50 protein-coding genes are annotated in these 50,204 nt (G+C 65.2%); 17 read left to right on the top strand and 33 right to left on the bottom strand.

Annotated elements, in window-relative coordinates; translation table 11 throughout:
• Window positions 1-681: 681 nt before the first annotated feature.
• From RF650_RS12195 to RF650_RS12185, 3 genes are read right to left on the bottom strand one after another with little or no spacing between them, the layout of a single operon-like run.
• Window positions 682-1,206, bottom strand: a complete 525-nt coding sequence (locus RF650_RS12195; RefSeq protein ID WP_006214760.1) for an NAD(P)/FAD-dependent oxidoreductase — start codon at window positions 1,204-1,206, stop codon at window positions 682-684.
• Window positions 1,207-1,261: 55 nt separating this feature from the next.
• Window positions 1,262-2,803: an MFS transporter gene (locus RF650_RS12190; protein ID WP_144999245.1), complete on the bottom strand. Its 1,542-nt coding sequence runs from the start codon at window positions 2,801-2,803 to the stop codon at window positions 1,262-1,264.
• Window positions 2,800-3,306, bottom strand: a complete 507-nt coding sequence (locus RF650_RS12185; RefSeq protein ID WP_206400084.1) for a TetR/AcrR family transcriptional regulator — start codon at window positions 3,304-3,306, stop codon at window positions 2,800-2,802. The genes RF650_RS12190 and RF650_RS12185 overlap by 4 nt, the downstream gene beginning before the upstream one ends.
• Before the next feature lie 161 nt (window positions 3,307-3,467).
• Here RF650_RS12185 and RF650_RS12180 point away from each other — a divergent pair, with 161 nt between their 5' ends.
• Window positions 3,468-4,643 (top strand): NAD(P)/FAD-dependent oxidoreductase, encoded by a 1,176-nt coding sequence (locus RF650_RS12180; protein WP_081609511.1) that lies wholly within the window; start codon window positions 3,468-3,470, stop codon window positions 4,641-4,643.
• Between the two features lie 113 nt (window positions 4,644-4,756).
• Here the strand turns inward: RF650_RS12180 and RF650_RS12175 are convergent, their stop codons facing one another.
• The 16 genes from RF650_RS12175 to RF650_RS12100 all read right to left on the bottom strand — a co-directional run bounded on the left by RF650_RS12175 (window position 4,757) and on the right by RF650_RS12100 (window position 18,643).
• Complete coding sequence (locus RF650_RS12175) at window positions 4,757-5,740, bottom strand: Abi family protein (RefSeq protein ID WP_144999243.1); 984 nt, start codon at window positions 5,738-5,740, stop codon at window positions 4,757-4,759.
• 277 nt (window positions 5,741-6,017) lie between these two features.
• Entirely contained in the window at window positions 6,018-6,416 is a 399-nt protein-coding gene (locus RF650_RS12170) for a heavy metal-responsive transcriptional regulator (RefSeq protein ID WP_019311206.1), read from the bottom strand.
• A gap of 85 nt (window positions 6,417-6,501) precedes the next feature.
• The gene (locus RF650_RS12165) at window positions 6,502-7,890 is read right to left on the bottom strand and encodes an FAD-dependent oxidoreductase (RefSeq protein ID WP_044658719.1); all 1,389 of its coding nucleotides are present in this window, start codon (window positions 7,888-7,890) and stop codon (window positions 6,502-6,504) included.
• A 75-nt stretch (window positions 7,891-7,965) separates the two neighbouring features.
• Window positions 7,966-9,411 carry a mercury(II) reductase gene (gene merA, locus RF650_RS12160; protein WP_035964295.1) on the bottom strand — a complete coding sequence of 482 codons (1,446 nt, stop codon included), beginning with the start codon at window positions 9,409-9,411 and terminating at the stop codon, window positions 7,966-7,968.
• A 228-nt stretch (window positions 9,412-9,639) separates the two neighbouring features.
• Window positions 9,640-10,563, bottom strand: coding sequence for an AAA family ATPase (locus RF650_RS12155; RefSeq protein ID WP_081994409.1), 924 nt, complete (start codon window positions 10,561-10,563; stop codon window positions 9,640-9,642).
• Window positions 10,550-12,007, bottom strand: coding sequence for a Mu transposase C-terminal domain-containing protein (locus RF650_RS12150; RefSeq protein ID WP_044658717.1), 1,458 nt, complete (start codon window positions 12,005-12,007; stop codon window positions 10,550-10,552). Before RF650_RS12150 ends, RF650_RS12155 begins: the two co-directional genes overlap by 14 nt.
• Window positions 12,008-12,020: 13 nt before the next feature.
• Window positions 12,021-12,653 (bottom strand): recombinase family protein, encoded by a 633-nt coding sequence (locus RF650_RS12145; protein ID WP_016998066.1) that lies wholly within the window; start codon window positions 12,651-12,653, stop codon window positions 12,021-12,023.
• A 754-nt stretch (window positions 12,654-13,407) separates the two neighbouring features.
• Entirely contained in the window at window positions 13,408-13,725 is a 318-nt protein-coding gene (locus RF650_RS12140; RefSeq protein WP_064845527.1) for a helix-turn-helix domain-containing protein, read from the bottom strand.
• 76 nt (window positions 13,726-13,801) lie between these two features.
• Window positions 13,802-14,137, bottom strand: a complete 336-nt coding sequence (locus RF650_RS12135) for a hypothetical protein (RefSeq protein WP_064845526.1) — start codon at window positions 14,135-14,137, stop codon at window positions 13,802-13,804.
• A gap of 159 nt (window positions 14,138-14,296) precedes the next feature.
• On the bottom strand, window positions 14,297-14,824 hold the full coding sequence (locus RF650_RS12130; protein ID WP_064845525.1) for a hypothetical protein: 528 nt from the start codon (window positions 14,822-14,824) through the stop codon (window positions 14,297-14,299).
• Between the two features lie 152 nt (window positions 14,825-14,976).
• A complete protein-coding gene (locus RF650_RS12125; protein ID WP_144999310.1) occupies window positions 14,977-15,933 on the bottom strand; it encodes a DUF3560 domain-containing protein in 957 nt (318 codons plus the stop codon).
• 154 nt (window positions 15,934-16,087) lie between these two features.
• The gene (locus RF650_RS12120) at window positions 16,088-16,339 is read right to left on the bottom strand and encodes a hypothetical protein (protein WP_064845557.1); all 252 of its coding nucleotides are present in this window, start codon (window positions 16,337-16,339) and stop codon (window positions 16,088-16,090) included.
• A gap of 151 nt (window positions 16,340-16,490) precedes the next feature.
• Window positions 16,491-16,934: an ArdC family protein gene (locus RF650_RS12115; protein ID WP_144999308.1), complete on the bottom strand. Its 444-nt coding sequence runs from the start codon at window positions 16,932-16,934 to the stop codon at window positions 16,491-16,493.
• 412 nt (window positions 16,935-17,346) lie between these two features.
• Window positions 17,347-17,592: a hypothetical protein gene (locus RF650_RS12110; RefSeq protein ID WP_144832250.1), complete on the bottom strand. Its 246-nt coding sequence runs from the start codon at window positions 17,590-17,592 to the stop codon at window positions 17,347-17,349.
• Complete coding sequence (locus RF650_RS12105; RefSeq protein WP_144999306.1) at window positions 17,589-18,152, bottom strand: ParA family protein; 564 nt, start codon at window positions 18,150-18,152, stop codon at window positions 17,589-17,591. The genes RF650_RS12110 and RF650_RS12105 overlap by 4 nt, the downstream gene beginning before the upstream one ends.
• A 191-nt stretch (window positions 18,153-18,343) precedes the next feature.
• Window positions 18,344-18,643 (bottom strand): ArsR/SmtB family transcription factor, encoded by a 300-nt coding sequence (locus RF650_RS12100; protein ID WP_368815036.1) that lies wholly within the window; start codon window positions 18,641-18,643, stop codon window positions 18,344-18,346.
• Between the two features lie 122 nt (window positions 18,644-18,765).
• On the opposite strand from RF650_RS12100, the gene RF650_RS12095 reads away from it, so the two are divergent.
• The 11 genes from RF650_RS12095 (at window position 18,766) to RF650_RS12045 (ending at window position 30,592) form a co-directional block, all read left to right on the top strand.
• Window positions 18,766-19,911, top strand: a complete 1,146-nt coding sequence (locus RF650_RS12095; protein ID WP_241181199.1) for a peptidoglycan DD-metalloendopeptidase family protein — start codon at window positions 18,766-18,768, stop codon at window positions 19,909-19,911.
• Window positions 19,899-20,492 (top strand): hypothetical protein, encoded by a 594-nt coding sequence (locus RF650_RS12090; protein ID WP_144999304.1) that lies wholly within the window; start codon window positions 19,899-19,901, stop codon window positions 20,490-20,492. Before RF650_RS12095 ends, RF650_RS12090 begins: the two co-directional genes overlap by 13 nt.
• Window positions 20,489-22,066 carry a hypothetical protein gene (locus RF650_RS12085; protein ID WP_368815035.1) on the top strand — a complete coding sequence of 526 codons (1,578 nt, stop codon included), beginning with the start codon at window positions 20,489-20,491 and terminating at the stop codon, window positions 22,064-22,066. The genes RF650_RS12090 and RF650_RS12085 overlap by 4 nt, the downstream gene beginning before the upstream one ends.
• Complete coding sequence (locus RF650_RS12080) at window positions 22,067-22,750, top strand: DUF6668 family protein (RefSeq protein WP_368815034.1); 684 nt, start codon at window positions 22,067-22,069, stop codon at window positions 22,748-22,750.
• A 3-nt stretch (window positions 22,751-22,753) separates the two neighbouring features.
• Window positions 22,754-23,131: a hypothetical protein gene (locus RF650_RS12075; RefSeq protein ID WP_144999301.1), complete on the top strand. Its 378-nt coding sequence runs from the start codon at window positions 22,754-22,756 to the stop codon at window positions 23,129-23,131.
• 49 nt (window positions 23,132-23,180) lie between these two features.
• Entirely contained in the window at window positions 23,181-23,882 is a 702-nt protein-coding gene (locus tag RF650_RS12070; RefSeq protein WP_144999299.1) for a hypothetical protein, read from the top strand.
• Window positions 23,883-24,052: 170 nt separating this feature from the next.
• The gene (locus RF650_RS12065; protein ID WP_186317244.1) at window positions 24,053-25,417 is read left to right on the top strand and encodes a type IV secretion system protein; all 1,365 of its coding nucleotides are present in this window, start codon (window positions 24,053-24,055) and stop codon (window positions 25,415-25,417) included.
• Window positions 25,418-25,431: 14 nt separating this feature from the next.
• Window positions 25,432-26,961, top strand: a complete 1,530-nt coding sequence (locus RF650_RS12060; RefSeq protein ID WP_144999295.1) for an SCO6880 family protein — start codon at window positions 25,432-25,434, stop codon at window positions 26,959-26,961.
• 14 nt (window positions 26,962-26,975) lie between these two features.
• Window positions 26,976-28,565 (top strand): hypothetical protein, encoded by a 1,590-nt coding sequence (locus tag RF650_RS12055; RefSeq protein ID WP_144999293.1) that lies wholly within the window; start codon window positions 26,976-26,978, stop codon window positions 28,563-28,565.
• A 28-nt stretch (window positions 28,566-28,593) separates the two neighbouring features.
• Window positions 28,594-30,177 (top strand): type IV secretory system conjugative DNA transfer family protein, encoded by a 1,584-nt coding sequence (locus tag RF650_RS12050; RefSeq protein WP_144999278.1) that lies wholly within the window; start codon window positions 28,594-28,596, stop codon window positions 30,175-30,177.
• Window positions 30,167-30,592: a DUF4913 domain-containing protein gene (locus RF650_RS12045; RefSeq protein ID WP_144999276.1), complete on the top strand. Its 426-nt coding sequence runs from the start codon at window positions 30,167-30,169 to the stop codon at window positions 30,590-30,592. The genes RF650_RS12050 and RF650_RS12045 overlap by 11 nt, the downstream gene beginning before the upstream one ends.
• 58 nt (window positions 30,593-30,650) lie before the next feature.
• Here the strand turns inward: RF650_RS12045 and mobF are convergent, their stop codons facing one another.
• On the bottom strand, window positions 30,651-35,831 hold the full coding sequence (gene mobF / locus RF650_RS12040; protein WP_186317243.1) for a MobF family relaxase: 5,181 nt from the start codon (window positions 35,829-35,831) through the stop codon (window positions 30,651-30,653).
• Between the two features lie 377 nt (window positions 35,832-36,208).
• On the opposite strand from mobF, the gene RF650_RS12035 reads away from it, so the two are divergent.
• Window positions 36,209-36,571, top strand: coding sequence for an ECF-type sigma factor (locus tag RF650_RS12035; protein WP_144999272.1), 363 nt, complete (start codon window positions 36,209-36,211; stop codon window positions 36,569-36,571).
• Window positions 36,572-37,382: 811 nt separating this feature from the next.
• Here the strand turns inward: RF650_RS12035 and RF650_RS12030 are convergent.
• From RF650_RS12030 to RF650_RS12005, 6 genes are all read right to left on the bottom strand, one after another.
• Window positions 37,383-37,871: a hypothetical protein gene (locus RF650_RS12030; protein ID WP_144999271.1), complete on the bottom strand. Its 489-nt coding sequence runs from the start codon at window positions 37,869-37,871 to the stop codon at window positions 37,383-37,385.
• Window positions 37,872-37,905: 34 nt separating this feature from the next.
• The gene (locus tag RF650_RS12025) at window positions 37,906-38,523 is read right to left on the bottom strand and encodes a hypothetical protein (RefSeq protein ID WP_144999269.1); all 618 of its coding nucleotides are present in this window, start codon (window positions 38,521-38,523) and stop codon (window positions 37,906-37,908) included.
• Window positions 38,524-38,573: 50 nt separating this feature from the next.
• On the bottom strand, window positions 38,574-39,503 hold the full coding sequence (locus RF650_RS12020) for a hypothetical protein (RefSeq protein ID WP_144999267.1): 930 nt from the start codon (window positions 39,501-39,503) through the stop codon (window positions 38,574-38,576).
• 596 nt (window positions 39,504-40,099) lie between these two features.
• The gene (locus RF650_RS12015) at window positions 40,100-40,687 is read right to left on the bottom strand and encodes a recombinase family protein (protein ID WP_206400082.1); all 588 of its coding nucleotides are present in this window, start codon (window positions 40,685-40,687) and stop codon (window positions 40,100-40,102) included.
• Between the two features lie 151 nt (window positions 40,688-40,838).
• Window positions 40,839-41,978, bottom strand: a complete 1,140-nt coding sequence (locus RF650_RS12010) for a hypothetical protein (protein WP_144999263.1) — start codon at window positions 41,976-41,978, stop codon at window positions 40,839-40,841.
• Complete coding sequence (locus tag RF650_RS12005; RefSeq protein ID WP_144999261.1) at window positions 41,978-42,898, bottom strand: site-specific DNA-methyltransferase; 921 nt, start codon at window positions 42,896-42,898, stop codon at window positions 41,978-41,980. The genes RF650_RS12010 and RF650_RS12005 overlap by 1 nt, the downstream gene beginning before the upstream one ends.
• Window positions 42,899-43,116: 218 nt before the next feature.
• Here RF650_RS12005 and RF650_RS12000 point away from each other — a divergent pair, with 218 nt between their 5' ends.
• Window positions 43,117-43,878, top strand: coding sequence for an SDR family oxidoreductase (locus tag RF650_RS12000; RefSeq protein WP_144999259.1), 762 nt, complete (start codon window positions 43,117-43,119; stop codon window positions 43,876-43,878).
• 67 nt (window positions 43,879-43,945) lie between these two features.
• Here the strand turns inward: RF650_RS12000 and RF650_RS11995 are convergent, their stop codons facing one another.
• The 6 genes from RF650_RS11995 to RF650_RS11970 form a co-directional block, all read right to left on the bottom strand.
• The gene (locus RF650_RS11995) at window positions 43,946-44,569 is read right to left on the bottom strand and encodes a LysE family translocator (protein ID WP_064845533.1); all 624 of its coding nucleotides are present in this window, start codon (window positions 44,567-44,569) and stop codon (window positions 43,946-43,948) included.
• A gap of 111 nt (window positions 44,570-44,680) precedes the next feature.
• The gene (locus tag RF650_RS11990) at window positions 44,681-45,181 is read right to left on the bottom strand and encodes a GNAT family N-acetyltransferase (RefSeq protein WP_144999257.1); all 501 of its coding nucleotides are present in this window, start codon (window positions 45,179-45,181) and stop codon (window positions 44,681-44,683) included.
• An 81-nt stretch (window positions 45,182-45,262) separates the two neighbouring features.
• Window positions 45,263-45,865: an alpha/beta fold hydrolase gene (locus tag RF650_RS11985; RefSeq protein WP_260850706.1), complete on the bottom strand. Its 603-nt coding sequence runs from the start codon at window positions 45,863-45,865 to the stop codon at window positions 45,263-45,265.
• 42 nt (window positions 45,866-45,907) lie between these two features.
• A complete protein-coding gene (locus RF650_RS11980; protein WP_064845530.1) occupies window positions 45,908-46,372 on the bottom strand; it encodes a hypothetical protein in 465 nt (154 codons plus the stop codon).
• Window positions 46,362-46,781, bottom strand: coding sequence for a helix-turn-helix domain-containing protein (locus RF650_RS11975; protein ID WP_064845529.1), 420 nt, complete (start codon window positions 46,779-46,781; stop codon window positions 46,362-46,364). The genes RF650_RS11980 and RF650_RS11975 overlap by 11 nt, the downstream gene beginning before the upstream one ends.
• A gap of 23 nt (window positions 46,782-46,804) precedes the next feature.
• The gene (locus tag RF650_RS11970; RefSeq protein WP_144999253.1) at window positions 46,805-47,407 is read right to left on the bottom strand and encodes a hypothetical protein; all 603 of its coding nucleotides are present in this window, start codon (window positions 47,405-47,407) and stop codon (window positions 46,805-46,807) included.
• Window positions 47,408-47,622: 215 nt separating this feature from the next.
• Between RF650_RS11970 and RF650_RS11965 the strand changes: the two genes are divergently transcribed.
• The 3 genes from RF650_RS11965 (at window position 47,623) to RF650_RS11955 (ending at window position 49,945) form a co-directional block, all read left to right on the top strand.
• Window positions 47,623-48,420 carry an AraC family transcriptional regulator gene (locus RF650_RS11965; protein WP_144999251.1) on the top strand — a complete coding sequence of 266 codons (798 nt, stop codon included), beginning with the start codon at window positions 47,623-47,625 and terminating at the stop codon, window positions 48,418-48,420.
• 10 nt (window positions 48,421-48,430) lie between these two features.
• Window positions 48,431-48,817, top strand: coding sequence for a VOC family protein (locus RF650_RS11960; protein WP_144999249.1), 387 nt, complete (start codon window positions 48,431-48,433; stop codon window positions 48,815-48,817).
• 141 nt (window positions 48,818-48,958) lie between these two features.
• Window positions 48,959-49,945, top strand: coding sequence for an IS481 family transposase (locus tag RF650_RS11955; RefSeq protein ID WP_144999247.1), 987 nt, complete (start codon window positions 48,959-48,961; stop codon window positions 49,943-49,945).
• 108 nt (window positions 49,946-50,053) lie between these two features.
• Here the strand turns inward: RF650_RS11955 and RF650_RS11950 are convergent.
• Window positions 50,054-50,204 (bottom strand): transposase (locus RF650_RS11950; RefSeq protein WP_368814157.1); only part of this gene is annotated, 151 nt, incomplete at its 5' end.

The following is a 50,204-nucleotide window of genomic DNA, read 5'->3' as shown; positions in this document are numbered from 1 at the left end:
TGACGGCACGGTCTCGACCACCAGGGTGAACGAGGAGCGGTGCCGCTCGATCGTGAGCACGTGGACATCGGACAGGTCGAAGAGCGCGCACGCCGGCGCGCACATAGCATGGGACACATCGAGGCCTTCGAGGACGGTTGGATTCAGCACCCCCATCCTGGAGGCCTCGACCCCTACCCGACCCCCGTGACACGCACCCCGCTTGGGCCCTTACCCACACTCATTTGGGAAGGGCCAGTTAACCGAACTGTCCAGGCATCGAGGTTCCCAAGGAACCCCTCCAGGACTGTCAGCTCGTCGGGGGTCAGGGCATGGAAGAAGGCATCACGCCTCTGGCGCAGGCCGAGCTGCAGTGGGTCGGCGCTCAGACGTATGGTCGAGGCCGTTGGACGGTCGGAGTGGTGAGCGCGGATCTCGAGCCTTGGCGTGTTGAACGACGCTTTGCTTTGCACCGGCGGGTGCCGGCTGAGGATGTCTCACGTGTCATGGCTGATCTGGCCAACAATGCCGAGTCGGGACGCTTGCGGATCCCGCCTCGTAAGCGCCTGCGCAGGCAATGAAGCCCGGCGTGCCGCGTGATAATTCGGCGTAGCCAAAACGGTCGTTTCTGCACTTCTTCCCGGCGACCTCGAGCAACGGGCCGGGCGTGTGGACCATAATCAGCTATGGGCACCCCTACTCTCACCGAGCAGTTTCTAGCTGAACGGTGGAGTCGGCACCCACGACTCGTGAGGCCGTGATGTTGGGCCTGCCATCGATGGTGAGCCGGAGCCCGCCCGGGGTGTTCTTGATGGCGGTGACGTGGTGGCCGTTACGGACGTCGATTCCCTGGTAGTACGCCGTGCGCTCGAGCAGGCGGTGCAGGTTCTCTCGGGGCATGATCCGAGATCCCGCAAGAGCAGGAGCCCTGAAGAGCTCTGGAATACCTCTGGTCCCGATGTCGAGCACGGGCTTGGTGAAGGGCACGCTCTCGCGGAGGACGACTCCCTCCATCCCGATCCCGTCGAGCGTGGGGAGGTCGGTCTGGGTGAAGACGATGGTGCGAGGGTCTGTCGTGCTGTGATCCTCCTTCTCCAGGACGGTGACGGTGTGCCCGGCTTCGGTCAGAGAGAGGGAGTGGATGAGGCCGGTGATGCCTCCGCCGACGATGACGTGGGAGGACGGCCTCTTCCACGGGAGCCAGGACAGCAGGTTCTTCCAAGCCATGGCGGGTTCCTTTCTGATGCTCGAACGCTGCTCCTCGGGAGAGGGTGGGCGGTCTTCAGTGCGCTTGCGAGGAGAGGGTGTGATGGCGGGGCACCAGGACCGTGACCGCGATCGCGACGGCGGTCATGACGATGAAGCCGACGAGGCCCGTCTGGGACAGGGCGGTGGTGAAGGCATCGTTGGCCAGCGGCATGAGCTCGGTGGACCCGGTGGAGGAGGCGACGCTTGCAGCGCCGCTGATCGATTCCCGAGCAGCGTCCGCCTGGGCATCGGTCAGTCCCAGTGCGCTGATGTCACGCGGGGACAGTCCCGAGTTGTAGACGGCGCTGGCGACGCTGCCCAGGATCGCCACACCAAGGACGGATCCAAGCTCATAGCTGGTCTCTTCCAGCGCTGCGGCGTTGCCGGCCTTGTCCTGCGGCGCGCCAGACATGATCAGTGCCGACCCCACGGCAAGCGAACTGCCTCCGGCGCCGAGCAGGACCAAGGCGATAGCCATCGACGTGTAGGTCAGCGGCTGCGGGGCGAGGTAGATGGCCAGGAAGCCCAGGCCAGCGATGGCGAAGCCACCGCCGAGCACGGCGCGGGGTCCGACGAGGGCGGCCAGTCGTGGCGCGAGCGGGGAGGCGATGCCCACGGCGAACACCGCGGGGAGCATGGCCAAGCCAGCCTGCAGCGGAGAGACTCCGAGGACGACCTGCAGCCACTGGGCCGACAGCAGCAGCAGCGCAGACATCGCGAACATGAAGGACAGCGCGGCGAGGATGCCGGCAGTGAACGGCGAGCTGCGGAACAGACGCAACTCAAGCATCGGGTTGGGCCGACGCAGGCACCTGCGGACGAACCACGCCAGCGCCGCGGCCCCGACCAGGAAGGAGACCCACGACACCGGGTCGGTCAGGCCCTCCTTCGCGATGTGCTTGATCGACCAGACCAGCGCCACCATCCCACCGACAATCGCGATGGTCCCGGCCGTGTCCCAGCTGGGCGGGACGGCCGCCTTGTACTCGGGCAGCAGGAAGAGCCCGGCGATCACCGCGATCACCATCAGGGGCACGTTGATCAAGAACGCAGCGTGCCAGGTGCTGTACTCCAGCAGCAGCCCGCCGACGACCGGTCCGATGGCCATGCCGACCGAGGACACAGCCGCCCAGATGCCGAGCGCGGTGGCCCTCTCACGCGGATCGGTGAAGATGACACGGATCATCGATAGTGTCGTCGGCATGATCATCGCGCCCCCGATCCCGAGGAGCGAACGGATCGCGATGAGGGTTCCCGCATCCTGCGCGAACAGCACCAGCAGTGAGGCAAGGGCGAACACCGCAAACCCGCCGAGAAGGATTCGTTTGCGACCGAAACGATCAGCGATCGCGCTCATGGGCACCAACAGCCCGGCGAGGACCAGGGAGTAGATGTCCACGATCCACAGCTGCTGCGCGGACGTCGCCTCGAGATCCGCTGTGATGTGGGGGAGGGCAACGTTCAGGATCGTCATGTCGATGCTGATGACGACGAGGCTGGCGCTGAGAACCGCCAGCGCCGCCCAGCGTCGCGTCTTGCTCAACGGTGATGTCTTCGGGGTCAGGTCTGTGCTCATGCCGACTCGCTTTCAGGACGGAGCAGCGCGACGAACGCGCGCTCGAGGGTGTTCAGGTCGATCGGTGTGCCCGTCAGCGTCGTGTGCATGCTGGCACCGTCGATGAAGACGACGATGGCGCGGGCGGTGGCGGGGTCGGTCCAGCCCGAGGCGAGCTCGACGAAACCGTCAACCCATCGCAGAGCGATGTGTCGCAGATCCTCATGCTGGGAAGCAGCGCTGTAGAGGGCCGCGTCTGCCCGCACCTGCGCGGTGTCCGTGAGGTAGTCGTGCAGTAGCCGGGCGAGGACTCGAGGGTCGCCGTCGGCGGCGGCGACTTGCTCAGCGAGGTCGGTGAGCTCGACGGTCACCTCCTCCGCAAGCTGGCACACCGCGGCTTCCCGCAGGTCGTGCAGCGAGCTGAAGTAGTAGGTAGTAGCCCCCAGAGGCACACCGGCGCGCTGCGCCACCGCGCGATGCGAAAGGATTGACCCTTCCAAGAGCATCTCCGTCGCCGCCTGCACGATCTCCCGCCGTCTCCGCTCGGGATCCCTCTTCCGCTGTGTAGGCGATGCACCCTCGGCACCCATCTGATCCTCACTTTCCTCGTCTCGACTCCAGTACTGTACCAGCGTACTAGTACTGATGTACAGTAGCTGCATACATGCCGAGCAGGAGGAGATCTATGGGACCCGCAAGCGCAACGGGACGACGTGCACTGGTCGTCGGCGGCGGAATCGCCGGCAGCGCCACAGCATGGTGGCTACATCACACCGGCTGGCAGGTGACGCTGATCGATGCGAACGAGTCAGCACCAAGCGGTGGCTACGTCCTCGACCTCGACGCGGTCGCGCAGAAGATCCTGCGGCGGATGGGCGCCGGCGACATCATCGACAGCGTGAGCACACCCAGTCCGGCAACGACATTCCGGCTGACCAAGGGGGCCCGTCCATTGCAGATGACCTTCGCCGGCGGCTCCTCCCGCTTGGCGCATCGCGCCCAGCTGATCGAGAAGCTGCTGGCACATGTGCCCCCAGGAGTGGAGACGCGGCTCGGCTGTCGGCTGTCGTCCCTGGAACACCGATCCGATGACGTCGTGGCACGGTTCGACGACGAGACCAGCGGCACCTTCGATCTCGTCGTCGGCGCCGATGGGGTGAACTCCACGGTGCGCAGCCTCGTCTTCTCACCCCGTGAGGCCAGCCTCTATCGCAACGGCCTCTCCCACGTCTGGGCAACGGTGGATCACACCATGGAGGGCCCGAACGCTGTAGTCGTCGGACGCCATCGGACGGTCGTGTTCACCTACCCGCTTCCCGCGGTCGGTGCGACGCAGATCGTGGCCGCGCTCCCGTCCCCGGAGGCCCCCCGGAACGATCCGCGTGCACCGGCTGCGGCTGTCGCGCGGGCGCTGCGCAGCATCGGCGGCGAGCTGGACCCGATCGCCACCGCAATGCTCGAGACGAGCGACGTGCTGCTGACTCGCTTCACTCAGGTCCGCACCACCCACTGGTCAACTCGCAGAGTCGTCCTCGTCGGAGACGCGGCGCACTGCATCGATCCCCTCTCCGGCCTCGGCGCCCACGGAGCCCTGCTCGGCGCCGTGACGTTGGCCCAGAAGCTCCGCGAGCACGGACCGGACGATCCGGCCGCCTTCGCTGAGTACGAGCAGACGGTGCGCCCCTTCGTCGAGAGCCGCCAAGAGGTCACCGCGCGAGCCGTGGAGTACATCACCCACCCCACGCTCCGAGATCGCTCCACCAATGCGCTGGGATCCGTCGCTGCAGGTCTTCGCGCGGCCCCTGCGCTACTCACGACCGGCGGGCGGGAACGCCTCGCCGGTATCGCCGCCTTCGGCTAACTCTCGCCCGCTACGGAGGTTCGCGGCGGCAAGCTCCTCTATGCCGACCCTTTTGGGTATACCTGACTGGACGGGCCAAGACACGACGACTGAGTTTCGGCTCTGCTCGAGCTTCACTCTCGCCAAAGGTCAAGCGCGTGCCAATCTGGCGGCACTCCGATCGATTCGACGGAGAGTGCATGCGAGGCGGGGAAGGAGCGGAGCAGCTCGGCCAGACGCTGCGCCCAGGAGCGCTCCGTCTCGACGAACCGCAGCATGTAGGCGATGATCGCCAAGGCGTTGTAGGTGCCGAAGTCCCCTTTCGGGGCGTAGGGACCCCGCAGATGGTCAAGGAGGGGCACTCGGCCCACCGCCGGCCGTGACGGGGCGTTCTGGAGCTTGCGATTGAACAGTCGAGCATGATGCGCGGCAACGTTGCGCACATAGTTCAAGCTGGCCAGCCAACTCGTCATCATCTTTTTCTGCGGGATCCCGAAGACCGCCGCAACTTCCTCAGCGTCCTTCTGGAGCATGCCCCGGTAGAGGCTCGACAGATGTCCCAGCTCCAGCAGCTCGGTCAACGCCCAGACCGGCATGTGATCGTCGTACTTGCGACGGAAGTGGGCAACGAACTGTTCGTCCGAGGAGTCCCGGCGCTCCTTGACCCGCTCGAGCCACATCACCTGCTTGCTGGGGCTCGGGCCACGACTGTCGGTGTTCGCCGTCGTAAATGAATCGTCGAAGCAGTTGGGATCCTCGTGTGCGAACGGCGAAACCCGGCCCAACACATAGCCGATACGCATGCGTACCGCTACTTCGACACGCTCCACACCCTCCATGACCAGCATGCGCAGCTGCCGGTCGAAGTCGAGGATTGACTCGGCATGATGCAGAGCTGTGCCCGGCCGGTACTTGTCCAGCACCCGGATCGTTGTGCGCCCCTCATCGTCGATTTGCTTCTCAGACTCAAGGAACGGGTACAGGTAGCCGGTCACCCGGTAGTAGCCGACCGACTCGAGCAGCCGGACAGCCCGCGCCGGATCATCCACATCCAGGCCTCGCTGGACTAGTCGCTCTACCTGCGCCTCGAGGGGCAGCCACTGCTTCGTGTACTCCACGCGCCTCTCCTACACAAAGAAAATCAGCCCGCGCCTTACGGCAACGGGCTGATCATGATGCTAGCGACTCTAGCATGGACAAGAACCTGGGCACTAGAGGGCCAGCGGCGCCGTTGACGGGCGCTCCGATCCAACCCACCCCACGGAGACGCTGTCACCGGCAGAATCGGTCGTTTTTGCACCACTCCCCCGCGCCTGGCGCTCGGGGGTGTGACTGTCGACGGTGAATGGCGGTGTTCTGACAGAGGTATTTGGCGGCCGTGGTGCGGCTGTGGGCTCAGAGGTAGCTGCAGATTTGGGCGGGATCGCACTGGGTGGGGTCGCCTTGGGAGGCGGCCTGGTAGTGCTCGGCCGCGGAGGCCCGCAGGGCGGTGAGCTCAGCGATGTGCTGGTCGAGGTCGGTGAGTTGCTGGGCGAGCTGTGCGGCTACGTGGGCGCAGGGGGCCTGCCCGGCGTCGCGGATCTGCAGGATGTTCCGGATCTCGGCCAGGCTGAGTCCGGCGGCCTTGCTTCGGCGGATGAACTGCAGGCGGGCGAGGGCCTCGGGTGGGTAGTCGCGGTACCCGTTGGGGCCGCGGTGCACCGGGGGCAGCAGCCCGTGCTGTTCGTAGAACCGTAGGGCTTTGGTGGTCATGCCGGCGGCTGCGGCCGCTTCACCGATCCGCACGGTGCGCACCTCGATCCTGGACTGGTCTGTGGCCTTCCACGGTAGAGGAAGGCTCCGGGGGCAGGGCACTGCCTGCCCCTGGAGGGGCCGGTGGTCATCCGGGTTCGGTGCGGGCGCGGTCGGTCTCGACGGCCTGCCAGGTCTTGCGCGCGGCGATGAGCACCGGGTCCCACACCGGGGAGAACGGCGGGGCGTAGGAGAGGTCGATGTTGAGCAGCTCTTCCACCGGGGTCTCGTGCCACAGCGCCACGGAGAGCACGTCGATGCGCTTGGCCGCGCCTTCTTCCCCGACGATCTGGGCGCCGAGCAGCCGTCCGGTGCCGCGTTCGGCGATGAGTTTGGTGCGGATGGGTTTGGCCCCGGGGTAGTAGCCGGCCCGGGTGGTGGAGTCGACCACGGCGGTGACGGGGTCGAAGCCGGCCGCCTGCGCTTCGACCTCGCCGAGGCCGGTGCGCCCGACTTCGATGTCGCAGATCTTGGTCACGGCGGTGCCGAGCACCCCGGGGAAGGTGGCGTAGCCGCCGCCGAGGTTGATCCCGGCGGTGCGGCCCTCCTTGTTCGCGTGGGTACCCAGCGGCAGGGCCACGTGGCGGCGGGAGACGCGGTGGAACTTCTCCACGCAGTCCCCGCCGGCCCACACCCCCTCGATGCCGGTGCGCAGCCGGCGGTCCACGGCGATCGCCCCCGTCTCGCCCAGGGGGATCCCGGCGTCGGCGGCCAGGGTGGTGTTCGGGGTCACCCCCAGGCCGAGGATCACCAGCTCGGTGGGGATGGTGGCCTGATCGGTGACCACGGCGGTGACCTTCCCGGTGTGGGTCTCGAAGCCGGTGACGGTCTCCTCCATCCGCACCTCCATCCCGTACCCTTCCATCGCGGTGGCGATGAGCGCGCCCATGTCCGGGTCCAGGCCCGGCAGTGGGGCCGGGGGGCGTCCGATCACGGTGATGTCCACGCCCCAGGCGGACAGGGCCTCGGCCAGTTCCAGGCCGATGTAGCCGGCCCCGACGACCACCGCCCGGCCCGGCCGGTCCCGCTCCAGCACCGCCCGCAGGGCCAGGCCGTCGTCGAGGGTCTGCACCCCGTGGATACCGGCCGCATCGATCCCGGGCAGTGGCGGGCGGGCCGGGGTGGCCCCGGTGGCGACCATGAGCTGATCGAAACCCTCCCAGGCCTCCCGGCCGGCGGTCAGGTCGCGCACGAGCACGGCGCGGCGGTGCAGGTCGATCTCCAGGACCTCGTGACCGGTGCGGGCGTCGATGGCGTGGTGGTCGCGGAACTGTTGCGGGGTACGGGCGATCAGCTCCGTGGTGTCGGCGACGTCCTTGCCGATGAAGTACGGGATCCCGCAGGCCGAATACGAGGTGTAGTGGCCCCGCTCGAAGGCCACGATCTCCAACTGGTCCTGGGGCAGCTGGCGGCGGGCGGCGGAGGCCGCGCTCATCCCCGCGGCGTCCCCACCGATGACGATCAACCTCTGGGCCATGACTTCCCCTTCCGTTACAGTGCCTGCTGAGTCGTCAGCTCCCGGCTGTGCTCGATGCTCGAGGCCGACCGATCCTCACGCGGCGCAGCAGGAGAGTTTGGAGACGTCGGTGCGGAAGGACTGGGCGGCGATCTTGAGGCCTTCGGCCATCGTCAGGTACGGGCACCACAGGGTGGAGACCTGATCCACCGTCATGCCCGCGGACAAGATGTAGACCCCGGCCGCGGCAAGCTCCCCGGCGTCCTTGGCCACCGCGGTGATACCCACGATCCGCCCAGTCTCGGCCTCGGCGACGATCTTCACGAACCCGCGGGTGTCACGGTTGACCAGCGCCCTGGGCACGTACTCCAGGGGCAGCACCCGGCATTCACACCGGAGGCCGGCTTCCCGGGCCTGCTGGTCGGTCATGCCCACCGCCGCGATGGCCGGGGAGGTGAAAGTGACCCGCGGCAGGTGGGTGTAGTCGATCTGCTGGCCGGTGTGGTGGAAGGCGTTCTCCACCGCGGTGACCCCGTGGGCCGAGGCCACGTAGACGTACTGGGGGTGCCCGGTCACATCCCCGGCCGCCCACACCTTCGGATTCGAGGTCGCCATCCGGGCGTCGACGAGGATCTCCCCGCGCGCCCCGGTGTCCACCCCGACCGAGCCGAGGCCCAGGTTCTCGGTGACCGGACGGCGCCCGACCGCGACCATGAGCCGGCCCGCCCGCAGGGTGTCCTGCCCGCCCGGGCCCGTGACGGTGGCCACCACCTCCCCGGTGTCCCGGTCGGGCGTCACGGAGGAGACGGTGGCCCGGGGGATCACCCGGATGCCCTCCTCGGCGAACACGCCCCTCAGGGTCCGGGAGACCTCGGGTTCCTCATGGGAGGCCAGCCGGGACCGCACGACCATGGTGACCATCGAGCCCAGGCGGGCGAAGAGTTGAGCCTGCTCCAGGCCCACGTACCCGCCACCGATGATCAGCAGCGATTCCGGCACCTCGTCCAACTCCATGGCCGTGGTCGACGTCAGATACTCCACCTGATCCAGACCCTCGATCTCCGGGACGATCGGGGTGGAGCCGGTGGCCACCAGATAGTGGGCCGCCCGCACCCGGCGGCAGGAACCGTCGGCTCCGGTGACCTCCAGCGCCGGATCCTCGGCGGTGCCGGTGAACACCGCTTCGCCGGTGGCCAGTTCCCAGCCGTAGTCGGCGATCAGATCCAGGTACTTGTCCGAGCGCATTCCCTCCACCAGCGCGTCCTTGCCGACGATTAGCCCGGGCATGTCCACCCCGGCGGCCGACGTGCTCAGACCGGGGAACCGTCCTGTGGCGTCCAGCGCCACGTGGCGGGCCTCGGCGGCGGCCAGCAGCGCCTTCGACGGCACGCACCCGGTGTTCACGCAGGTGCCCCCGACCGTGGCACGCTCGATCATCACCACTGATTTGCCGAGATTGGTGGCCCGGATCGCGGCGGCGAACGCACCACCGCCGGAACCGATGATCGCCAGGTCCACTTCGTGCGTTCCCGTCTCAGGCATGACCGGCCTCCGTAAGTCCGTGATGAAGGCCCCGACGGGCCGTCTGTGTGCGGTGCTGTGCTGTGCCCAGCCTGCACCTTCCCCTGAAGAGGAAGGTCAAGACGTCACCGCGGCAATGTCATGTGCACGACCGTATGTGCCCCAGACCCGGGGGCCCTTTCGAGGAGTCGCTGCCAGAGGCGATTGCCTGGCCGGTGGATCTCAGGAGCTGGTGGCCGGCCCGTGTGCTCAGTGACCGATCAGAAGTGACTCGCGGGCGGCTTCGACCACTTCGGGGGTGACGGTGGCCAACTGGTTGATCGTGAGGATGCGTTGGATCTGGGTGAGGAGGCGGTCGACGAGACGGAAGTTGCCGCCGGTGATCCGGGCGATGGTGGCGATCGCGACCGCCTGGGTGAACTCGTCGTCCTCGCCGGCGAGTCCGTCGGTGTGCCAGCGGCGGTTCAGGACGGCGGTGAGCTCTTCGGGGGTGAGGGGGCGGTATTCGTGGGCGAAGCCCACACGGCTGTAGAGCTGGGGGTAACGGGCCAGGCGTTTGTCGATGCCGGGCATTCCGATGAGGATCACCCCGAGGGTGTGGCGGTCGTAGTAGTCGCGGACCTGTTCCAGGCCGGTGGTCTTGAGCCGGTCGGCCTCGTCGATGATGAGCAGCTCGGTGAGCCCGGAGGAACGCGAGTCGGGGTGCACGAACGGGTCGACGCGGCCGTGGTGGTGGTAGTCGATGGCGTAGGAGATCTGTTGGCAGGCCCGCGGGAGGGCTTGGTCGACCTGTCGGGGGCTGGCGGTGACGGTCGGGGTCCACAGCGCGGTGCGGGCCTGCAGGACCTGCTCAGGGATGGGGCCGGGCTCGCGGTCCTCGCCCAGGTCTCTTTGCCACTGCTCCCATTGCGGGGCCCCGGCGTAGTGGCGGGCCGAGAGGGTCTTGCCGACCCCGGGTGGGCCCCAGCACAGGCCGATGTAGCGGTGGGCGCGGACGGTGTCGGCGAACTCGGTGAAACGGCGGTGCTCCCGGGTGGGAAGGAGCAGGGGTGATGCGGGGTCCGGGGGTGGGCCCAAGGCTGCGATTTCCCCGAACGTGCCGGAGAGGAAGCGCCGGCCGTCGTCGTCCTTGCCCAGCAGGCTCCGGGAGGAGTCGGGCTCAGTCGGTGGCATAGGTCCGCAACCGGTGTCGGGGCGCCGGCTCCGCCGGCGGGTCTGCCGTCGGGCCCGGCGCCGGGGCGGGTGGTGGTGCCCAGCGGTCGTCGGCGGGCAGGGCGTCGGCGAGGCTGCGCCGGGCGCGCAGCTGCTGCTTGAGCGCGGCGCGTCGGGCGCCCCGGGCCTGCTGCAGCTGTTGGAGGGTGATGGTCTCAGCGGCCAGTTCGGGGGCGATCGCCCGGCACAGGTAGGTGTCCTGGTGGTAGACGCGCACCTCGCCGGCGTCGCGGGGGTCGTAGCGGATGGTCACGGTCTCACTGACGTAGGCGGCCAGCACCGGGCAGATGTAGCGGGTGCCTTGAAAGCGGATGCCGTCGCGCTGGACGATGCGGGTGGTCGCAGCGGTGAGCAGCAGCAGGTCGAGATCCTCGCCCCGGGCCGGGGTGCGCGGGATCCACCCGGCCCCGATCCAGCGGGCGGCGGGGGCCTGTCCGGTCTCGGAGTGCACCCGGGCGTGGTAGTCCTCGATCAGGTAGCGCTGGACCACTGCGTCGAGCTGCTCCAGGCTCAGGGCAGGTGGTGAGGTGGGGGTGCCGCCGGTGCCGTGCGGGATGTGCCCGGGCAGGTGCGGGAGCACCTCGGTGGTGATCGTGCCGTAGAAGCGTTCGATCTTGCCCCTCCCCTGCGGGACCCCGACGCGGGAGTGGATGAGCCGGATGTGGGTGTCCAGGCAGACCCGGTCCAGCCGGGTGCTGGTGAAGTCGGCCCCGTGGTCGCTGTAGAGCACCTCGGGCAACCCCTGGACCGGCCACCGCGGGTCGGGCTTGGCTCGCACGGCCTGGTGCAGGGCCAGGGCGGTCTGCTCGGCATTCGGGGCGCCGGTGAAGACGGTGTAGCCGGCGACCGCGCGGGAGTAGTCGTCGAGGATCACGCTCAGCCACGGCCGCACCGGGCGCCCCCGGTTGTCGAGGATCGCCACGTCGAGCAGGGTGTGGTCGGCCTGCCACTGCTCATTGGGCCTCACCGCCGACCGGCGGTGCACCAGCTCGTATCGGTCCCGGTAGGCGGTGTCTCCCTCCAGGGCCAGGGTGCGCAGCCCGGGGTCGATCGCGGCGATCACGCTGCGCACGCTCGAGTAGCTCGGGGGTGCCCAGCCGCGCTCCGGGGCCAGATCGCACACCCGGCGGTGGATGAACCTGGTCGTCGGCGCCGGGCGGCGCAGCGCCAGGGCCTCGATCACCGCGATCAGCTCCGCAGGCAGCCGGCGTTGGCCGCGGTCGCTGCGGGCCTTGCGCTGCAAGCCGGCCGCGGAGGAGTCCGCCCGGTATTCGGCGGCCCAGCGCTGCAGGGTGCGGACCGAGACCTGGGCGTGGGCGGCGAGCCGGGTCAGCGGCACCCCCTCGTCGAGGTGCTGGCGCAACAATGCCGCTCTCTCCTGCGGACCCAGCTGCACCACCACCATCACCCCACCTGGGTCAGTCCGCCGGACCGGGCTCGGGCTCGGCGGCGGTGACCGGTCCGGCCGTCACCGGCTCCGGGGACCGCGGCGGGAGGTGACGGTAGAGACTGGTGCGCGTGATCCCGGTCTTGGCCACGATCTCCGCCATCGTGTGCCCGCTCTCGCGCAGATGCGCCGCGTAGGCCAGCTTGTCCGGATCCACCACCGTAGGCCGCCCGATCCGCCGGCCCTTCGCCGCGGCCACCGACCGGGCATGAGCAGCCCGCTCGAGGGTGTAGGTGCGCTCCATCTGCCCGAACAACGCCAGCAGCACCACCGCCAACTGCGCCATCGGATCACTCGGATTGGTGGAGTCCACCTTGATCGGGTCCGCCAGGTTGCGCACCCCCACCCCCCGCTCGGCGAGGTCATGGATCAGGTTCAAGGTGTCGCGCACCGTGCGCCCGAGCCGGTCCAGGGTGTGCACCACGATCACATCACCCTCCCGGGCGTAGGCCAGCGCCGCGGTCAGCCCGGGACGCTCCGTGGTGGCCCCGGACTTCTTGTCCACATAGATCCGCTCGGCGGCGATCCCGACCTGCCGGAGGGCATCGATCTGCCGGTCGAGGTCCTGTTTGGCCGTCGAGACCCGCGCGTAGCCCAATTCCATGCGCCCAGCGTACCGGAAGTCGGTTCCGTACGACCTAAATGGTTCAGCACTTTTGGTCCAAGTTCTGGTACAGGAATCGCCGATCGTGCACATCGGGCAAGGATCCCCACGCGGGCCGTCCCACTACCAAGGAAGTGGGACAGTCGCCCGAGAGCGATCAACACGTCGATCACCTCGAGCTCGGCCGGCCCGACGACTCCGATCGGGACGCAAGACCTCGATGCCGCCATTTAGCTCCGTCAGAACACCGCCACTTATCGATGCGGTTCACACTCGGGGGCCTTCCATCCCTCAGAGGGTGTAGCAAAAGCCGGTGCATAACCAGGGGGTGCGGAACCGCCTTACGGTGACGGGTTTTGCTCCACGTCGGAGCCCGCCCAGCCGGTGCACACCTCGTGATAGAGGATGTGCGCCGTGGGCAGTCCAGTGGTGTCCCTGATCCGGTCCCATGCCGTAGCGAGTGCTCGGGGCGGGGTGGGGGCCTCCCCCGGCCCGCGCCACGTCGCCGCGACGATCTGCCACGGCGGGTTAGGCGGGGGCAGGGCGGAGCGGCCGCCCATGTGGTCCGGTGGTGGGGGTGGAGGTAACACGGTCTCCGCATGTAGGCGGCCGTCTCCGGTGATCAGAACGCCACGGTTGGTGAGTCTTTGGGCGGCCGCGTACTCGGCCCACCGGGCGAGTTGGTGATGGTTGTCCCGGTTCATGCCGTGGTTCATCATGGCGACCGCGGCTAGGCGCGCGTAATAGGCGCTGCTCACTGCTTCTCGGCGGCACGGATGCGGATGACGGATGCTTTGCTGATCCCGCATTCCTCGGCAGTCTGGGCGATGCTGTACCCCTCGCGGTCCATCTGGACGATGCGCGCGCGTTTCTCAGCGGTGATCTTCTGCCGCCGGTTCCGGGTGCGGTCCCACTCGCGCAGCGTCTCGGTGGTCCATCCGCGGGTGTCTCCGATCCAGACATCCGGCTCGGGCTGTCCGGCGTCCTTGAAGCCTTGGCGGGTCATGCCCAGTAGCTCGGCTGCTTCGGTGACGCCGTGGAGGTGGGAACCGTGTGGGATAGAATCAGGCATTGCGCCGTCCTTTCGGTGTAGCCCCCGGCCTCCTGTCCTGGCACCTATTGCCAGATGGTCGGGGGCATTTCTCTGTCTAGGTCGTGGCCGGGCGGGCGGTGAGCAGGTCACACGCGGTCTCGTAGGCCCGTGTGGCCGCTTTGGCCAGCTCCAGGGCCATGTCTACGTGCTCCAGGCTGTCCACGCGCCCAGCTGCGCGTGTGGCCGCTCCCGCGACCTCCAGTGCTGCGGTCTTGGTGAGCTGCGGATCACCGCAGCGCGGATCGGTGGACAGCACCAGGCAACGGGGAATCTCTGCCAGGTGCGGGGCGAGCGGGGTCCGGGCTGCGCGGCGCTGGAGGGCTCGCAAGTTGCCCAGGTGGTCCGCGCAAATTTCACGGCGCTCGGTCTCGGTCAATGGCTGGGGGGTCATGGTCTCGTCCTCTCTGGTGCGGCGGGCCTGTCTCCCGCCTGGACACTCATAAATTTACTCAACGTAATAACTAGCTTCAAGGCCGGCGGATGGTGGTGGCGGCCGCCGGTCCCCGTGCGGAGGGGCCCGGCGGCCGCGCCCGGGGTTACCTGGTGGGGCTCAGCTGCATTCCCAGTCGGGGTGACCGTCCCAGGTGATGCGGGTGCATCCTGCGGCCGGGGCTCCGAAGTCCAGCAGCGGGGCGGATACCCCGGCCTCTAGGGCCATGTGGTCATCCGGGCGGAAGATACCGCGGCCGGTGTAGTACAGCTCCCCGTCATCGTCGTACATGCGGAAGATATGCCGCTCGTAGCCTTCTGCCAGCGGCGCGCCCGCTGGGAGCATGGCCAGCTGTCGCGCGGTGGCCGTACCCGGACCGGTGCACCACTTGTCTCCGCGCTGGTCCGGGTTTGCGAGGTGGTCACGGGTGATGGTCCATGCGTGGCCCGTGTCGTCGTCCGCAGGGGCGAGCAGCACGGCCTTCACCTCGAAGGGCTCGGAGGGGGCAAGCTCGTCCATCAGCCGCTCAATCTCGGTGCCCCAGTAGGGGAACTCTCCGGCGTCGGTCTCGATGCTCAGCCCGTCGCCGTGACGGATCGCGCGGTGCGCCAGCTCGAAGGATTCCTGATAGGTGGTCGGTGCAGTCATAGTGTCCGGTCCTTTCGGTCGGTGTGGCGGGCCTGTCCCCCGCCTGAACACTCATAAATATACCTCATGTAAGAACTAGAGTCAAGGCCGGCGGGTGATGCGGACATGAAGAACGGCCGGGGGGGTGATCCCCCCCGACCGCTTCCGTTGCGCTACTTGCTCGCGGGCTGGTGGCCCGTGATCTTCCCGTAGGGGGCGCGATAGCTGCTCGTGATCTTGCGCTCTGCATCGAAATAGAGGGTGCAGGTCTTGGCGTTGGCCCGCGCCACGGTCCACCAGGTGCCGCCCACCTTGATCCGGTCCCCGGCGTGGATGGTCTCGGCGCTGTAGTCGGCGGCCTCACCGGCGGCGAGCTGCTGGGCGCGCACGCCGCGCCAGTACGCCAGCGCGTCGGCGTTCTCGGTGGCGTCGGCCTGGATCGCCTCGCGGCGTCGGCCGGTCGCGGCGGGGATCGCCTCGGCGTAGGGGGTGCCCCGGTCGGCGGTGTAGCCGTCCAGTTGCCGCGCCAGCTTGCGACCTTCGGCCTCTAGGCGCTGGATGCGTCCGGCCACGGTAGCGGGGCTGTAGCGGTGGGCTGTGGTGTTCGTGGCGGCACTCGCGCGGCGCTGCGCCTCGGTGGCGTCCTCGTCGGCCCGGATCGCGCGTCCCTGGGCGTTCCATGCCCGGTCAATGGCGTTGCGGTGGCGGGTCTCCGAGTGGTGGCCCACCTTGATGGGCTCCCCACCTTCGGGCAGTCGGGCCGCGGCCGCGTCGGCGGCGCGCTGGGCGTCGGCCGCGTGTGCGGCCTTCCGCTGCGCCTTCTGTGCCAGGGCCTCGGCGCGGGCCTCCTGCCGGGCTGCGCGGTCGGCCTCGACCTCGGCCACGGGCCGGGCGGTGTCGTCGGCCTCTAGGGCCACCTCGTGCCCTGCGGCCTCCAGGGCCTTCTGCGTGCGTCCGGTGATCCAGGTTTTGAGGTTCCGGTCCCGGCTCTGCGGGACGTACCACACGCCGATGGATCGACCCCAGCGCCAGCCCTGGGCCTTCAAAATCTTGGCGGTGCCGTCTCCGCGCTGCGTGCCCTCGATCAGCGTCCCGGCCTCGCGGTTGTGGGTGATGGTCAGTGCGGCCATGATGCTCAGTCCTTCCGGTCGGTGTGGCGAGCCTGTCCCCCGCCTGAACACTCATAAATATACCTCATGTAAGAACTAGAGTCAAGGCCGGCGGGTGATGCGGACATGAAGAACGGCCGGGGGGTGATCCCCCCGGCCGTCCGTCTGGTGGTGGCTACTCGGTCGGTGCGCTGACCTGGTACATGATGGCCAGGGCTCCGAGCTGGCGGTGGCAGCCGTCGCAGGTGGTGGGCGCGGGGGTCTCCACCTGCTCCCCGGTCACCACGGCCCCGGCGTCGAGGTCGCACTCGATGTGTCCGTGTTCGTAGTGGTCGCGGCACGCGGTCTCATCGTTGCTGGCGATCAGCAGCGCGCAGCACTCGCACACGAAGACGAGCATCGTCTCGGTGATCTGCTTGGCGTCCATGTCCGTTCCTTTCGTTGGTGTGGCGGGCCTGTCCCCCGCCTGAACACTCATAACTATACCTAACGTAAGTATCTAAGTCAATACCGGCGGCTAGTTTCCGGGCATGAAAAAGCGGCCGGGGGACCACTCCCCCGGCCGCCGTGTAGGTGGATCAGCCGGTGATTTCCTCGGTCTGACTCACGTCGAACACGCTCACCATGATGTAGGTCAATTCCTTCTCGGGCTTGCCGGTCTTGGGGTCCATGACCACGCTGCCCTCCTCGTCGGTCTTGGTGCGCTCGGTCGGGGCCATGATCTTGATGGCCCGCTCACCCTTGCGGACCACTCGCCCAACCTCCAACCACTTGTTGAACCCGGCGCACTGGGTGGCCCCCTCGAACTGCGCGAAGATCATCTCCTGATTCTTGGGGCTGTAGGTGGGCATACGGGCCGTGAACGCGGCGAACCGGCGGGCGGTGTCCGGGTCGTTCTTGATCTGCTCGGCCACGGCCGCGGCCTTCTCCGAGACCTCCTTGCGCTTGGCGATGGCGGCCGCCTTGCGCTCCTGCTGCTTCTTGGTGGGCTGCTTCTTCGCGGTCTGGGTCTTGGTGGTCATCGTCTGCTGTCCTTCCCGTGTGGTGCGGGCCTGTCCCCCGCTTGAACACTCATAATCTTACCTAAAGTAAGCTTAGGAAGCAAGGGGGAAGGGCAGATGATGGGCATTTGTTCGGGGCGTTTTCGGGCGCTGCGCTCGGGTCGGTGCGCGGCTGGGCCTGGTGGGAACCGCCCGTGTAGCCTGGCCCGTCGTCCTGATAGCTGGAAGCAGGATGGGGTAAGCGGAGCGGGGTCCAGGGTGCGCGCAGCGCATCGCGCAGCGACGGCGCAGCCGCCCTTGACGCCGTGGAGTGTCCCCATACAATTCCGCGTCAGGACGACGGACAGCGGAGGTGAGTGGACTCGAAAGGGCTCCCCACTGGAAAGAGCAGGAGGGGAGCGCTTTCAAGGCGCTCCCCCCTTGTGTGTGACGTCTAGCTGTCTAGACGTCCTGACTGCTCGTACTCATGCAGCACCCGCTCGATGGCAGCAACTACTACCGGGTTCACTTTGGTACCCGCTTCTACGGTGGCCCGTTGGAGTTGCTTGTAGGTCTCTTGCGGCAATCGGATCGTCAATCGTGCCCGGTCGTCAGTGGGTCGCTGGAACGTCTTTTCTAAGCTCGTCGCGGTCGGCTTCTGCTGCCGTTGCGCGGCTAGGCGCTCCTTGAAATCGCTCATGCGCTCAATGCCTCCTCGATGGTGGTCAGTACGGCCGTGTACCCCCACAGATGGGTTGGGGCCTGCCCCCAGGCTTCGCGGAATGTGGACCGCTTGCGAATCGGCGGCAGGACCGGGATTTCTGCTGCTTCCAGAGTCTCCACGAGTCCGCGGTACGCGCGTGTTGCGGTCTCTGCGGAGGTCACCATGACAGCAACGGGTCCGACCCCGCTGAGCGCGTCGATGGTGGCCCACGTGCGATCCATGTCCGCCATCGAGGCCATAGTGGGGATGACGACCAGATCAGCGGCTTCGGCGGCCGCAGTGATGATCTGGGGGTTACCAGGCGGGGTGTCGATAAAGACGTACTTGTCCCCCGCCGATTTCCGCAGCGTGGCGATGTTGGCGGGCACAACCTCGAATGCGAGATCCGCGGCCTCCGCCCACCTACTAGCAGAGGCTTGCGGGTCACTGTCCCAGACCTCGGCCCTGCGGCCACGGTTGGCGGCGACCTGGGCCAAGAACATGGCTGAGGTGGTTTTGCCGCATCCACCTTTGGAATTCAGTAGGGCGATTTTCACATGTGCCTCCTGAGGTAGTGACGTCCCACTGTCTTGACGTCATGCTGCCAAAACAGCATGACAGCATGACTGCCTGACGTCAAGACATTTTGGCGTCTTGACGTCAGGCAGTCATGCTGTCAAGACGTCATAACGCGAGTAGACTTTAGGGAACATGATTTTGCATGGATATGCTCGTGTGTTGCGTGGCCTTAGCGGCGCGAGTGGAGATAAGAAGTCAGCGCGCGTTCGAGCTGTTCAAGGCGTGCAGTTTGGAGATGATGGCGAGTGGGGCGGCCGCGGCCGGGGAGCACCTCAGTGCTCACCACGCCCTTCTCCTCCAAAAGGGCTATCTGCCGGGACAGGCTTTGCTCTGTAACCCCTAGTGCGGCGCTGATGGCCGCGCGCGTGGCAGGACCAGCCGCAAGTTCTCGGAGGATGGCAACACGCAGCGTGTTGCCGAGGACTTGCACGGCGGTATGGACCTCCCCGCTCTGTCCAGGGATTCTCATCATGAAGGGCACGCTCCCAGTTTCTCATTACCTGCAACGTCGAGAGATTCATACAACAGAACAGCGTTACAGTGATAGGATGTTGTATGCCTTATTTGCGAGGGTACAGGAGGTGACGGAGCATGGCTGAGTCCGAAGGCGGATCGATGGGCAAGGGAGCGGGCCTCATCGGTGGAGTCGGCTGCCTGGTCATCGTCGCGCTGCTGTGCCTCGTGCTTATCGTGCCTCTGCTGGTGACGGTGCTCGTCGGGGGGATCGCGGGACAGCTCAGCCTCAGCGGCGGGGATGACTGCGTGGAATCCGTATCGGCTGAGGGTGGAGACGGCGCGGTAAACATCCCCGAGGCATTCAAGAAGCCCCTAGCGGATGCGGCGAAGGTCGCTGGGTTGCCGGAACAGACGGCGGCCGCTCAGATCAAGCTGGAGTCCAATTTCGACACTCAGGCAGGGAGTCCCGCTGGAGCTCAGGGCCCCGCGCAGTTTACGCCCGAGACGTGGGCTAGGTACGGGGCAGGCGGGGATATCCATGACATCGAGGATTCAATGTCTGCTTACGGTCGGTATATGAAGGCGTTGCGCGAAGAGGTGAAGCCGCTGGCGGGTGACGATGCTAACAAACTTGTGCGGTTGACCCTTGCTGCGTATAACGCGGGCCCGGGCGCGGTTCAGAAAGCTAAGGGTATCCCTCCCTTTGAGGAAACCAGGGTGTACGTCGAGAAGATCACTGGGTCCGCTCAGATGGAGTTCTCTGGTGGCTGCAAGGCTGTAGAGGGGGGAAAGTCCTGGAATGGGGATCTTGGCAAGGGGGAGTGGACCATCCCCCTGCCGGATGGCAAGTTCACCTCCGGGTATGGAGGGCGTAACGTCCCGGGTCTTCCGGCCTGGGCACAGAACCACGTGGGTGTGGATCTGAGCACGGGAGGCGGAGCGCCGATCATCGCTCCCGCCGATATGACAGTGACGGGCACCCTGGAGAATGACCACTGCGTTATGGCGAAAATGGACGGCGAACCGGGTTTCCAATTTGCGTTTTGCCATATGGAATCGCTGAACGTGAAGAAGGGGCAGAAAATCAAGCGCGGTAAGCAGATCGGCATTGAAAGCGGATTCATGGGCGGTAGCCCGAGTGGGGCGGCTAAACACCTTCACTTCGAGATTTATAAGCCAAACTGTGGGAATGGGAAGAATGGTGGGGCGAATGTGCCCTACGACGGGTGCAACATCGACCCGGAGCCGATTCTTAAAGAAAAGGGAGCGTGGGTGAAGTGAAGCGTATAACCCCTCTTCTGGTGGTCCTGATATGCGCGGTGGGCTGCTCAGAATCCCCGACTCCGAGCCCTGCGGAGACCAGCCCGTCGGCGGCCGTCTCCACCGCCCACACAGCCGACGGTGGGGAGTGTCCCCGCAGTGGTGACGCGGATCGCACGGATGCGTCTTCGACGGCCTACTACTACGTCGCCATCAGCCATTGCTGGGATTCGATGCGGGACAAGAACACGGCAGCGGGAGTGCTGCGAGCGAAAGAGCTGATGAGCGTGTCGTGGTACGAGCAGCAGAAGGAGGGGGCGGGCACGCGCAACACGCTGCAAGCACAGTTCGGCAAGGCAGCCAAGCATGAGAGCTATTCAGTGCCAAAGGTGAGCCGCACCGTGGGTGATGTCGATGAGGACGTCGCATCGGACAAGGCCGTGCGGGGGCTCACGACGGAATGGAGCTGGCTCGCGCGGGACGGGTCGGAGAAGATGCCCGGCGGCCGAGATCAGCAGGCCATCTATCTGGAGAAGCAGGGCGGACAGTGGATGGTCGTGGGTTCTGAAACGACGATGACCGAGGAGCACGACGGCGCATGAGGATCACACGGGAAAAGGCGACGGAGACGACAGCACGTGTGAAGGTGCCGTCCTTCCCGGTCATCAGTCTGCGTGCGACTGCGGATCAGGTGATCGTTGAGGCCCCGGGCGTCTATGAGGAGGTGGAGCGCGGGCCAGAGCAGAGCCTGTTCGAGGTTGCTGAGCCTGCTGCGCTAAAGGCTACGGAGGCTCTTGGTCTGCGTGTGTGCAAGGTGCTCGCGGTGGACACGGCCTCCGGTGATTCCACGTTCGATCTCGTGGCAGACGTCGGGCTGGGGGAGCTTCAAGAGCTGGCTGGGTACAGCGGTGAGCCTGGTCAATATGAGGTTGTCGCGCATCCCGAGCCGGAAAAGCCTTCATGGTTCCAGCGGCTTCGTGGCAAGCGCAGCATGGACTACTACGACGCGGGGCGGCGTGGTCGGATGAATCGGCGCACGGCGGGATACATCGCGGCTGCCGGGCTGCTCCTGGTGGCAGCCGCGGTGCCCATGGCTGGGGTGTTGCGCGGTTCGGAGGAGGCTCCGCCGGAGCCTTACCACGCTGAACCTGCACAGCTGCCTGTCCAGGCGCCCCCCGGGTGGGGAACGTATGCGGCATGGCACCAGGGCATCAACCAAGATGCCGAGCCGGTTCTGTTCCGTGATGAGCTGCTGGTGCCCTCGGGCAGAAGCATCACCGCGATGGACCCAGACACGGGCGAACCTCGATGGAGCGTGGATGCGGGGATGGAAGTCAGCGAGTTCGCTCCCATGACGGGCGCTGTCGTGGCGGTTAGCGACGGCAAGACCGTCGCGCTGCTCGATACGACCGCCCGTACCGTCACGAGCACCAAGATGCCCGCTGAAGGGCAGGTGACGCTCGGCTACGGGGACCCAGTGACGATGACGCCCTCCTCGCCCGTTGTGTACGTCCTCACGGATTCCGGGGAGTGGGCCAAGCGCACCATGCCCGCCGGGTCGGACATAGCTGGCGCGGTTGATGGGGCCGTGACCGCGGTCAGCACCGATGGGCCTGCCGCCCGGGTGTGGTCGATCACGGAAGACACCGCGACCCTGCCGAAACCGGGAACGATCACCGGGGCAAGGAACAAGGGCAAGAAGTCTGCGGCCGTGGATTCCTGCACGGGTTCTTTTGACACGGTGCTGTGCCAGTCCAAGAAGGGATCAGACACGGAATGGACTAGCTCCACCGTGAATAAGAAGGGCAAACAGACGACAGTCACTCGGGATCAGACCACCACGCTAAAGGGCACCTCGGCAGCCGCGGCGACTGCCCCGGAAGTAGATCGCTCCTCAGGGTTCTTCCTCGCACGCGGGGTGTGGGTCACGGATAAAGCGCTTGTGCGTGTGGGAGCTGAGGCCAATATCGGCGGTGGCCGGGCGTTCCGATCCTCGCAGAAGGAAACTGAGCTGCTGGATGCTTCGGGGAAGACCATCGCCACCGGCACGAAAACTGACGCGTACCCTGCTGCGGTCAGCAAGGACATGACGGCGGTTGTAGTGGCCGCAGACCCCTCAGATCCGACGGCCACGAACGTTTACGGGCTGCCGACGAACTCGAAGGAGGCCAGCTGAATGGCTATGACTCGAACGATGAAGGCAAGGGCGCAGGACATGGCAGGTATGAAGGGTAAAAGCCGGGATCACCCAGAACCGCAAAAGGACCGGTCCAACCCGTTCATCCGCCCAGTGACGACAGTGGAAGCGGAACCGGCGTTGGACCGGTCACCGATCCTGGGGGACCGGATGACACTCGTGGGAGCCTCGCACGTGCCCGCGGAGACGGAAGAGCTCACGAAGGACGCTCCGCCGGTTCAAGCGAATGCCGGTTACTTGAACCTCATCGGGGCTAGCGGGGGCGTGGGCGTAAGCACACTTGCCGCTATGTGTTCGGAGCGCGTAATCGACACGAGCGAGGACGAGCCCGCTGCAGGAGCGGCGGGCGTGGTGGTTACCTCTGTTTCGAAGGGATCCCTGGCCGCTGCTGAGCGATTGCGCGTGGAGGATTCCACGAACACGCTGACCGGGCTGGTCCTCGTCCATCACCGCCGCACCGAGGACGTCTCGGCCGACACGCGGGCCTACGCGAAGCGCGTAGCACGTCTGTATCCGCGGTCATTCGAAGTGCGGTACGAACCGCGATGGCCTGACACAGAAGGGCCCGTCACAGCTTCCTGGGCGCACCGACGCCGATTCACACACCTGGTGAAAACGCTCAACGCCTGGGCAGAACCCTCAACCCCCAACGAGAAGGAATAAGCCATGAAGACCACAAACAGCTCCCCGACAACTACCAATCAGAACCCCCTGAAGGAGAACACCATGACCCGCAACAAGCGCCGCACGATCTCGACCCTCGCCGTCAGCTCCACCGTCATCATGGGTGGGGCAACTCCCGCCCTGGCAATCGATGGCTCTCCCACCCCGCCCCCGGGATTCGATTTCGTCTCTACCCTGGTCGGCTGGGCTCTCTACATCGCGGCGTTTGTACTGTTCATCTACTTCATCATCGGCATCGTGACGGCCGCTAAGGCACGCCGGTCCGGGGACCAGGAGATCACCGCGCCGTTGTGGCCGCTGCTCGGTGGTGCGGCGCTGACGGTGGTCGGCGTCGTGTGGCAGAGCGTGGTGGGCATCTAAGCCCCTCACCCCCCCCCAGATCAGGCAAGAGCAGAAGGGAACGACTCCAGTGAGCGAGAAGAAGATGAGCGGGCGGCCGCTGACTGCCCTAGTGGTGGGTGTTGCAAGTCTGGCGCTGGTTACCGGATGCGGTGAGCAGCCCAAGCCTCAAGAGTCCTATGCCTACGCGTGCCAGTCGGATCTTGACCACTCGGCCACCCCCTCTGTTACCGAGGAAGCCCCAAAGGCAGACTCGTGGACCTCTGGCAAGGACGGTGTGCAGTACCCGGTGTCCAGCGCCTACGGCGGGTGCGAGAGCCTGGATTCGGGATGGAAGGTCGGGCATTCCCACAACACCGCCGGGGCGCTGTACGCTGCCACCGATTTCCTGGCTGGGCCGACCGGGGATGAGCTCGAGCACGCATCGGCGGACGATTTGACGAAGGTCTACGCGGCTGGAGAGGTGCGCGATCAGATCATCGCAGCCGCATCGAAACCGGCTACCCCTGACCCCACGGGGAAGGGGTATGTGACGGAATCGCCGGGAAGCGATATCAGCGCGCAGCTCCGCGGCTACGAGGTGCAGGAGCAGAGCGCCGATAAGGTCCGGGTACTGCTTTACGGACAGTCTGATGCCGTGTTCAGCGGCACATTCGGATTCACGATGGTGTGGCAGGACGGGGACTGGAAGATCGACCCCGTTTCAGCTGAAAGGCCGATGGATTTGCAGATGACCACCACATCTGACCCGGCTGTTACCTGGAGCGCCTGATGCCAGGGTGGCTGACAGACGGTATTGGAGGGCTCATTGAGAAGGGCCTAGATGCTGCCATGCGCTGGGCCCTAAAATCCTTGCTCAGTGCGTTGCAGGTCGTTCTCGACGGCATTTCAGAGTGGTGGCTGGGGATCTCTGGGCCTGGGATGGCCGAAGGGTCCCCGGCGATGGCAGTCCAGCAGAATACGATTTACTTTGTGGCCGTTGCTGGAATGATTGGCACCGCTATCGGAATCATCCGCGTGGTGAGAACACAATCCAAAGACGCCTCTGTAGATTTAGTGATGGCGATGTTCTCCACGGTGGCAGTAACCGCCATTGGAGGAACGGCTGCAACATATCTCCTAAAGGTCAGCGATTTAGTGTCTCCATGGTTGATGACACAGATCACGGGCCAAGGAGAGGATGAGCGGCAAGGTCTTTACGACTCACTCGCCATCATGCCGGACAACCAGAGCGCAAAATTCGTAATCGGGATGGCCATCCTCTCCGTGATTCTAGTAATTATCGCGGCGCTTGCTTCCGTTGTGAATGCAATGTTCGTGATCTTTAGTTACGGAATGATCGCGGTTCTTGTAGGATTATTGCCGATCTTTGCCGCTCAATCTCAGACGGAAGCTGGCAAGGAGCGGTTCTGGAAAGTAATTGGCTGGATATTTGCGGCGGTGCTTTACAAACCGACTGCGGCCATCATCTATGGTACCGGCTCCCTATGGATCAAAGGAATGGTATCCGACGACCAAAAAGGTGACGCGTTTGGGGAAATGGTCTCGCTCATCAGCGGGATGGTTGTCATCTGCATGGCGTGCTTGGCATTGCCCGCTCTTATCAAGATCGTGACCGTGGCTACCACTAATCAAGCGCGAGGTGTTGGAGCTGGTGGGGCCATCGCGGCCGGTGCGGGCGCGGTTGCCATCGGGTCTCTCGGACTCGCCGCGGCCGGTGCAGGTGCTGGTTCCGCAGGTGCAAGTGGAGCTGCGAGCACGGGAGGTGCCGCCGACGGTGCAGCGAGCACCGGGGCTGAGAGTGCCGGGACGGGAGGTTCTGCCAGTTCTGGCAGTGCTTCCGGGATGGCCGATGACAGCGGTGGATCTTCCGCGAAGGGCTCAGCTTCGGGCTCGGGCGGCAGTTCCTCAGGCGGGGGAAGCACCTCGGCCGATACATCATCGGATACCGAGGGAACTTCCGGTTCCAGCGCCGGTGCCGGCGGGTTCGCAAGTAGCGCGTCCGATTCGGCATCCTCCGGCTCCACCGGCAACTCTGGAGGCCCTGGCTCGACGGGGTCCGAGGGTGAAGCTGGAGGCCCAGGAGACAGCGGGAGCGCAGAGACGGCTTCCCCGGGTGGAGAGCAGCCGAGCGCCGCACTCGTGGGGGATAGCGGCGGCAATCCGTCCTCTGCGGCTGCCGGGGGCTCCGGGGATACGGGCAACATCATGAGCCCCAACATGGCCCGAGCCCTGAGTGAGGCGGGACGGTTTACCGGGACTTCGCTGAATCGTCAGCTCCAAGAGCTTGAAAACATCGAGAGTTAGGGACGGAAACGATCATGGCAGAGCATGTGCAACGGCGGATGCGGATGTACGGCAACATCACCAACCCCCGCAAAGAGGGTGTGCTTGGCCTTTCGGCTCTAGCCTCCATCATCGGTGTGGGGGTGGCGATTCTCGTATTCGTCACGATGCCCTTGGGCATTTGGGTTCAGTCCTTCGTGGTCATCGTGGGCGCTGCGACGATGATTGGAATTTCTTGGGACGGACGCAACGGCCGTAAGAAGTTCGAAGAGGTGCTGGGGCGACGCCATTTCAAGAAGGCGGAAGACAAGGGATTCACCAACTACGCGGCCGGGCCGACGTCCCAGCTACCGGGAGGTGACTTCCCCCCGGTCGGGATTCTTGCTCGCACCGAGCTGGTTGGAACGACACCGGCCGGGTCGCGCACGGAGAAGGCCATGATCTGGAACCCCTCGAACCGTACAGGCACGGTAATTTTCAGTGTGCAGTCTCCGGGCATGGGTTTACTCGACCAGGAATCCATCGACCTGATGGTGGATCAGTGGGGCATCTTCCAGCGGGAGGCTGGCGTCTCATCCTCACTGGTCCAGGTCGCGGCTACGACTCAAGCCACGCGCGACCCGGGCAACCGGCTGCCGGATGCTGTGCGGGTGGCCCGGGAGCAGTCGCAGGTGGCTGACACCCCTGCGTTTGCCCGCGAGGCGATGGATGAGATTGTGGCGGATCTGAATCAGGGCGTGCCGAAGATTGACCAGTGGGTAGCAGCGACCTTCACGGCGCGCCCAAACCGAGAGGCAGGCACGGGGCCTCGCTCCAGGGAAGATCTCGCCGAGGATATCTCCACGCTGCTGCCAGGGATGCTCGCGCAGCTGAAAGTCGCGTGCGGTGGCACCGTGAGCGTTCTGGGGATGGATGACGTGGTGGACCAGGTGCACACGGCCTACAACCCAGCCGTCGCACCAGCGGTGGAGACGGCGCGGCTGGCCGGGGAAGGTACCGGTCTCACGTGGGGTGAGGTCGGACCGACGAATGCAAAGCTCACCCCCGGGTGGTGGGAGCACGCTGGGTACTTCTCGAAGTCTTGGCAGATGTACCAGCCCCCGGCCGCGAACTTCCGTGAGACCGGCCTGGCAGGGCTGCTTTCGGCCCATGGGGTATTCGAGCAGAAGCGGGTAACGCTGCTGTTCCGCCCGATGAGCCCAGGCGGGTCTCAGAAGGCCGTACAGGATCAGGTGATGAACGCCCAGTTCGGCAACAGCCAGAAGGGCAAGAAGCCCTCGCAGATCAAGAAGGTAGCCCTCGAAAAGGCCGAGTATAGCGAACGGGAGCAGGCGGAAGGCGCGGCAATGGTGCGTTTCGGGCTCGTGGTGACGGCCACCGTGGATGACCCCACGAAGTTCGCCCGTGTGGAAGCGATTCTGCGTGATCAGGCTGTGTCCGGCATTCAGCTGCGATTGCGGGACTGCGAATACTCCGATGATGCGGCGTTCGCGTTCGGGCTGGGCATCGGGTCGGTGCCCAAGGACTTCACGCGCCTGTCGAACACACTGCGCGAAAGCGTTTAGGGGAAGGATCGAGCATGACGGCATTGGACAAGCTCGTGGACCGGCTCGCGTTCGGATCGAGCAAGAAGAACGACGGGCAGACGCTGGAGGCCCTGGAGGCACAAGAGAAGAAGATCCCGACTCTGACCAAGTACGGGTACGAGCGCCCCGGGGGAGGTGCCTGTGGGTGGGTAGAAGCCCCCGTGGAGTATCAGGCCACGTCTCGGCAGACCGCGGGCCTGTGGCCATTTTGTGGGGCGGCGTCCTCCCCGCTGGTCGGGGCTCCGCTGGGACGGAACACCATCAACGGGCAGATCACGTGCGGTGACCCCATCAGCCTTTACATCAAGGGCATCGTCTCTGCCCCTTCTGGGTTCATCATGGCGCTGAACGGTCGCGGAAAATCGACCATTGCCGTCCGGTGGGCGCTGTCGCTGATCGACGCGGGGTTTCTGATTCTGGTTCTCGGTGATCTGAAACCGGACTACGCCGGAGTCGTGAAGGAGACCGGCGGGCAGGTGCTCACGGTGGCTCCTGGGCTGGCGGCGATCAACCCGCTCGACGCTGGGCCCGCTTGGGACTTGCTCAACAAGCTGCCGCCGAAGATGCAAGCGGCACAACGCTCCGAGATCCACAATAGGCGGCTCAATACGCTGCGCGGACTCGTGGAGCTGGCTCTGGGGGATGTGCTGACCGAGAAGAAGAACGAGGGGACCGTGCTGTCGATGGCGATCCGTCACGCGGCCGACAAGGCCGAAAGTGATGCTCGTCAGCCGTTGGTCTCTGATGTTCAAGACGTTCTGCGTGATCCTCCACGAGACATCATCGACATGCTGGTGTTCGACCCGGACATGGATGAGAAGGCCAAGAGCCGAAAATACTTCGAGCTGACGGAGACACTTCAACGGGGTTTGAACTCGCTGGGCCCGGAGGGGCCCTTCGGTGATGTGTTCTGCCGTGAGACCTCCGAGCCGATGCGGTTGGATCGCAGCGTGTCCTTCGACGTCTCAGCCATCGACGAGGCGAACGGAACACTGCGGGCCGCGGTGCAGCTCGTGTGCTGGAGCTACGGCCAGGCAGGAGCTTCCGCGCTGAAAGATCTGGCTTCTGAGGGCATCATCCCCGAGCGTCACCACCTGATGATTATGGATGAGCTGTGGCAGGTGCTCAGTGCAGACGAGCAGCTCGTCCACCGCGTAAACGCTCTGACCAAGCTCAACCGAACGAAGGGTCTTGGGCAGGTGCTCATCACGCACAGCATGAAGGATCTCCAGCTGTCCACGCCCTCGCTGACCTCCATTGCCACGGGCTTCCTGGAACGGTCCTCGGTCAAGGTCTTCGGTGGGTTGGCCCGGAACGAGATGGCCGATCTGACCCAAGTCGTGCCGATGTCTCAAAAGGAGCAGGACTTGCTCGTGTCGCTGTCCGCGGAGGGCGGCGTCGATCCGAAGACGAACGTGACGTTGCCGCCTCCTGGCCGTGGGCGGTTCCTTTTGAAGCTGGGAGAGACCACGGGAAATCCTTTCTACATGAACCTGACTGCTAAGGAACGGAAAATCCACGACACCAATGAAGCCTGGGCTAACAGCATGGCAGCTCATCGGCTGGAGCGGGAAACGGCTTAGCCCCTGATGGAATGGGAAAGGTAAGACCATGTTCAGCTTTGTTTCCGCGTCAACTCTTATTGTTATCGCGGTGGCCGTGGTATTACTTGTTGCCATCGTGGCGTGGTTGTGGCCCAACAGTCCCAAGTCGTCAGAGAAGATGGCGAATAAACGTCTAGGGGACCGCGCCCGATTTAGTAATGCAAGCGCAGAGCGACGCTTGCAGGATGCACGGACCAACCTGCATCCCGACTGTCCGAACATCGGGCCGGGCCTGGTGCTCGGGTCCGTGGATTCCAGTTCGGTATTTCAGGGGTGGCGACAGTGCAGCGTACAGATCCACGCGCCGGGGCGAGGGAAGACCACAAGTCAAGTGGTGCCCCATTCGAAGCAAGCCCCGGGGCCGCTGGTGATGACGTCGAACAAAGCAGATGGCGTCTGGGAGGTGTTCGCCGCCCGCATGTTCCACGGAAACGTGTGGATCTTCGACCCGACGAATATTCTGAACAGGAAGGACGCCAGCACGGATCACTTCAATATCATCGGCATGGTGCGTAACAGCATGGACGCCGAAAAGGTAGGAGCGATCTTCCAAGCCGCGACGCAAGGGGAAGGAAGCCGAGAAGGCAACCCGAACGCGCACTTCGACCTGATGGGCTCGAAAATCATCGGCAGCTTGCTGCTGGCCGCCAACGTTTCGGGAGGTTCCGACAAAGACGTGTTCCGGTGGGCAATGACCATGGACGAGGACGAGCCCGCAGCCATCCTCGAAAGGCACGGGTTCACCAACCAGGCTGCGACCTTACGAGGGCTGAAGAAGCAGCCAGCTGACACGCGAGGGTCCGTGTGGGCCACCGCGCAACGATGCGCGTCACCGTTCGAGCATGAGGAATACCTGGCTTCCATCCGGCCAGTCAGCGAGTATCACCGAGTCTTCGACCCTGTGGCCTTCGCCTCCAGCACGGATACCTTGATCTTGCTGGGTAGCCGAACTGCGGGAGCCACGTCTGCATTGGTGTCGAGCTTGGTGTGGGATGTGTTCCGCAGCGCCAAGGTCAAGGCCTCGACCGGAAGCAATGAGAGATTGCGGGTTCCTATGGTGATGGAACTGGATGAAGTGGGAAATACGGTAATGCTTCCAGAACTGCCTGAGTGGTACTCGTACAGCGGATCGCTGGGCATTGTAATAAACTCGTATTTCCAGTCCGTTGCTCAGGGCCGTAGGGTTTATGGCAAAGAGGGGATGGAAGAACTCATTGGGGCGGCATCTGTCTTGGTTTATGGCGGCGGCGGCACCGAGGAAGATTTTGTCTCGTCACTGTCTAAGATCATTGGTCAATACGATCATAAGGTAAAAACCCATTCATCATCATATAATGCACGTTCAGGGCACGGTCGCAGTAGTTCGGATCAGGTGCAGAGACGGGAGATTCTATCCGCAGCCGACCTCTCTAACATGTCACCGGGATCTATGTACGTGCGGACGAGCGACGGCGGGGGCGGTGTTGTTCAGGCTCACTACTGGTTCGAGGATAAGCAGATGGTGGAGGAACTGAAACCGCGGATAGAGCGACTGAAGGCTGGATTGAAGCAGCCGGGTTCCGAGAGGGAGGACACAGCTCATGTCAAATGATGTAGCCGATAACAACGTGGCAGCGATGCCTCGCCCCGATGGAAGGGAGGAACCTCCCGTCCCCGATTTTGGGCAGTGGATTCATGCGACGCTGGCGATCATTGAGCATCCGGCGACACAGAACGGCGCATTCTGCCCGGAGTGGTGGAACCATCCCGAGGCGGTGGCCCGATTCCGGGCGTTGCACCAGGAGTATCTCGTGGCAGCGGAGAAGGGCGGGATCTCGGATTGGTGGGTTCACCATTGGGACTTGCACGCGCGCGCTCTATTTGACCCTCAGACGGGGGTTTTCCGGGACTGTTCGGCGGGGCATCGGCCCACCGAGTCCCGGCGGGTGCGCGATGTATCCGCAGACGAGCTAAAGATGGAGGGCTTCGACGACGTCGGGGACGTGGCGAATCCCTACTGGTACTGATCGGCTCAGTCCGAGCACCTGACGGTGGCCCTCCCCAGGTGGGGAGGGCCACCGCGCTTTAGAGGCGGCGTGTGCTGGGGGGAGTGCGCTGAATGCGCTGTTGCGCTTGTTGCTGTGGTGTGCGCTGCTGGGAGGGTCGAGACGTCGTGCGGGCCGTTGAGCGGTTGCGTTCGCGGACCGTGCCCGGGCGTGTTCCGGCTGCGAGGTGGCGCTGGTCCCGGGCCGTTTGCAGGTCTGTCGCGCGGCCCCTCTGATCGGGGTTCATATTCGCAGTAACCACACGGGTGTGTGGATTATCGTCACGGGCGGTGGCGTACGCCTTGTATGAGTTTTCACGTTGGCTCGTGGCCTGGTGGGCTGCATTGTCCACTGCCCCATATTCCGCCTCGGCCGCGGCGACGTCTCCGCGGTCCTGCTCGGCTCGTTCCTGGGCCTGGGTGTACTCGGGGTGCTGGGCCAGCCACTGCTCGTCCTCGGCCCGGGGCGGGGTCTCTGTACCGTATTGAGAGCGGTAGTCCTCTACTGCTTGCTGGTACTCGGCCTCACGGGCGGAGCGAGTGAAGAAGCCAGCGCTGTCCAGGCGCGCGGCAGCTTCTTCGACGGGCGCGTAGTCAGCCCGTGCGTTGTTGAGAAGGCGCTCACGGATGGAGTCAACCTCGCGGGTGGAGTTCTCCAGCCGTGTCCGGGCAGCATCGAGGACACCTTGGGCTGCATCGCGCTCGGCATAGGCTGCTCGTTCTGCGGCGTAATCACGCTCGACTGCATCCCAGAGATTTTCCACAGCATTTGTCCTCTCGTCAGTGGAGGCCGTGATCTGCACTTCGGCCGGGGTCTGTGTTTCCACGGTGGCGCGCTTCTCGGTGGCCCGCTGCGCGGTGGCTTCCACCTGCTCCCCCGTCGGGCCGGGCTTGTTCGACAGGGCCCCGCGCTTGTGCACGTCGGTGATCTGCTCGGCAAGGTAGGCCCCGCGCTCGGATTCGGCGTACTGCTTCGGGATCGGCTTCTCGTCGGTGATCCGGTAGGTGGCCCGGTAGGCGTCCACCTCTCCGGCGACCCGGTACCAGCGGGCCGCATTCTTCGGGTTCGCCGGGACGTCCCCGAGAGCATCGGTCCAGGCGGGGCGCTCGGCCGCGAGCTGCTGGCCGCGCAGCGCGGTAAGTTCCCCGATGTCGGCGTGGTGGGCTTGGAGCACTTCGCGCATCACGGCCGGGGTGTAGGGGCTGTCAGCCCAGTAGGTGGGCGCGGTGTGCCCACTGACCCCGTGGGTCAGCGCGGCACGATCGGTGTCCGCCAGCCCGGTCCCGGTCGTGGTCGGGGCGGCGGCGCGGATGGCCTTCTCTTCGGCCAGGCCCTCGGCCAGCGTGTGGTGGGTCTCCGAGCGGGGCCGTTCCCCGCGGGTGACCTCCTCCAGGGACTTCTGGGCGGGGGAGAGGAACGCACGGCGGGACAGCTCCGCGTCAATAGCTGCCAGCTCGCACCGGTACTCGTCGGAGTCGTGGGCGGTGGCCGCCTCCATCATCCCGGCGCGGCGGGAGCGCAGGTGCGCGGTCGTGCTCAGCCCGTGGGGGCGGGTGTGCCAAGCAGGGTCTTCCACCGCGGCGGGTTCTTCGGCGGCCTGGGCGCGGGCGGTGTCCAGCAGCCGGTCCAGGTGCTCCTCCGGGATCGCGGCGAACGGACGGTGCGCGCTCGGGTCGTGGACCTCAGCATCGTGTTCACGTAGGCCCTTCACGCGCCAGTGCAACACCGCGGAGTCGTCCTTGGAGCCGGTGAAGTCGCGTTGCTCGTGGGCATCGGCCAGCAGCTCCACCGGGTCCAGCCCGGCCTCGGTGGCATCAGCGAGCTCGTGGGCCAACGCACCCCACGCGGGGGTGGCCTTCAGCTCCGCAGCCCGGGTAGCACCGAGGGCTTGGATAGCCACATGTTCCATCGCCTGGGAGCGCGCCTGATCCGACAGCGCGGTGTAGAGGCCCAGGCGCTCGGGCACCGAGCGGTTCTCTTCCCGCAGCCGGGCCACCTGCTCGTGCACGGACAGGTTCGTCTCGTACGCCCCGGTGATGGTCTCCAGCACCTCGTCGCGGGTGGAGTTCTCCCCGGTGACCACGTACAGGTTGTTGCCGAACTTCCCGCGGGTCGCCCCCACGTAGGCCCCGGCGCGATCGGTGGTCGCGTCCAGGACGGTGTGGGCGGTGTCCACGGTCGCGCCCTGGGCGCGGTTGATCGTGGAGGCGTAACCCAGCTCCACGTTCTCCGCCACGTAGGCCGCCGGGAGGGTGATCTTGCCGCCGTGGCCGGTGTGGGTGACCGTGAGCCGCCCGTCGGCGTGGACCCGGTTCACGTCCCAGGTGTCGCCGTTCTTCACGAAGTCCTTGCCCTGGTTCAACCCCAACGTCCGGGCGTTGCGGCGGGTCACCACCCGGTCGTGACCGTAGATCGTGGCATCGGCCTCGGTGGTCACCTGCGCGCTGGTGTCCAGGTCTCCGCGGTGCATCGCGCGGGCTTGGGCCAGTTCGTTCAGCGCGGTGACCTGCGCGTTGGTCGGGGCCATCATCAGCGTGGTGCGCCCGGCCTCGGTGTCGGTGACCCAGGCGGTGAAGACCTCGCGCAGCACGGTCTCCTCGTCCCCGGCCCGCACCCGCCCCTGACCCACATACCAGTCGAAGGGCCGGTCCTCACCGGCCACCGGGGGTTCACGCAGCGCCAACGACGCCGCCACTTCGCCCTCGTTGACCTCGGCGGGGTTGGCCGGGTTGCGGAACCGGTAGACCTCCTCCAGCCGCGGCAGGGGTGCGGCGTTGTCGATCATCCGCAGCGCCCCGCCGGACCCAATCGCCGCGAGCTGCCGGTCATCGCCCACACCGCGGACCACGGCCCCGGCCGCCTCGGCGGTGGCCACCAGCTCCGCGAGCTTCGGGGTGGACACCATCCCAATCTCGTCCACCATCAGCACGTCGCCCACGGCCAGGGGAGAGGTCTCGGCGTGCAGGAACGCGTCCACGGTGGTGGCGGTGATCCCCATGGAATCGCTGACCACATCGGCGGCCGCCGCGGTCGGGGCGACCCCATAGACCTGGTGCCCGGCCGCGTGGGCGGTGTCCACGACAAGACGGGTCAGCGAGGTCTTACCGGCACCGGCCGGACCGATCCCCAACCCCAGCAGCCGGTCACCGGTCACGAACTCCCGCGCCATGTTCACCTGCGCGTCGGAGAGCTGCACCCCGGCCGCCCGGGCCTTCTCGAGCTGGGCGGTGAACACGTCGGTGGTGGCCGCGGGGATCACCTGGGCGGTGGTGGCCGCCTCCACCAGATAGGTCTCCGCGGCGATAATCCCGTGGGACGTGAACAGCTCGCGGTTCGCCGCCTCGTAGATGCTCGTACCATCGGCACGGAGTAGCTCACGGTCCGTGGGCAGGGGCACGTTCAGCCCCGGGGTCATCGACACCGAAGCGGCCTTCACCGCCTCCACCGTGGCTGTGATCGCGTCCGGGTCAGCACTCACCCCGCTGGTGGCTTCGCGGTAGTAGCGCAGCGTCTCGGCCTCGATGTTCGACCCCCGCCACGTCGAACGGGACTCCGACAGGCGGGCGATGATCGCCGCGACCCGCTCATGCTCCGGGGTCGCCTCCAGGGCAGCCGCTGCCACCGTGACCGCCTCCGCCCGTGCGGTCGATGCCGCGCGCAGGTGCTCGGCCAGGGCCTCACCCGTGGGCAGGGTCGGGGTCACCGTGGCGGCCTTCTCCCGCCACATCTCGTTCAACTCAGCCAGGGAGTGCGGGCCCTCTTTCGCCGGGCGGGTGGCCAGCGTGGCCTGCTGGGCCAGGGCGATGCGCTGCTTGGCGGTCGGTGCGTGACCGTGGTCAGCGATGAACGCAGCCTCCACCTCGGCCATCGTCTCCTTGATGGAGGCCGAGCGGGAGGAGAACGCGGCGACCTCGCTACGGGTGATCCCGGCGAGCTCGAAAATCTGCTTGCCGCGCGCCTCAACGGGGGTGAACTCCAGGCCTAGACGGTCGTGGATGTGGTGCATGATCCGCGAGTTGTACAGCTCCGAGGCGGCGACTCCGTACTGGTGAATCATCCGCCCGTCCAGGGTGGACCACCGTCCGTCAGCGCCCTTCACCCGGTTGGCGACCACGAGGTGATCGTGCAGGTTGGGGTCACCGTTGCGGGAGTCGTAGTGCCGGAACTTCGTGGCCACCAGGCCCTTGTCGGTGTCGATCTGCTCGACCCCACCACGGCCACGACGGGCATAGATCGCGTTGTCCTCCAGGTAGGACACGACGTCAGCGATGGCCGCTTCATGGGCGGCTTCGATGCCGCTGCGCAGGTTCTCATCGCCCAAACCCCAGGCCATCGAGACGGACTTCGTGGGGGTAAACACGAGGTCATACCCGGCCACGGACTGCTGCCGGGGCGCGGTGTTGTTGGCGATGAACGTTGCCAGCTCCACCCCGGTCGCGTCGCGGCCGTGGGTGTCCCGGAACAGCTGCCCGGCGACCCGGCTGCGTATCTCCTTGCGCTCGGCGTCGGTGGGGGGAGCATCGTGGGTCTTGAAGTGGCGGCGGTGCTCTTCATCCAAGGCGCGGGTGAAATCGTTGGCCGGTTCCTGCACGTACTCGCCCGGTTTGCGCCCCAGGCGAGTGGCGTCCACCCAGTCGTCATTGCCCTCGGCGATGGCGTCCTTACCGGCCGCCGTGGCCTCCTGCGACTGGGCCTTCGTCATCACGTAGCCGTCGATGAAGCCCTGCTCGTCGCCAGTAGCTGAGGCGTCCTTGAAGCGCTTGTAGTTGCCCAGCTCACGGTGACGATCCAGCATCCGGTAGAAGGAAGAACGGCTCGTTCCCAGCGCTTGGATCGTCTGCAAGTTCGGCTCCCCAGGCCGGTACTGGCTCAACGCGGCGTAGGTCTCGCGCGCGTACTTCACGCGCACCGCTTCCTCGGCTGCGGCCCGAATCTCGGCCTGCTCCTGCTCCAGCTTTCCGGGGTCGATGGGGGAGTACCCGTCACCGAACAGCGCATCCATCTGCACCTCGGTGACCGCGCCATCCAGCTCGAAGTGCTCCACCCCGGAGCCGACCCACTGGCCCGGGGGCATCCCCGTCACCTGGTAGTAGTCGCCCAGCTCGCGGTCCCCGGAGCGCAGCTGATCGCCCGAGGCCACCTCCTGCGTGTAGTAGAGGTGACCGTCGCCCGTGGAGAGCTTGTGGACGGTCATCATGAGCACCAGAGTACGCGGAATCACGCGGAATCTCAGGCTCATTCCCACCCTAGGTTACTTAGTGCAAGAGGTGTGACGTCTGATTGGTCCTGCGTCAGTGAGCGAGGCACGAGCGAGATGGCGCAGGACCAGAGAAGTCCGGGCATCTATGATGCCCGCGATTGTGCCCATGAGGCCGCGCCGGTGGGCAGGTTCGTGGCCTGTCCGGTGCGAGGAACGAGCGGAGGCCGGCCACGAGGCTGTCCACGGGTGCGAGCTGTGCACAGGAGACCGGAGGAGGAACGGGGGAGGACTCCCTGTGTGCAGCGTGCCGACTGGGTACAATCGTCCCCACCAGCGCCGCCCCCGCGGAAGCGGGTGGCGCCGGTGACCGCTAGGTGAAGTTGAGGGAGAGACAGGGCATGGCAGCACCACGGAAGTCCGCGACGAAGACCGCAGCACGCGAGAAGGCACGGGCGGCCGCGGCCGCCCGGTTGGAACGCGAGAAGAAGATCATGGCCGCCTCCGAGGCGTTCTTCGCCGCCACCCTCGCGGTGGAGGACGAAAAGGCCAAGCTGCGCGAGAAGATCGCGCAGCTCCAAGCCCAGGTGAAAGAACTCGACGGGCCCCGCCCGGAAGCAGCCGAACACGTGCAGGCCATGAAGGACGCCGGGCTGGCGAACAAGGAGATTGCGGAGCTGCTGGAGCTGTCGGCGGGGGAGGTGGCCCAGTACCTGAAACTCGGGACGCAGGAAGAAGATCAACTGGAGAGCATCGATGCTTAGTTGGGTGACAACGGCAATCGCCTTTCTGAGTCTCTCGGTGTCAGTAGCGACCACGGTTTCTCGTCCGACAAGACTGACCCGAAGCCTTCAGACGGCAGACTCCGCCCGCCCCGATATCGAGGGTCGCGAAGAAGACAAACGGCTAGCGCCTGACATCCCCTCGGGTAATTCCGGTGCGAGGTCTCATGACCACGACTAACCCATGGTTTCTTGTCGGAGTCGCGGCAGTTGCCCCGATTGTCACCGCGCTTGTGGCAGCGCTACGGGTGCTCGTGGCAGGCGTGTCTCGCAGGCGCAACGCCATGTTGACGAACATGGAGTTTGTGGGTCGTCTCCGTGACTACGAAGACCGAACGGGCACCACCTTGCCCTCTGACGTACACGATCGAGCACGCGCGGATCTTGCTCGAAGCGCTCGACTCTACGTTGATCGCAACTCGTGGCAGTGGATGATGTCCTTCCCTCTCCTCTACTTCTCGTTAATCAACGCCACGGCCTACACGGTTGCTGTGCTTTTGAAGGGTGGGGTGTGGCTCGGCCTCGTGGAGAGTGATCCATCGATGTTCGACTCCCTGAGCCTTGCCGTATACATGTTCTCGGGCGTGGTGATCGTGTGGTTGCTGCTCTTGACCTTCGCGTTCGGTGTAGTCAGCACTCGGAGGGAAGGGTCGAGCATGTTTACAGAACGGGACGACCACCTGGTGCCGCGCCCGGGGCCAGCGCTGGAACGTCCCGTCAGTAGGACACGATCCACGTCGAAGAAACGCGGGAGAGTCCGCTTGACGCGAGCGGTTCGTGGCAGAACAAATCGCTAGAACAAGGTCTGCTGCCCGGTGGTGACCCCGCGTAGAAGCGTGGCCACGGCTTCGGGGTCATAGCCATGGGCGCGCACGTGGGCGCGCAGCACGCGCGCCGCGTGCGCTCGTTGCTGCTTGGTCTCGTGACGGAAGAACGCCGCGGCCGGTTGCTGGTTGTGGTGGCCACGGCGCACACGGTCGGCCATGTTGTCGAACGCGGTCCCGGCGTAGAGGTGAGACGTGGGGCTGTCCTCGGCGCGCACGCAGATGGGGTTGTCGCACACATGGCACACGTGCAGGTGATCCAGGGTGTCGAGGCTGCCGGTGAGGATGGCCAGGGCGTAGCGGTGGGCGCGGATCATCCGCTGCCCACCGTCGGGTGTGGGGGTCCAGAAGCGGCCGTAGCCGTCGTCTCCGATGGCTCCGGTCCATATCCAGCAGTCGTGTGCCTCGGGGCCGGCCACGATCTTTGAGCGGAAGCGGGTTACCTCGGTCTCGTGCATGACCTCACGGTAGCTTTGCATCTGATGCTTCTTATCAGCTCTTCCGTGTATGACTCCCGTCCTCGGCCTCGCGCAGAATCACCTCGTGAACCAGGTTGGGACCAACCATCTTGTCCATGGCTGTCCTGATACCTGCGATGTCATCCCCGATGTTGCTTATGGTCTTGTACCCCAAGTGCCCACGAGCCAAGTACATGCCCCAGTCCAAGACGTACTCGGTCTGCGGCTGCCGCTTTCCCTCGATCCCGTCATACGTGAGTGTGATGGTGTACCGCGTGGGCAGCTCGTCGTGTTTGTGACGCATGAAAATGGAATCCCATGTCGTCCCCCAACGCTGACCAGGGACCAACACGGAGAGCGTTTTCGGGTAATGCAGCGGGGTCTCGCTAGTCGGACCGTCCGGGTCCTCCGAATCCTTTAAAACGACTCGGAGGGGCTCAGGATCGATCGTGATGTGCACGTTTGTGGCAGCGGTCTGGCCGTAGTTGGCCACAACAAGCTCCATAACCCATGGAACGTGCTGATGGGGTTCCAGGCTGGCTGCTACATAAGGCTGCGCTTTTTGCTTAGTGAGGCTGCGGGTTTGACAGATGGCGCATAGAGCAAAGAGGGCGGCAAGTAGAGTCCCTGCTGCGGCGGCGATGGTGGCCATATCGCTCCACGTGGCCAACGTGATTTGGGACATCAGGAGTGCAAATGTGATTAACATGGCCGCCTTCCAGGAGTTGACTCAGTTGTACCCGATGATGTCGCCTGTGCTGTGGCCAGTGCGGCACGGAACCAGGCGGGCATCGTGGTCTTAGTTTTCGCCTCAGCGGCTCGCTGTGCGAGCTCGGCCGCGCGTGCTTCGCGGCGGGCGGTCTCGGCCGCGCGTCGTGCACGTGCCGGGGGTTCTTTGCCGGTGATGGCGCGCTTGATCTGGTGCAGCAGCAGCGCACGGGGGTTCTTCTGGCTGTCCGGGGGCAGGGAGAGCAGCCCAAGGCCCTGGTGGTCGGCTTCCACGGCGTTCATGAGGTCTTGGGTGGTCCATTCCTCGGTGACGCCACAGGCCACCAGGCCACGGGAGAGCCCCATCAGGTGCCCGTTGCATCCGCGATCCAGCCACGGCATCCGCTGCGCGAGCCGCGCGGCGATCTTTTGCACTCCCAGCGGGGGTGTTGGCCGCGTCAGCGGTGTGCTTTTCGGCTGATTTTTGCTCGTACCGGCCGCGCGCCAGCGCGTGCTAGGTACACGTTGAGATGTGCCGTGCCCGGAAGAGTTAACCCCACAGGGGTAGGGGTGCATGGCTCTGCATCTGGTGGGGATCGTCAGGCACCGGGTGGAGGCGAACCGGCGCTGCCGGGAGCCGTGCTCGCGGGTAGCAGCTTCGCGCTCCTCAGTGGTCATGTACCGGCCGCGCACAACCTCAACGGAGAATCCCAGGTCGCGCAGCACGCGTCGGGCGCGGCGCACGGTGTCCACGCTGCATCCCAGTGCGCGGGCCACGGTGGCGTGGCTGGTGCGGACGTTGCGCCCGGTGGTGGTGTCCGCAGCGGCAGCGTCCAGGCGGGCGACCCGGTAGACGGTGGACGCGGCCGCGTGGTGCTTCTTCAGGACGTCGGCGGCGGTCTCACCGCTCAGCTCGGTCTCCAACAGCTTCAGCCAGCGTGAGCGGGTGGCCCAGCACGGGATACGCCCCTGAGTGCCGGCCTCGGGCTCCCGCGCCCAGGACAGGCCCGTGCGCGGGTTCGGGGTATACAGCTCTGGCGTGGGCCGATGATTCCGGCGACGGCGGCGTGTGCGCCGTATTGGCGTATGTACGGCCCACGTGCTAACTGCTAGACTAGGCACCACAAACCCCCTTGGGGGCTTGTAGCAACCTCCGGTAGAGGGCTTCAGAGTTCATCTACTAATCCAGGGGTTGTGTGGAACACCGGAGAACTTTGGTCGGTTGAGCCGGTGTTCGAGGCTTAGAAGGCGGTCCCTACGGGGACCGCCTTCACTCGTTGGCGGGTGGATCTGGGAGCTGGTTGTACTGAGGCATGCCCACCTCGCGGGCCATGAGACTGGCGACCCACGCGGATTTGGTCAGGCCCCTTTCGCGAGCTGCTTTCGCAGCCGCACGGTCAAGATCACGCGCCACACTCACAGTGATACGCGGGCGAGGTTCGCTCCCACGTGGCTGTTGAGTGATGCGCTCGGATGACATGCCTACCAGTATGACTACGTGCTAGCAGGATGTCCAGGGTCTATGGGATGCGTGTCGCCGCTGAGGTGTCGTCGGCCGCCGCGTCGCGTATCCGGGTGATGGTCCAGCGGCTCACCCCGTGCAGCGCCGCGACGTCGGACACGGACAGCCCGCCACGTAGCGCGGCCAGCGCGGCCGCGCGCTGGGCGGGGTTCAGCTTCGGCGGGCGGCCACCCACGCGGCCCTGTGCTCGTGCGTGCTCCAGTCCTACGCGGGTGCGCTCCTGGATGGTCTCTAGCTCCTGCTGCGCCAGGGCGGAGAGGATGCCCACCATCAGCCGACCCTCGCGGGTGGCGGTGTCCAGGCCCATGTCCAGCAGCACCAGACGCACCCCCTCATCTGCCAGCTCAGCGGCCGTGTTCACGGTGTCGCGCATCGACCGGCCCAACCGGTCCAGGCGGGTGACCACCAGGGAATCGCCGTCGCGCAGGTGGCTGCGGGCTGCGTCCAGGCCGGGGCGGGTGGAGCGTGCGCCGCTGATTGTGTCTGTGAAGACGCGTTCACAACCTGCTGCCTCCAGGGCTGCGCGCTGGGTGTCCAGGGACGCGGCCTGTTCGCGGGTGCTCACGCGGGCGTAACCGATCTTCAAGGGGCCTCCTGGGCTGGCTAAGGTGGGTGACGCGGTGGCGGGGATCAACGTCGTCGCCTGGGATGCCAGCACCCCAGACGTGAGCCCCGGCTATCCCTTGACGGCCGGGGCTCACTCATACCGTAGGACTAGTGCTTGCGCACGGTGGGCACTACGCAGAACCGCCGGCTGTCTCATCCCCAGACGCAGTGCCGATGAGCTGAGGGAACGGGTCAACGCTGAGCATCTCCGTGAGTGTCGAGAGCGTGAACACCCGGCCGAGGGTGTCGCGCACCACAGGTCCTAGCGTGTCGTTGACGCGTGTCCATCCGAGCCCAGTCAGGACAGCTAGGAGAGGCACCCCGTTGAGCCGGATGGATTCATCGCGTAGCCGCTCGAAGCGCAGCGCTTTATCGCGAGCGGTGCCGCCGTCGTTCACGAGCTTGCATTCGAGCAGTGCGCGCAGAGTGCCCGCCTGGTCGAACACCACGAAGTCCGGTGCTGGCGTGACCTTGATCCCGAACCTCTTGGCAATATCAGCCTGGTTGTGAGCTCCCGTGCGGATGTAGGGGATGCCCTGCTGCGCGAAGAGTTCTTCGACGGCGTCCTCGACGATGTCTCCGCGCTTCGTAGAAGTAGCGTCAAGGAGCTGCCGGAACGCACCGCCGTAGTGTCGCTGATGTAAGAACGCGTCATAAGGCACTCCGTCGCGTGCGAGCTCTCCAACGGTGGCCCAGCCATCGGTTGTGTCGAACTTCTGCTGCTTGGGCTTCAGTTCTCCCGGCGGGTCCGGAAACAGGCTGCCGTCGAGTGCTCCCGATACCGTCGCCGCGGCCAAAAAAGCCGTATCGTGCGCAGTCTTCTTCGGACCAACAGCCCCATTGCGTTCCATGCTCTGCGCCCGACTAGGCGTCAGCGGCTTCATCCCTAGCGGTTCAGCCACGAGGTCAGTGGCCTTCGCGAACTCCTGGATCGTCAACCCCAAAATGGTGCGTAGCACAAGCAACGTTTCCGGCGCGTCCAAGAGCATCGCGATGAGAGTTTCTTGGGACACCTCAGTGAATCCCGATGTTGCCTCGAACGCCGCCTGGTAGGCCGCGCGGAACGTGGGCAGCTCGTAGTAGTCCATCGAGTGCACATAGGCGAAGTCCGGGGACAAATGCGGGACGTACGCTTCCCGGGCGACCTCGGCGTAGATCTGAGAGTGATCAGCGGTCCCGTGGTTCTCGTTCACCAACCGGATAGCGGCTACCCGAGCATCCCAGTCCGGGGCGTCCACAATGCTGCGAACAGTTTCCTCGATGCTTGCCATCAGCCAGCATCCTGCGTGGTCTCGGCGATCGCGGCCGCCTCGGCTGCGATGCGGGCGCGTGCAGCTTCGGCGTACTCCTGGTGCAGTTCCAAACCGCCGACCCGACGGCCCAGACGATGCCCGACGACGGCCGTGGTCCCGCTACCCGCGAAGGGGTCAACCACCACGCCATCAGGAGGTGTCATCGCCTTGATGAAGAACTCCGCCAAACCTTCAGGCATCGGGGCAGTATGTGAGACACCGCGATGCTGGTTGTAGGTCTGGCTCACGGGGATGACATTTCCTGGATCGGCGCCACCGTGCTTGTACGTCGAAACGCGATTCCGCCCGAACCCAGCCTCGGTCGTTCGACGCCCGTTCGTGTCGAGCCTGCGACGCTCAATCTCGTCAGGCGTCGTCTTGTAGGGCACACGGATCGCATCGAGGTTGAAGTACGGCTTGGGCCCGCGCGCGAAGTGGAACACGTGCTCGAAGGAGTCCTTGGTACGTGGCCCGAATTTGCCGGGGATCGCGTTGGGTTTTTGCCACACGTACTCCTCGATCCAGCGCCAGCCCATGTGCTGCAAAGCCAGCACCAGCTGGAACACGTAAGGGTGCCGCTGACCCCGTAACGCGCCGTCCTTGGCCACTCGGTTCTTGATGTTGATGACCATGGAACCGGTCTCGTTGGTTGCATCGAACATGGCCCGAGCAAACGGCAGGAACCACTCCACGTACCGGTCAGGGTGGATTCGGCTGTAAGAGCGCTGATCCGCATAGGGCGGCGACATGAAGAACAAGTCAACGCTGGACTCAGGCAGGGCCGGCAACCACAGAGACGCATCACCCCACGTCACACCTTCATCGAGGAGACGGGTGAGCGCGTCTTGTGGCGCCGAAGGGATGTCAGGACCAGACTCAGGAACAGGTTGGAGAGGCATGGTGCAATTCTCGCGCACAAACAAGGCAGGTTAGACACCGACGCACGGTCGCCCCCACACGAGTGCGCTGAATAGCATGGTGCGGAAACGGTGGGTTGAGCCACCGACCCGCCCCGGTGGTGCAGAACCCTTCGTTTGAGCTACACCGCTCAACGTGCCTATGTTGCTCAGGTAGCTGCGTCCTCGCCGGGGCCACCCCACAAGAGAGGTTTCGTCGTATGCGTCCAACTGCACTGATCACGGGGGTAGGCCGCCGATCCGGCCTAGGCGCAGCCATAGCGACTCGCCTTGCCAGCGACGGGTGGGACCTAGCTCTCACGCACCTTCCAGGCTATGAAGAACGTGTTGGTCTCCCCTCGAGCCCCGATGACGTTAAAGACATTGCTGCGGAGTGCAGGACGCGCGGAGCAACAGTCACCCTGCTGCCTGCCGATCTGGCTGACCCTGCTGTGTCCCAGCAACTCGTCGAACGCGCCAACGAGCACGGCACTCTCACGGCCCTGGTGTTGTCTCACTCTGAAGGTGTGGATAGCTCGATCTTGGACACCACGGTGGAGAGCTGGGATCGCCACTACGCGGTCAACGCTCGTGCGGCATGGCTTTTGATCAAAGCGTTCGCTGAGACACTTTCTGCCCAGGTCAAGGACAGCAATTCTGCGCGTATTGTCGCGCTGACGAGCGATCACTCCGCATTCAACCTGCCCTACGGAACCAGCAAGGGCGCGTTGGATCGTCTCGTGACGGCAGCATCGATCGAACTTGCATCGCTCGGTGTGCGCGCGAACGCAATCAATCCAGGACCGGTCGATACAGGCTGGATGGATTCACAGACTCGCGACCACCTCACAGCCATGACCCCGGCTGGACGCCTCGGCAACCCCGAAGACACGGCTAACCTCGTCGCATTCCTCCTGTCTGAGCAGGGTGGCTGGGTTACCGGGCAAGTGCTACACAGCAATGGCGGCTTCGGAGTGGGCTAGTGAGCAGTGCGAAAACGGTGGGTTGAGCCACCAGCTCGCCTCGGTGGTGCAGAACCCTTCGTTTGAGCTACACCGGTCGGACGGCTTCGATGATGATGACGCAGGCAAGAACGGCGTAGACCGTGGCCGCAAGGTAGTTCAACGCGGCGCTAGCTCGCGGACTGCTAGTGAATCGCTCATGAAAAGTGCCCGCGAGAGCACCGATGGTGCCGTAGAGCACCAACTCGGCGCACACGTTGACTGTGCCGAGCAGGGCCATCTGCGCTGTCGTGTTGGTGGCGTGGCCGGCGAAACGCGGGAGGACGGCGAGGAAGAACAGGATGATCTTGGGGTTCGTCAGGCTGACCGACAGACCCCGCAGGTACCACCGCCCGGCGGCGACGTCGCCGATCGCGGAGATCTCGCGAGCATGGCGCACGGTAGTCACCGACAGCCAGAGCAGATAAGTAGCCCCAAGCAGCTTCAGGCCGGTCAGCAAATCAGGGTGACTTTTGGCGACCTCACCCAGGCCAACAACGACTGCGGCGGCGTAGACGCTCATTCCGGTAGCGATGCCAAGGATCGCTTTGAGCGCGGCTCTCCGCCCTCCCTCGAGTCCGACCGCGAGCATGTACGCCATGTCTGGGCCGGGTGGGATGAGGAATACCAGAATGACACCGAGGAAGCCCGGTAGTACGGACAGGTCGACCACGAGCGTCCTCTCCGCCGGCGACGCCCTCGTGGCGCCGCCTTCACGCTACGACACCTTCTACCTAGGACAGGTGCGCTGGTTCCTGCCCCCCCGCGAAAACGTTCGTTTGGGCTACTGCTTGTCGGCGCATGAAAGAGAACCTTCCCAGCGCGTCTCTCCGTCGACAACGACACCGGTCGGCGACATTGCGAGGTGTGTAGCGACGCGTTGCGAGGCGACATGCTCGGGGTGAATGTGCGCGACGACGTCTACGACGCCCATGCGTCGAAGTTCGTCCGCCAGGAGTTCCGCAGCGGTACGCGCGTACCCGCGTCCCTGCCACGGTTCACCGATGACCCACGCGATCTCTGTCGGCCCTGAAGATTGCGGGATGGTGGCTTGCACGTACCCGATCGCCTGCCCGCCAGGTTCGAGCGTAACGATGAGGTTGAGCCATCTCTGTGAACCATCGGTGGAGCACCCACGGGTCTGGACGGCATAGCGGCGTCGAAGCTCCGCTTCGTCTGGCGGTTCACCGCCAGTGAAGACGTACAGTCGCGGGCTGCTGAGGACGTTGGCCATCTCTGGGGCATCCGATACCGCCAGGGGGCGAAGACTGACTACATCGTTCATGGCTGGAGCCAACCCCACGCCTCCGCCAGTTGCAATCGAAATAGCGGTCCGAGTCCAGCTGTGCATAAGCGGTCGTTTGAGCTACACCAGCAGGAACGAGCCCAACACCGATGCGAGCTGATGCGGGTTCTCTTCAGCCATGTGGTGGCCCGACTCGATCACGGCCGTTCGAGGTGACTGCTCACACCAGGACTCCCAGATAGCACCTGGGTCTGCGTAGAGGTCTTGCATGTCGTCGTCGCGTGACCAGGCGACGAGGGTGGGGCACGCGATGCGTCGGCCGGCGTCACGGTCAGCTTCGTCATGGCCGCGGTCGACGTGCAGGCCGGCGCGGTAGTCCTCGAGCATGGCCCGCACAGTTGCGGGGCTATTGATAGCGGCGACCATGTCGTCGTAGTTCTCTTGCCCCATGCGCCGAGCATCAGGGCGATACCAGGCCATTGGGTCTGCGGTGATCACACGTTCAGCTTGCTCGGTGGCGAAGAAGAACCAGTGCCACCACAATTCGGCGAAGCGAGCATCCGCGCGCTCGAGCGCCTCCACGATGGGGACACAGTCAAGGACGGCAAGTTTCTCCACCTGCCCGGGGTGATCGAGTGCCGTGCGGTAGGCGACGTAGCTGCCCCGGTCGTGACCGACGACGCTAAAGCGTTCATGCCCTAGCTGTTGCATGAGACTGGCGATGTCGCCTGGGAAAAGGGGTTTGAGGTGGCCGCGCTCAGGATGTCAGGACGGCGGAGCTGTTCCTGGGGCTGGCGTTTCAAACATCATCTGCCCTCGCTGGAGGATGGGCAGGGTGAAATCGACTCCGACCCGGCGGCCAAGATCGGCCATAGACTCGCGGATGTACGGAAGCAAAGTCATCACAGCGACATGGTTGGCGTACTCGGTAATAATCTCGTCCGTGAGGAGGTCACCCAGGTCAACAGGGGCGCTGTACTGAGCGACAAACACCGTTCGCAGATCCGCGGACGGAAGGTGCGCGGCCAGGTCGAGAGTGATCCGAAAATCGCGCGTCTGATCGTCGGGGGCACCCTTGCGGCGGCCGATCGTTAGGCCCGCAAGTAATGGAGATTCGCCCCCCTCGCGCTCTTCATCCAGCAGTTCGACAGAGGCCAGGCGGCAAAAAACTTTGTCGAGCTGTGCCCCTTGAACCAGTTCTCGGACGTCAGCGCTCGGCTCACTCAGCAACGAGGGCCGCCCTCAGGTCCGTGCGGGACTCATCCCACTTGTGGTGGACACTGATCGGCATGCGCGGAGCGGGGATGAAGGTCTCAGGTGCCGTGGTGCGGGTTTCGAGTACTTCCCATTCCGAGTGCGCCTGCCCGACGCAATCGTCAACGACTCGTAGCTCGAAGCGGGCGCCCACCGCCAGCGCGTAGCGGCGCAGAGTGGCTAGGGTCGGATTCGACCCCTCGCTCTCGAACTTGCTGATGGCCGTTTGGGATACGCCGATAGCATCAGCGACCTGCTGCTGGGTGTAACCGTGCTTGCCGCGCAGCGCAACAAGTGCGTCCAGGAAGTCGTCCTGCGCTTCAACGAGCGCGTCAGCGCGTGCCATGAGGACGTCGCGGCTGTCAGTGATGGGTGCGGTCGACATGAGCTAAAGGTTATACCACGTTCCTATGAGGCGAGCGGGGTGTCACCAAACCGTTGTGAAAGCTCCGGAACCCCGCAGTGGTCATGGGCACCTGCGTCCAAGATGGCAATGGCCCGGTCGATGTGGAGCTGCTGCTGCTCGTCGGTCGCCTCCTGGTCGACCCCACTGCGGCCTCTCTCGCCCGCCATGACGAGAGTCTTCTCATGCACGTGCAGGCCAAGAAACCACGCGCCAGAGTCAGGCTGCTCCACGTAATAGAGACGGAGCAGGGCTCGGTGCGCGGGGGTCAGAAGGTGTCCTAGCGCGTCGTAGCGTGACACGATCAGGTCATCGTCGCGGTCATCTTCATGGCCCCAGCGCAGCTCGAACATGTCCACCAGCTCCGGCGCCGAGCGGATCGTCTTCACGTGGGCTGGAGAACGCAGCTTTCCTTGCCTGGCTCGGTTGATCCGCCTCTTGACGCGGCTGGCAGCGTCTGCCTCTTGGATGGGGTTGAGCCGCCCACCATTGGCCTGGAGGGCTGCCAGAGATGCTGTCACGGCGGCGGCAACGTGTTGGCCGTCGACGCAACTACGCCAGTAGAAGTCCAGGGACTTCTTGCCGCAGCACTGGGAGGTCTTATCCACGTCGGCGAGTCTACCGAGCAGCACCGACAGTGGAAGTGCGTTCTACCCCCGCGCCAACAGCTGCCCGCCAAGGCGCACCTAGCTGTACTGACCGGAGACGTTGATCGAGTCGCCACGAGCATGGCAGTGGGTGGCTGGCGAGGGTGTAGCGGACACCACCATGGGCGCCAGATCACTGTCGGTTCTCTGAGCCGGGCTTCTCTAGGGTTGGTGGCATGCCCGTCTGGCAGCCATCCATCCCGCAGAGGTTGCAGCCCCATCTCCTTTCCTGGGTGGGGTACGACTTCACCAGTACTGAAGCCGTCCATCACGGGGTTCCCTCGATGGGCGTCACGGTGGTGCTGTCGCTCGCAGAACCCATCGACTGTGGCTGGCTCGATGGCGGTGAACGGCAGTTACTGGACGTACTAGTTTCCGGTCTTCACACCGCGCCGGCCTTGATCCAGTCGAGGGGGCGCCAGCAGGGACTCGAACTGTCGATTAACCCCCTCTCGGCCCGCCGGCTTCTTGGACTACCAGCCGGGGCCTTGGCGGGGTTGATGGTTGATGTGACAGATCTCCAGTGGCCCCCACACCTGCTCGACCAGCTGCGGCAGTCAACTTGGCTAGGGCGGTTCCAACTCTTGGCGGCATTCCTCACCAAACGGCTCGAGCAGCATCCCCACACACCGCGAGCAGACATGGTCGAAGCGCTGGCGCGGATCCATCAGGCCCGGGGCACAATCCCCATCGCCGACCTAGCTCGAGACGTTGGTCTGTCCAGACGGCGACTTTCCAGCCTGTGCAACCTCGAGACCGGTCTCTCGCCCAAGCAGGTGGCGCGGATCGCTCGCTTCGAGCACGCCAAGAAACTTGTCCAGAGCGGCGCCCTTCCTTCGGACATTGCGGCAGCGGCTGGTTACAGCGACCAGGCGCACCTGTCCCGAGAATGGAGGTCGATGACGGGATGGACGCTGCGCCAGTCGAGGGCTGATTTCCCATTGCTTCAAGACGCTCAAGCGCTCCAAGGATAAGGCTGTAGCCATGACGAGAACACAGCTGTTTCACTGCCTGCGCTACACAGATGCCGATCGAGGCATCAACTTCCTTCAATCCATCGGCTTCACCACGGCGATGGTCGTGCGGGACCCGGATGACTCGACCGTGGTGACCCATGCGCAACTTGCCTGGCGCGACAATGGGGGCATCATGCTCGGCTCTACTCAGGACGGTGACCCGCATTACGGGCCAGGGATCTGCAACTTGGTGGTCGCCAGCGACGAGGACGTCGACAGCCTCTTCGCCACGGCCTTGGAACACGGAGCATCGACCGTCACCGAGCCCAACTATGCACCTCACGGCGGCCGCAACGCATGCGTCGCTGACTTCGATGGCCACTGGTGGAACATCGATTCCTACCCGGGAGCCTGAGCCGGGAAGCCGCCCTCGGCGGCGGCTGATGACAAGGCCCACGAGGTCCCACACACCCGTTGCCCTTCACCCAAACAATCTCGCCGCCCGCGGCGGCATCTGGCCTTCCTGGGCGGCACATGCCCCCAGGAAAGCTCAGTCATGTCCCACGCCAACGCGGCGCTCACCCCACGGCATCGCCTGATCGTCGCTCGCATGGTTGTTGACGACGGTTGGCCGATCAGCGAGGTCGCCGCCCAATTCCAAGTCTCCTGGCCTACCGTCAAGCGTTGGGCCGACCGCTACCGAGACGGCGAAGCCATGCAAGACCGGTCTTCCCGGCCGCGTCGCTCCCCGAACAAGACGAGTCAGAAGACCACTCGGCGCTGCATCAATCTGCGGCTGCGCCTGAGGGAGGGGCCGGTGCAGTTGGCGTGCCGACTCGGGATCGCCCCGTCCACTGTCCACCGCATCCTGGTCCACGCGCACCTAAACCGGCTTTCACACGTCGACCGCGCCACCGGAGAGCCAGTCCGCCGTTACGAGCATGACCATCCCGGCTCCCTGCTGCATGTCGACGTGAAGAAGCTCGGGAACATTCCCGATGGCGGGGGCTGGCGCTACGTAGGGCGCAGGCAAGGTGAGAAGAACAGAGCCGCCACTCCCGACAAGCCCCGAAACAAGCACAGCGATCCGTTGATGGGCAAGGCCTACGTCCACACCGTCATCGACGACCACTCCCGCGTCGCCTACGCCGAGATCCACGACGACGAAACCGCCCTCACCGCGACGGCGGTCCTGATCCGGGCGGTCGAGTGGTTCAGGGCCCGTGGTGTGAGGGTCGAGCGAGTCCTGTCCGACAACGGTGGCGCCTACCGCTCACATCTGTGGCGCGACACCTGCGCTGAGCTGAGGATCAAGCACAAACGCACCAGGCCGTATCGGCCGCAGACCAACGGCAAGATCGAACGCTTCCATCGCACCATGGCCGACGGCTGGGCCTACGCCCGGTGTTACACCTCGGAGGCTGAGCGCCGAGGCGAACTCGCCGGATGGCTCCACTACTACAACCAGCACCGTCCCCATACAGCCTGCGGGAACCAGCCGCCCTTCTCACGATTGATCAACGTCCCCGATCAGTACACCTAGCTGGCTCGCTGGCTCGCGGGGGAAATCTGCAAACCGCGAAGGGGAAACCCGCCATGGCGGGTTCATGAGACGCCTGTGACCATGCGACGAATTGAGTTAACCGGGCCTTCACAGCTGAGTGTGGGTAGCGGTTCTCCGCCAGGGGCGATGACCGCCTGCGGCGAGCAGAGCCCGTAACCGGTAGTTGTCGAAGTTGCGGAAGCCGCGGGCGACGCGACGCATGGTCTCGATGACGCCATTGACCGCTTCCGTGGGCCCG

The sequence above is a fragment of the Kocuria sp. CPCC 205297 genome, assembly GCF_040981035.1.
In the GTDB taxonomy this organism is placed as follows: domain Bacteria; phylum Actinomycetota; class Actinomycetes; order Actinomycetales; family Micrococcaceae; genus Kocuria; species Kocuria marina.
Note: the sequence above shows the minus strand (reverse complement) of the source record. Positions and strands in the feature narration are given on the sequence as shown.

Excerpts from the sequence above, each read along its gene's own strand:
- RF650_RS12150 (WP_044658717.1), bottom strand. The coding sequence starts at position 12,007 with ATGGTGGTGGTGCAGCTGGGTCCGCAGGAGAGAGCGGCATTGTTGCGC.
- RF650_RS12190 (WP_144999245.1), bottom strand. The coding sequence starts at position 2,803 with ATGAGCACAGACCTGACCCCGAAGACATCACCGTTGAGCAAGACGCGA.
- RF650_RS11975 (WP_064845529.1), bottom strand. The coding sequence starts at position 46,781 with ATGTCGACCGCACCCATCACTGACAGCCGCGACGTCCTCATGGCACGC.
- RF650_RS12005 (WP_144999261.1), bottom strand. The coding sequence starts at position 42,898 with ATGCCTCTCCAACCTGTTCCTGAGTCTGGTCCTGACATCCCTTCGGCG.
- RF650_RS12140 (WP_064845527.1), bottom strand. The coding sequence starts at position 13,725 with ATGCCTGATTCTATCCCACACGGTTCCCACCTCCACGGCGTCACCGAA.
- RF650_RS12120 (WP_064845557.1), bottom strand. The coding sequence starts at position 16,339 with ATGGACGCCAAGCAGATCACCGAGACGATGCTCGTCTTCGTGTGCGAG.
- RF650_RS12080 (WP_368815034.1), top strand. The coding sequence starts at position 22,067 with ATGGCTATGACTCGAACGATGAAGGCAAGGGCGCAGGACATGGCAGGT.
- RF650_RS12010 (WP_144999263.1), bottom strand. The coding sequence starts at position 41,978 with ATGGCAAGCATCGAGGAAACTGTTCGCAGCATTGTGGACGCCCCGGAC.
- RF650_RS12000 (WP_144999259.1), top strand. The coding sequence starts at position 43,117 with ATGCGTCCAACTGCACTGATCACGGGGGTAGGCCGCCGATCCGGCCTA.
- RF650_RS12085 (WP_368815035.1), top strand. The coding sequence starts at position 20,489 with ATGAGGATCACACGGGAAAAGGCGACGGAGACGACAGCACGTGTGAAG.
- RF650_RS12045 (WP_144999276.1), top strand. The coding sequence starts at position 30,167 with ATGTCAAATGATGTAGCCGATAACAACGTGGCAGCGATGCCTCGCCCC.
- RF650_RS12035 (WP_144999272.1), top strand. The coding sequence starts at position 36,209 with ATGGCAGCACCACGGAAGTCCGCGACGAAGACCGCAGCACGCGAGAAG.
- RF650_RS11965 (WP_144999251.1), top strand. The coding sequence starts at position 47,623 with ATGCCCGTCTGGCAGCCATCCATCCCGCAGAGGTTGCAGCCCCATCTC.
- RF650_RS12075 (WP_144999301.1), top strand. The coding sequence starts at position 22,754 with ATGAAGACCACAAACAGCTCCCCGACAACTACCAATCAGAACCCCCTG.
- RF650_RS12180 (WP_081609511.1), top strand. The coding sequence starts at position 3,468 with ATGGGACCCGCAAGCGCAACGGGACGACGTGCACTGGTCGTCGGCGGC.
- RF650_RS12060 (WP_144999295.1), top strand. The coding sequence starts at position 25,432 with ATGGCAGAGCATGTGCAACGGCGGATGCGGATGTACGGCAACATCACC.
- RF650_RS11990 (WP_144999257.1), bottom strand. The coding sequence starts at position 45,181 with ATGAACGATGTAGTCAGTCTTCGCCCCCTGGCGGTATCGGATGCCCCA.
- RF650_RS12135 (WP_064845526.1), bottom strand. The coding sequence starts at position 14,137 with ATGACCCCCCAGCCATTGACCGAGACCGAGCGCCGTGAAATTTGCGCG.
- RF650_RS12165 (WP_044658719.1), bottom strand. The coding sequence starts at position 7,890 with ATGGCCCAGAGGTTGATCGTCATCGGTGGGGACGCCGCGGGGATGAGC.
- RF650_RS12100 (WP_368815036.1), bottom strand. The coding sequence starts at position 18,643 with ATGAGAATCCCTGGACAGAGCGGGGAGGTCCATACCGCCGTGCAAGTC.
- RF650_RS12155 (WP_081994409.1), bottom strand. The coding sequence starts at position 10,563 with ATGCCACCGACTGAGCCCGACTCCTCCCGGAGCCTGCTGGGCAAGGAC.
- merA (WP_035964295.1), bottom strand. The coding sequence starts at position 9,411 with ATGCCTGAGACGGGAACGCACGAAGTGGACCTGGCGATCATCGGTTCC.
- RF650_RS12115 (WP_144999308.1), bottom strand. The coding sequence starts at position 16,934 with ATGACCACCAAGACCCAGACCGCGAAGAAGCAGCCCACCAAGAAGCAG.
- RF650_RS12055 (WP_144999293.1), top strand. The coding sequence starts at position 26,976 with ATGACGGCATTGGACAAGCTCGTGGACCGGCTCGCGTTCGGATCGAGC.
- RF650_RS11960 (WP_144999249.1), top strand. The coding sequence starts at position 48,431 with ATGACGAGAACACAGCTGTTTCACTGCCTGCGCTACACAGATGCCGAT.
- RF650_RS12050 (WP_144999278.1), top strand. The coding sequence starts at position 28,594 with ATGTTCAGCTTTGTTTCCGCGTCAACTCTTATTGTTATCGCGGTGGCC.
- RF650_RS12195 (WP_006214760.1), bottom strand. The coding sequence starts at position 1,206 with ATGGCTTGGAAGAACCTGCTGTCCTGGCTCCCGTGGAAGAGGCCGTCC.
- RF650_RS12110 (WP_144832250.1), bottom strand. The coding sequence starts at position 17,592 with ATGAGCGATTTCAAGGAGCGCCTAGCCGCGCAACGGCAGCAGAAGCCG.
- RF650_RS12025 (WP_144999269.1), bottom strand. The coding sequence starts at position 38,523 with ATGGCCACCATCGCCGCCGCAGCAGGGACTCTACTTGCCGCCCTCTTT.
- RF650_RS12125 (WP_144999310.1), bottom strand. The coding sequence starts at position 15,933 with ATGGCCGCACTGACCATCACCCACAACCGCGAGGCCGGGACGCTGATC.
- RF650_RS12095 (WP_241181199.1), top strand. The coding sequence starts at position 18,766 with ATGGCTGAGTCCGAAGGCGGATCGATGGGCAAGGGAGCGGGCCTCATC.
- RF650_RS11955 (WP_144999247.1), top strand. The coding sequence starts at position 48,959 with ATGTCCCACGCCAACGCGGCGCTCACCCCACGGCATCGCCTGATCGTC.
- RF650_RS12130 (WP_064845525.1), bottom strand. The coding sequence starts at position 14,824 with ATGACTGCACCGACCACCTATCAGGAATCCTTCGAGCTGGCGCACCGC.
- RF650_RS12065 (WP_186317244.1), top strand. The coding sequence starts at position 24,053 with ATGGCAGTCCAGCAGAATACGATTTACTTTGTGGCCGTTGCTGGAATG.
- RF650_RS12030 (WP_144999271.1), bottom strand. The coding sequence starts at position 37,871 with ATGCACGAGACCGAGGTAACCCGCTTCCGCTCAAAGATCGTGGCCGGC.
- RF650_RS12145 (WP_016998066.1), bottom strand. The coding sequence starts at position 12,653 with ATGGAATTGGGCTACGCGCGGGTCTCGACGGCCAAACAGGACCTCGAC.